Source organism: Arthrobacter sp. P4_H3 (genome assembly GCF_056400885.1).
Genome location: NZ_JBFUKK010000009.1, coordinates 114011 through 170707 on the forward strand (window position 1 = coordinate 114011; position 56697 = coordinate 170707).

The 56697-nt window shown below is 63.2% G+C and carries 56 protein-coding genes (2 of these 56 only partly in view); 30 read left to right on the forward strand and 26 right to left on the reverse strand.

Translation table 11 applies throughout. The features are described 5' to 3' along the window. From treZ to glmS, 6 genes are all read right to left on the reverse strand, one after another. On the reverse strand, positions 1-591 hold the beginning of the coding sequence (gene treZ / locus AC1DRE_RS13715; protein ID WP_476985150.1) for a malto-oligosyltrehalose trehalohydrolase. It extends 1164 nt beyond the left edge of the window; only the first 591 of its 1755 coding nucleotides appear in the window; its start codon is at positions 589-591; the stop codon falls past the left edge of the window. Next, entirely contained in the window at positions 588-2969 is a 2382-nt protein-coding gene (gene treY, locus AC1DRE_RS13720; protein ID WP_476985151.1) for a malto-oligosyltrehalose synthase, read from the reverse strand. Before treY ends, treZ begins: the two co-directional genes overlap by 4 nt. After that, positions 2966-5239 carry a glycogen debranching protein GlgX gene (gene glgX / locus AC1DRE_RS13725; RefSeq protein WP_476985152.1) on the reverse strand — a complete coding sequence of 758 codons (2274 nt, stop codon included), beginning with the start codon at positions 5237-5239 and terminating at the stop codon, positions 2966-2968. The genes treY and glgX overlap by 4 nt, the downstream gene beginning before the upstream one ends. 88 nt (positions 5240-5327) lie before the next feature. Continuing rightward, on the reverse strand, positions 5328-6854 hold the full coding sequence (locus AC1DRE_RS13730; RefSeq protein WP_476985243.1) for an NAD(P)H-hydrate epimerase: 1527 nt from the start codon (positions 6852-6854) through the stop codon (positions 5328-5330). A gap of 53 nt (positions 6855-6907) precedes the next feature. Continuing rightward, entirely contained in the window at positions 6908-7255 is a 348-nt protein-coding gene (locus tag AC1DRE_RS13735; RefSeq protein ID WP_011692749.1) for a holo-ACP synthase, read from the reverse strand. Between the two features lie 5 nt (positions 7256-7260). Next, positions 7261-9153: a glutamine--fructose-6-phosphate transaminase (isomerizing) gene (glmS, locus tag AC1DRE_RS13740; RefSeq protein ID WP_476985153.1), complete on the reverse strand. Its 1893-nt coding sequence runs from the start codon at positions 9151-9153 to the stop codon at positions 7261-7263. Positions 9154-9287: 134 nt separating this feature from the next. Between glmS and coaA the strand changes: the two genes are divergently transcribed. Together coaA and AC1DRE_RS13750 are read left to right on the forward strand one after the other, a co-directional pair. Continuing rightward, positions 9288-10253: a type I pantothenate kinase gene (coaA, locus tag AC1DRE_RS13745; RefSeq protein ID WP_476985154.1), complete on the forward strand. Its 966-nt coding sequence runs from the start codon at positions 9288-9290 to the stop codon at positions 10251-10253. 5 nt (positions 10254-10258) lie between these two features. After that, a complete protein-coding gene (locus AC1DRE_RS13750; protein ID WP_476985155.1) occupies positions 10259-11194 on the forward strand; it encodes a M15 family metallopeptidase in 936 nt (311 codons plus the stop codon). A 48-nt stretch (positions 11195-11242) separates the two neighbouring features. Here AC1DRE_RS13750 and AC1DRE_RS13755 read toward each other — a convergent pair whose 3' ends face one another. Next, positions 11243-12451 carry an acyltransferase family protein gene (locus AC1DRE_RS13755; protein WP_476985156.1) on the reverse strand — a complete coding sequence of 403 codons (1209 nt, stop codon included), beginning with the start codon at positions 12449-12451 and terminating at the stop codon, positions 11243-11245. Positions 12452-12649: 198 nt separating this feature from the next. On the opposite strand from AC1DRE_RS13755, the gene mscL reads away from it, so the two are divergent. After that, positions 12650-13045 carry a large conductance mechanosensitive channel protein MscL gene (gene mscL, locus AC1DRE_RS13760; RefSeq protein WP_476985157.1) on the forward strand — a complete coding sequence of 132 codons (396 nt, stop codon included), beginning with the start codon at positions 12650-12652 and terminating at the stop codon, positions 13043-13045. Positions 13046-13123: 78 nt separating this feature from the next. On the opposite strand, the gene glmM is transcribed toward mscL, so the two are convergent. Beyond that, positions 13124-14482 carry a phosphoglucosamine mutase gene (glmM, locus tag AC1DRE_RS13765; protein ID WP_476985158.1) on the reverse strand — a complete coding sequence of 453 codons (1359 nt, stop codon included), beginning with the start codon at positions 14480-14482 and terminating at the stop codon, positions 13124-13126. Positions 14483-14675: 193 nt separating this feature from the next. On the opposite strand from glmM, the gene AC1DRE_RS13770 reads away from it, so the two are divergent. The 3 genes from AC1DRE_RS13770 to AC1DRE_RS13780 are packed head-to-tail and all read left to right on the forward strand — an operon-like array spanning position 14676 to position 19709. Next, complete coding sequence (locus AC1DRE_RS13770; RefSeq protein ID WP_476985244.1) at positions 14676-15914, forward strand: bifunctional glycosyltransferase family 2/GtrA family protein; 1239 nt, start codon at positions 14676-14678, stop codon at positions 15912-15914. Then, positions 15911-17803: a glycosyltransferase family 39 protein gene (locus tag AC1DRE_RS13775; protein WP_476985159.1), complete on the forward strand. Its 1893-nt coding sequence runs from the start codon at positions 15911-15913 to the stop codon at positions 17801-17803. Before AC1DRE_RS13770 ends, AC1DRE_RS13775 begins: the two co-directional genes overlap by 4 nt. Beyond that, entirely contained in the window at positions 17772-19709 is a 1938-nt protein-coding gene (locus AC1DRE_RS13780; protein ID WP_476985160.1) for a glycosyltransferase family 39 protein, read from the forward strand. Before AC1DRE_RS13775 ends, AC1DRE_RS13780 begins: the two co-directional genes overlap by 32 nt. A gap of 160 nt (positions 19710-19869) precedes the next feature. On the opposite strand, the gene rpsI is transcribed toward AC1DRE_RS13780, so the two are convergent. Both rpsI and rplM read right to left on the reverse strand, forming a co-directional pair. Then, entirely contained in the window at positions 19870-20376 is a 507-nt protein-coding gene (gene rpsI / locus AC1DRE_RS13785) for a 30S ribosomal protein S9 (protein ID WP_104172070.1), read from the reverse strand. A 38-nt stretch (positions 20377-20414) separates the two neighbouring features. Further along, entirely contained in the window at positions 20415-20858 is a 444-nt protein-coding gene (gene rplM / locus AC1DRE_RS13790; RefSeq protein ID WP_078027203.1) for a 50S ribosomal protein L13, read from the reverse strand. Positions 20859-22185: 1327 nt separating this feature from the next. Here rplM and AC1DRE_RS13795 point away from each other — a divergent pair. The 20 genes from AC1DRE_RS13795 to AC1DRE_RS13890 all read left to right on the forward strand — a co-directional run bounded on the left by AC1DRE_RS13795 (position 22186) and on the right by AC1DRE_RS13890 (position 38508). After that, positions 22186-22851, forward strand: a complete 666-nt coding sequence (locus tag AC1DRE_RS13795) for a prepilin peptidase (RefSeq protein ID WP_476985161.1) — start codon at positions 22186-22188, stop codon at positions 22849-22851. A 273-nt stretch (positions 22852-23124) separates the two neighbouring features. Further along, positions 23125-23325, forward strand: a complete 201-nt coding sequence (locus AC1DRE_RS13800) for a Flp family type IVb pilin (RefSeq protein ID WP_476985162.1) — start codon at positions 23125-23127, stop codon at positions 23323-23325. Positions 23326-23357: 32 nt separating this feature from the next. Next, entirely contained in the window at positions 23358-23558 is a 201-nt protein-coding gene (locus AC1DRE_RS13805; protein WP_476985163.1) for a Flp family type IVb pilin, read from the forward strand. 16 nt (positions 23559-23574) lie between these two features. Next, positions 23575-24036, forward strand: coding sequence for a TadE/TadG family type IV pilus assembly protein (locus tag AC1DRE_RS13810; RefSeq protein WP_476985164.1), 462 nt, complete (start codon positions 23575-23577; stop codon positions 24034-24036). Beyond that, complete coding sequence (locus AC1DRE_RS13815) at positions 24024-24992, forward strand: pilus assembly protein TadG-related protein (protein ID WP_476985165.1); 969 nt, start codon at positions 24024-24026, stop codon at positions 24990-24992. The genes AC1DRE_RS13810 and AC1DRE_RS13815 overlap by 13 nt, the downstream gene beginning before the upstream one ends. Positions 24993-25016: 24 nt before the next feature. After that, positions 25017-25805, forward strand: coding sequence for a Flp pilus assembly protein CpaB (cpaB, locus tag AC1DRE_RS13820; RefSeq protein ID WP_476985166.1), 789 nt, complete (start codon positions 25017-25019; stop codon positions 25803-25805). Then, positions 25802-27004 (forward strand): CpaE/TadZ family protein, encoded by a 1203-nt coding sequence (locus AC1DRE_RS13825; RefSeq protein WP_476985167.1) that lies wholly within the window; start codon positions 25802-25804, stop codon positions 27002-27004. Before cpaB (AC1DRE_RS13820) ends, AC1DRE_RS13825 begins: the two co-directional genes overlap by 4 nt. Positions 27005-27060: 56 nt before the next feature. After that, the gene (locus AC1DRE_RS13830) at positions 27061-28461 is read left to right on the forward strand and encodes a CpaF family protein (protein WP_476985245.1); all 1401 of its coding nucleotides are present in this window, start codon (positions 27061-27063) and stop codon (positions 28459-28461) included. A 1-nt stretch (position 28462) separates the two neighbouring features. Then, positions 28463-29416 (forward strand): type II secretion system F family protein, encoded by a 954-nt coding sequence (locus tag AC1DRE_RS13835; protein WP_476985168.1) that lies wholly within the window; start codon positions 28463-28465, stop codon positions 29414-29416. 10 nt (positions 29417-29426) lie between these two features. Then, on the forward strand, positions 29427-30302 hold the full coding sequence (locus AC1DRE_RS13840) for a type II secretion system F family protein (protein ID WP_476985169.1): 876 nt from the start codon (positions 29427-29429) through the stop codon (positions 30300-30302). 8 nt (positions 30303-30310) lie between these two features. Further along, positions 30311-30526, forward strand: coding sequence for a Flp family type IVb pilin (locus tag AC1DRE_RS13845; protein WP_476985170.1), 216 nt, complete (start codon positions 30311-30313; stop codon positions 30524-30526). 336 nt (positions 30527-30862) lie between these two features. Continuing rightward, a complete protein-coding gene (locus AC1DRE_RS13850; RefSeq protein WP_476985171.1) occupies positions 30863-31102 on the forward strand; it encodes a Flp family type IVb pilin in 240 nt (79 codons plus the stop codon). 108 nt (positions 31103-31210) lie between these two features. After that, positions 31211-31585, forward strand: coding sequence for a TadE/TadG family type IV pilus assembly protein (locus AC1DRE_RS13855; RefSeq protein WP_476985172.1), 375 nt, complete (start codon positions 31211-31213; stop codon positions 31583-31585). Between the two features lie 38 nt (positions 31586-31623). Next, positions 31624-32550 carry a pilus assembly protein TadG-related protein gene (locus AC1DRE_RS13860; RefSeq protein WP_476985173.1) on the forward strand — a complete coding sequence of 309 codons (927 nt, stop codon included), beginning with the start codon at positions 31624-31626 and terminating at the stop codon, positions 32548-32550. Between the two features lie 27 nt (positions 32551-32577). Beyond that, the gene (cpaB, locus tag AC1DRE_RS13865; RefSeq protein WP_476985174.1) at positions 32578-33351 is read left to right on the forward strand and encodes a Flp pilus assembly protein CpaB; all 774 of its coding nucleotides are present in this window, start codon (positions 32578-32580) and stop codon (positions 33349-33351) included. Then, a complete protein-coding gene (locus AC1DRE_RS13870) occupies positions 33348-34544 on the forward strand; it encodes a CpaE/TadZ family protein (RefSeq protein WP_476985175.1) in 1197 nt (398 codons plus the stop codon). Before cpaB (AC1DRE_RS13865) ends, AC1DRE_RS13870 begins: the two co-directional genes overlap by 4 nt. Further along, positions 34545-36104 carry a CpaF family protein gene (locus AC1DRE_RS13875; protein WP_476985176.1) on the forward strand — a complete coding sequence of 520 codons (1560 nt, stop codon included), beginning with the start codon at positions 34545-34547 and terminating at the stop codon, positions 36102-36104. Positions 36105-36114: 10 nt separating this feature from the next. Then, positions 36115-37047 carry a type II secretion system F family protein gene (locus tag AC1DRE_RS13880; protein WP_476985177.1) on the forward strand — a complete coding sequence of 311 codons (933 nt, stop codon included), beginning with the start codon at positions 36115-36117 and terminating at the stop codon, positions 37045-37047. Between the two features lie 7 nt (positions 37048-37054). Beyond that, positions 37055-37939, forward strand: coding sequence for a type II secretion system F family protein (locus AC1DRE_RS13885; protein ID WP_476985178.1), 885 nt, complete (start codon positions 37055-37057; stop codon positions 37937-37939). Positions 37940-38046: 107 nt separating this feature from the next. After that, on the forward strand, positions 38047-38508 hold the full coding sequence (locus AC1DRE_RS13890; protein ID WP_476985179.1) for an Hpt domain-containing protein: 462 nt from the start codon (positions 38047-38049) through the stop codon (positions 38506-38508). Here the strand turns inward: AC1DRE_RS13890 and AC1DRE_RS13895 are convergent, their stop codons facing one another. Next, the gene (locus AC1DRE_RS13895) at positions 38509-39306 is read right to left on the reverse strand and encodes a response regulator transcription factor (RefSeq protein WP_476985180.1); all 798 of its coding nucleotides are present in this window, start codon (positions 39304-39306) and stop codon (positions 38509-38511) included. A 435-nt stretch (positions 39307-39741) separates the two neighbouring features. Continuing rightward, positions 39742-40077, reverse strand: a complete 336-nt coding sequence (locus AC1DRE_RS13900; RefSeq protein WP_476985181.1) for a hypothetical protein — start codon at positions 40075-40077, stop codon at positions 39742-39744. A 19-nt stretch (positions 40078-40096) separates the two neighbouring features. Between AC1DRE_RS13900 and AC1DRE_RS13905 the strand changes: the two genes are divergently transcribed. Next, positions 40097-41236, forward strand: a complete 1140-nt coding sequence (locus AC1DRE_RS13905; protein ID WP_476985182.1) for a sensor histidine kinase — start codon at positions 40097-40099, stop codon at positions 41234-41236. 27 nt (positions 41237-41263) lie between these two features. Here the strand turns inward: AC1DRE_RS13905 and truA are convergent, their stop codons facing one another. The 8 genes from truA to AC1DRE_RS13945 form a co-directional block, all read right to left on the reverse strand. Continuing rightward, positions 41264-42154, reverse strand: coding sequence for a tRNA pseudouridine(38-40) synthase TruA (gene truA / locus AC1DRE_RS13910; RefSeq protein ID WP_476985183.1), 891 nt, complete (start codon positions 42152-42154; stop codon positions 41264-41266). A 31-nt stretch (positions 42155-42185) separates the two neighbouring features. Then, positions 42186-42767 (reverse strand): 50S ribosomal protein L17, encoded by a 582-nt coding sequence (gene rplQ, locus AC1DRE_RS13915; protein ID WP_476985184.1) that lies wholly within the window; start codon positions 42765-42767, stop codon positions 42186-42188. 65 nt (positions 42768-42832) lie between these two features. Continuing rightward, a complete protein-coding gene (locus AC1DRE_RS13920) occupies positions 42833-43843 on the reverse strand; it encodes a DNA-directed RNA polymerase subunit alpha (protein WP_104172048.1) in 1011 nt (336 codons plus the stop codon). Positions 43844-43975: 132 nt separating this feature from the next. Next, positions 43976-44377 carry a 30S ribosomal protein S11 gene (gene rpsK / locus AC1DRE_RS13925; protein WP_028265083.1) on the reverse strand — a complete coding sequence of 134 codons (402 nt, stop codon included), beginning with the start codon at positions 44375-44377 and terminating at the stop codon, positions 43976-43978. 52 nt (positions 44378-44429) lie between these two features. Continuing rightward, positions 44430-44804, reverse strand: coding sequence for a 30S ribosomal protein S13 (rpsM, locus tag AC1DRE_RS13930; RefSeq protein ID WP_066293239.1), 375 nt, complete (start codon positions 44802-44804; stop codon positions 44430-44432). Positions 44805-44977: 173 nt separating this feature from the next. Continuing rightward, positions 44978-45091, reverse strand: a complete 114-nt coding sequence (gene rpmJ / locus AC1DRE_RS13935; RefSeq protein WP_009358722.1) for a 50S ribosomal protein L36 — start codon at positions 45089-45091, stop codon at positions 44978-44980. A 69-nt stretch (positions 45092-45160) separates the two neighbouring features. Beyond that, positions 45161-45382: a translation initiation factor IF-1 gene (gene infA, locus AC1DRE_RS13940; RefSeq protein ID WP_009358723.1), complete on the reverse strand. Its 222-nt coding sequence runs from the start codon at positions 45380-45382 to the stop codon at positions 45161-45163. 153 nt (positions 45383-45535) lie between these two features. Then, positions 45536-46561 (reverse strand): P1 family peptidase, encoded by a 1026-nt coding sequence (locus AC1DRE_RS13945; protein ID WP_476985185.1) that lies wholly within the window; start codon positions 46559-46561, stop codon positions 45536-45538. A gap of 259 nt (positions 46562-46820) precedes the next feature. Between AC1DRE_RS13945 and AC1DRE_RS13950 the strand changes: the two genes are divergently transcribed. The 3 genes from AC1DRE_RS13950 (at position 46821) to AC1DRE_RS13960 (ending at position 50071) form a co-directional block, all read left to right on the forward strand. Continuing rightward, a complete protein-coding gene (locus tag AC1DRE_RS13950) occupies positions 46821-47771 on the forward strand; it encodes a carbohydrate ABC transporter permease (RefSeq protein ID WP_476985186.1) in 951 nt (316 codons plus the stop codon). Continuing rightward, positions 47768-48622: a carbohydrate ABC transporter permease gene (locus AC1DRE_RS13955; RefSeq protein ID WP_476985187.1), complete on the forward strand. Its 855-nt coding sequence runs from the start codon at positions 47768-47770 to the stop codon at positions 48620-48622. Before AC1DRE_RS13950 ends, AC1DRE_RS13955 begins: the two co-directional genes overlap by 4 nt. Positions 48623-48724: 102 nt before the next feature. Further along, positions 48725-50071, forward strand: a complete 1347-nt coding sequence (locus tag AC1DRE_RS13960) for an ABC transporter substrate-binding protein (protein ID WP_476985188.1) — start codon at positions 48725-48727, stop codon at positions 50069-50071. Between the two features lie 152 nt (positions 50072-50223). Here AC1DRE_RS13960 and map read toward each other — a convergent pair whose 3' ends face one another. The 6 genes in view from map to AC1DRE_RS13990 are tightly spaced (at most 36 nt apart) and all read right to left on the reverse strand, a layout consistent with a single transcriptional unit that may run on beyond the window. After that, positions 50224-51051: a type I methionyl aminopeptidase gene (gene map / locus AC1DRE_RS13965; protein WP_476985189.1), complete on the reverse strand. Its 828-nt coding sequence runs from the start codon at positions 51049-51051 to the stop codon at positions 50224-50226. A 36-nt stretch (positions 51052-51087) separates the two neighbouring features. After that, on the reverse strand, positions 51088-51999 hold the full coding sequence (locus tag AC1DRE_RS13970; protein ID WP_476985190.1) for an NAD-dependent epimerase/dehydratase family protein: 912 nt from the start codon (positions 51997-51999) through the stop codon (positions 51088-51090). After that, positions 51996-53792: a class I adenylate-forming enzyme family protein gene (locus AC1DRE_RS13975; protein WP_476985191.1), complete on the reverse strand. Its 1797-nt coding sequence runs from the start codon at positions 53790-53792 to the stop codon at positions 51996-51998. The genes AC1DRE_RS13970 and AC1DRE_RS13975 overlap by 4 nt, the downstream gene beginning before the upstream one ends. Further along, positions 53782-54984: a cytochrome P450 gene (locus AC1DRE_RS13980; protein ID WP_476985192.1), complete on the reverse strand. Its 1203-nt coding sequence runs from the start codon at positions 54982-54984 to the stop codon at positions 53782-53784. The genes AC1DRE_RS13975 and AC1DRE_RS13980 overlap by 11 nt, the downstream gene beginning before the upstream one ends. Next, on the reverse strand, positions 54981-55838 hold the full coding sequence (locus tag AC1DRE_RS13985) for a glycosyltransferase family 2 protein (RefSeq protein WP_476985193.1): 858 nt from the start codon (positions 55836-55838) through the stop codon (positions 54981-54983). Before AC1DRE_RS13985 ends, AC1DRE_RS13980 begins: the two co-directional genes overlap by 4 nt. Further along, on the reverse strand, positions 55835-56697 hold the 3' portion of the coding sequence (locus AC1DRE_RS13990) for a 3-oxoacyl-ACP synthase III family protein (protein WP_476985194.1). 166 nt of this gene lie beyond the right edge of the window; only the last 863 of its 1029 coding nucleotides appear in the window; its start codon lies off the right edge, out of view; its stop codon occupies positions 55835-55837. The genes AC1DRE_RS13985 and AC1DRE_RS13990 overlap by 4 nt, the downstream gene beginning before the upstream one ends.

The window sequence follows — 56697 nt, forward strand, 5'->3', positions numbered from 1 at the left end:
ACTGGGGCCGAGGTGGTTGTACACCACGTCCTGGATGACGCCCAGGCCCGCGGCGTGCGCGGCGTCCACGAAGCGCTGGTAGGCGGCAGGTCCGCCGTAGCCCTCATGGACGGTGTACCAGAGGACGCCGTCGTAGCCCCAGTTGTGGGTGCCGTTGAAGCCGTTGACGGGCAGCAGTTCCACAAAGTCGACGCCGAGCTCCGTGAGGTAGCCCAGCTTTCCGGCGGCGGCCTCAAGGGTGCCCTCGGGGGTGAAGGTGCCGATGTGCAGCTCGTAGATGACGGCGCCCTGCAGCTCCCGGCCCGGCCAGTTCCCGTCCGCCCATTCATGGGCGGACGGGTCAAAGGTGCGGGACAGGGAATGGACGCCTGCCGGCTGCCGTCGCGACCGGGGATCCGGCAATGGAATGGTGTCGGTCCCCGGCAGGTAGCCGTAGTCGACGTCGCCGTCGGCGGGGGCAGCCGGAGCTGTCCACCAGCCCCCGCCGCGTTGGCTCATCGGATATTCCGAGCCGCCCGCCAGCAGGGTGATGGCGCTGACATCGGGCGCCCAGATATCGAAGCGTTGGCTTGCGCTTGCAGTCGTCGTCATCCGTCGTTCTCCGATCGTCCGGAAGTGGCAGAGGTGGCAGAGGTGGCAGAGGTGGCAGGAACGAGCAGGGCAACGGGGTACCTGGCCAGGACGTCCGCGACGGACACCTGCCCGGGCCCGAAGATGTTTCCTGTGAGCTCGTCGGTCATTGCAGCTGGGAGGGTAACGGTGGTGTCCTGCCAGCCGCCGGCCTGTTCCAGCCGGCGCGGCAGCCGGGTGGCCAGCGTGACGGCACCGGCCGAGGCGCCGGCGCCACCGGAACCCGTTCCGCGGCTGAAGGCCACCAGGTGCTCCGCTGCCGGGCCGGCCGCGGGCACTGCCGCGTAGCCGGTGAAGAGTTCCGGCCGGTCGCGCCGGAGCCGGAGCGCCCGCGAGGCCACCAGCAGCTTGGCAGCCTCATCCAGGTACGACGCCGGACGCTCGCCGGCGTCGAGTGCCGCCAGTGCCCGTTGCCTCGCGGCAAAGTCGACGGTCCGCCGGTTGTCCGGATCAGTGAGGGAACGGTCCCAGAACTCGGTGCCCTGGTAGACGTCCGGCACGCCGGGCATGGTCAGCTGCACCAGTTTCGCGGACAGCGCGTTCGCCGCGCCGTACGGATCCAGGAGGGCCACGAAGGACTCCAGTTCCGCACGGACCTCCGGGTTATCGAAGACGGAGTCGACGGCGGCGGCCAGCTTCTGCTCGAACGCTTCGTCCGGGTCAAGCCAGTCGGTCGAATTCCCGGCCTCGCGGGCTGCTTTGGTGGCGTACTGCTGCAGGCGTTCCCGGGAGGCAGGCCAGGCACCGGCGATGGCCTGCCACAGCAGGCTGGAGAGCGGCCCGTCAGGCAGCGGGGCCAGTTCCTGCAGCCTGGTCAGTACCTTGTCCCACTCCGCGACGAACTCGGAAATCACCGAAATCCGGGCGCGGGTGTCCTCGCTGCGTTTGGTGTCGTGCGTGCTCAGCGTTGTCATGGACAGCGGAAGTTCGGCTTCGCGCCGTTCCATCCGGCGGTGGAATTCCGAAGGAGCGAGGGCGAATTCGGTGGGATCGGCGCCCACCTCGGTCAGGGTTCCCAGCCGGGTGTAGCGGAAGAACGCGGTGTCCTCCACCCCTTTGGCCATCACCATGCCGGACGTCTGCTGGAACCGCTGCGCCAGCGCCGAACCGGAGTCCAGCAGCAGCGGCTGCAGCAATTCCACCGCCTGCGCCAGGTCGGGCCGGTTCCGCGCAGCCAGGCTGCAGGCCTCCTTCAGGATTTCCTCCCCGAACGGAAGGTAGGTCCGGTACACCGGAAAGGCAGCGATGATCTCGGACAGCGCATCCGCCGCACGGCCGGCATCGAGGTCCGTTTCCACCGGAATCAGCCGACCCAGGCGCAGGATCTCCGAGTGCAGGATGCCGTCGGTGATCCTGCGTTTGGTCCCGCGGATCATCTCGTCGTAGTCGGCCGGTTCGCCGCCACGGAGCCTGCCGTCGAGCTGGTCCAGGGCCTTCTGCGCCTCGGCGTCGACGAAGAGCCGGTCCACGTCCGCCAGTGCGTCGTAGCCGGTGGTCCCCTCGCATTCAAAGGAGGCCGGAAGTTCCTCCCCGGGTTCGAGGATCTTCTCGATCAGCAGGTAGCTGCCGCCGGTCGCTTCGCGGAGCCGCCGGAGGTAGCCCTCGGGGTCCGCCAGCCCGTCCGGGTGGTCGATCCGGAGACCGTCCGCCAGACCCTCGCGGAACCAGCGCACCACTTCCTCGTGCGCCTCGTCGAACACCCGGGGAACTTCGACCCGGACGCCAGCCAGCGTATTGACCGCGAAAAAGCGTCGGTAGTTGAGCTCGTTGTCCGCGCGGCGCCAGCCCACGAGTTCGTAGTTCTGGCGGGCGTGGACGTCGCGCGGGTCGTCCCCATCGGAGTAGCTGCCGTCCGCCAGCGGGAACCGGTGGTCGTAGTAGCGGAGTTCGCCGTCGCGGATTTCCAGCTTGTCGAGGTCGTCATCGCTGCCCAGCACGGGCAGCCTTACGCGGCCGCCGGCGAAGTCCCAGTCGACGTCGAACGCCTCTGCGTAACGGGACTGTTTGCCTTCCTTGAGGAGGGACCACCACCACGGGTTCTGGTAGGGCGACGCCACCCCCACATGGTTGGGCACAATGTCCACGAGCACGCCCATGCCGGCGTCCCGGGCTGCCCGGGACACCGCCTTCAGCCCTTCCGGGCCGCCGCGGTCGGGGTCGACCGTGGACGGGTCGGTGACGTCGTAGCCGTGGTCGGATCCCTTTTCCGCCCTCAGGATCGGGGAAAGGTAGATCCAGTCCACGCCCAGCGACTTCAGGTAGGGCACCGTGGCGGCAGCGTCCTGGAGCGTGAACGAAGGACGGATCTGGAGCCGGTAAGTGGAAACGGGAGTCTTCATGACTTCGACTTTTTCGGCTTCGGATTTGGCTTCGACTTCATGACTTTGGCCGAGGTTGCCCTATCCGGGACCACCGGGCTGGTCAAAGCTGCCGCGTCGCTGGTGGTGGTCTGCGACAACGCCGCGAGCGAGGCCGCCACAGAGTGGTCGGGTTCGACTTCGGGCGTGCTGTGCGCGCGGAGCACCACGAGGGACTTGGCGTCCACGGCCAGGACACCGCCAGCCGCAACCGGTTCGGTATCGGCATTGTGCCCCGCGGTGTCGATGATGACGTCCCAGGCCGGGGCGTGTTCGTCGGATGGCAGGGTGAACTTCACTTCTTCGACGTCCGCATTGAAGTACAGCACGAAGTTGACGTCGGTGATCCGCCGGCCCCGCTCGTCCAGGCCCTGGATGCCATCACCGTTGAGGAATACGCCGATGGACCGGCCCAGGCCGCTGTCCCAGTCATCGGGCTTCATCGTGGAACCGTCAACGTCCAGCCATTCGATGTCCGGAAGCCTCTCTCCCTCGCCGCGGAGCACCGGCCGGCCGTCGAAGAATTTGCTGCGGCGGAACGTGGGGTGCCTGTGCCGGAGTGCGTTGACGGCGGCCGTGAACTCGATGAGCGGCTGGTCCACGTTGTCCCAGTTGATCCAGGTCAGTTCGGAGTCCTGGCAGTAGCCGTTGTTGTTGCCCTGCTGGGTGCGGCCCAGTTCGTCGCCGTGAAGCAGCATGGGCACACCCTGCGAGAGCAGCAGCGAGGCGATGAAGTTGCGCTGCTGCCGGGCGCGGAGCCCGAGGACCTTGGGGTCGTCGGTGGGGCCTTCGGTGCCGCAGTTCCAGGAACGGTTGTGCGATTCGCCGTCGTTGTTGCCCTCGCCGTTGGCCTCGTTGTGCTTCTCGTTGTAGGACACCAGGTCAGACAGGGTGAACCCGTCGTGGGCGGTGACGAAGTTGATCGAGGCAACCGGCCGGCGGCCGGAGTGCTCGTAGAGGTCGGCGGAGCCGGTGATCCTGGAGGCGAATTCGCCCAGGGTGGACGGTTCTCCCCGCCAGAAGTCGCGGACGGTGTCGCGGTACTTTCCGTTCCATTCCGTCCACTGCGGCGGGAAGTTGCCCACCTGGTAGCCGCCGGGGCCGACGTCCCACGGCTCGGCGATCAGCTTGACCTGGGAAACCACCGGGTCCTGCTGGATGAGTTCGAAGAAGGTAGACAGCTTGTCAACGTCGTAGAACTCACGGGCCAGGGTGGAGGCGAGGTCGAACCGGAAGCCGTCCACGTGCATTTCGGTGACCCAGTAGCGCAGGGAATCCATGAGCAGCTGCAGTGAGTGGGGGTGCCGGACGTTGAGCGAATTTCCGGTGCCCGTGTAGTCCATGTAGTGCTTTTCGTCGCCGTCCATGAGCCGGTAGTAGGCGGCGTTGTCGATGCCCTTGAAGGACAGCGTGGGGCCCAGGTGGTTGCCTTCGGCGGTGTGGTTGTAGACGACGTCGAGGATCACTTCGATGCCCGCCTGGTGCAGCGAGCGGACCATTGCCTTGAAGTCCTGCACCTGCTGGCCGGTGTCACCGGTGGAGCTGTAGCTGTTGTGCGGGGCGAAGAAGCCGATGGTGTTGTAGCCCCAGTAGTTGTTCAGGCCCTTGTCTTCCAGGATGCCGTCATTGACGAACTGGTGCACGGGCATGAGCTCGATCGCGGTGACGCCCAGCTTCTGCAGGTGGGCGATGACCGAGGGGTGGGCCACGCCGGCGTAGGTGCCGCGCTGGTCCTCCGGAACCTCGGGGTGCAGCTGGGTCAGGCCCTTGACGTGGGCCTCGTAGATCACGGACTTGTGGTACGGGATGCGGGGCAGGTGGTCGCCGTCCCAGTCGAAGAACGGGTTGATCACCACGCCCATCATCATGTGCGGCGCGGAGTCGGCGTCGTTGCGGGAATCGGGATCGCCCATGTTGTAGGAGAACAGCGCCGGGTCCCAGTCGATCTTGCCGTGCACAGCCTTCGCATACGGGTCCATCAGCAGTTTGTTCGGGTTGAACCGGTTCCCGGAGTCGGGATCGTACGGTCCGTGGACGCGGTACCCGTATTTCTGTCCCGGCTGGATGTGCGGCAGGTAGCAGTGCCATACGTAGCCGTCCACTTCGAGGACATCGATCCGGGTCTCCGCACCTTCGTCATCGAAGAGGCACAGTTCCACCTTGTCGGCCCTCTCGCTGAACAGCGCAAAGTTCGTGCCAGTGCCGTTAAAGGTGGCTCCCAGCGGGTATGCCGATCCGGGCCAGACTTCCATGTGTACTCCTCGTGCGAACGATCAAATCATTAGACAGACTACTAGTAAGTAAGATTACTATTCTGGTTACGGCGCTTTGCACCCATGGTTACAGCGTTCGCATCACCACCGGCACGCAGTCGGCGATGGCACCGGCGGTCACGGGACCGCCGGCTGAAGCAAGGGTTCCGGCGCGGCCGTGCAGGCTTGCCGCCATGGCGCCGATGGCCGCCCAGCGCTCGTCCGGATCGATGCCCCGCGCAGTGAAGCGTCCGACGTCGGAACCCAGTTGCGCCATCAGCGCCCCGATGATTCCGGCCAGGACGTCCCCGCTGCCGGCGGTGGCAAGCCAGGGTGTGCCGTCCGCCTGGCTGTAGAAGTCCTGGAAGGGCGAAGCCACCAGCGTGGTGGCACCCTTCAACAGGATCGTGGCCTCGGTCAGCCCCGCGGCCTGGCGCACGGCGGCAAGCGTGGCGGCTTCAACGGCGGACCGGTCCAGCTCCTGCCCAAGGCGCTTCAGCAGCACCGCCAGCTCGCCTGCGTGGGGTGTCAGGACAACCTGCGGGGCCAGCACATCGGGAAGTGCCGGCAAGGCGCCGGCGTCGGCAATGGTCGGCAGGCCCGAATCGGCGGCGTCACGCGCGCGCTGCAGCTGCTGCTCATCGGCCTCATCCACGCCGGAGCCCACCAGCCAGGCCTGCACATGGGTCTCAGCCACGGTTCCGGTGCTGCAGACCACTTCCGGGCAGGCCTGGCGGACCAGCTCAGCGACTTCCGGCGGCCCGAGGTAGCGCACCATGCCCACGCCCGCGGCCAGTGCCCCCCGGCAGGCAAGCACGGCTGCGCCGGGATAGGTGGATGAGCCTGCAACAACGCCGAGCACCCCGCGGGAGTATTTGTGCGCGCGCCTGGCCGGCCGGGGCAGCAGGGCGCCCAGGTCCTCGGCTTCGAGCCGCCGCAGCGCCGGCCACGGGAGCCGCTCTTCGATGCCGATGGGGATAACCAGCACCCGTCCGGAATAGTCCGCACCGGGATCGGAAAGCAGCCCAACTTTTGCGGCACCGAAGGTCACCGTGATGTCGGCGGGAAGGACTGGGTCATGGGCCTCACCGGTGTCGGCGTCCACGCCGCTGGGAATGTCGCAGGCCACCACGAAACCGTGGTTCGCGGTCCGCAGCTTCCCGATGAGGGACGTTGCTGCGCCGCGGAGGCCGCCCCGTGCGCCGGTCCCCAGCACGGCGTCAATCACGACGTCGGCACGGGCGGTCGCCGCTGCCAGCTCACCGGCGTTGTGGTCGGTGAGCGTCAGGACGCGGCCGCCGGCCCGCTCGAAGGCGGCAAGGCCTTCGGGGTGGGCCTCCCCTGCGGTGAGCACCGCCGTCGTACGCATTCCACGGCCGGCCAGGAAAGCCGCAGCGAACAGCCCGTCTCCGCCGTTGTTGCCCTTGCCCGCCAGGACCGCAACACTCGCACCGTAGCGGCGGATGCCACGCGACGTGAGTTCACGGACCACGGCGTTGGCCAGCCCGTAGGCGGCTCGTTGCATAAGAACAGCGCCCTCGCCAGCTCCCAGGCTCGCCTGGACAAAGCGCTGTTCGGCCTCCCGAATTTGGGTTCCGGTGTAGGCGCTGATCATGTTCAGTCCAATCGGTGCTGGGTCCACGGCAGGGCTGTCAGGTGAAGGCCGCGTCAGCCCTCCGCGAGGACGGTCGCCGTGGCGATCCCGCCGTCGTGGCTCATCGACAGGTGCCAGCGCTTGACGCCCTTGGACTCGGCGACGGCCAGCACGGTGCCCTTGACCTGGATGGTGGGGCCGTTCTGGTCCAGTCCGATCCAGCAGTCCTGCCAGTTCATCCCGGCGGGAGCGCCCAGGACCTTCGCCACCGCTTCCTTGGCCGCAAAGCGCGCGGCCAGGGAGCGCGTGTTCAGCTCACGCTCGGCCGGGACGAACAGCCGGTCCCGGAGCCCGGGGGTCCGTTCGAGCTGCCTGCCGAACCGTTCAATGTCTACGACGTCTACGCCAATGCCAACAATCATGCGGCTTATTCTACGGTCACGCTCTTGGCCAGGTTGCGTGGCTGGTCCACGTCGTAACCCTTGGCCGTAGCGAGTTCGAGGGCGAAGATCTGCAGCGGCACGGTGGCCAGCAGGGGTGCCAGGAGCGTGGGCGTCTCCGGGATGTAGAAGACGTGCTCGGCGTAGGCCTTGACCGCTTCGTCGCCTTCCTCGGCGATGACGATGGTCTTCGCGCCGCGGGCCCGGACCTCCTGGATGTTGGAGACCACCTTGGCGTGCAGCGAGTTCCGGCCGCGCGGGGAGGGAACCACCACGAACACCGGCTGGCCCTCCTCGATCAGGGCGATGGGGCCGTGCTTGAGCTCACCGGCGGCAAAGCCCTCGGCGTGGATGTAGGCCAGTTCCTTGAGCTTGAGCGCGCCTTCCATGGCCACCGGGAACCCGACGTGGCGGCCCAGGAACAGCACGGACTTGGCCCCGGACATGGACCGGGCCAGTTCCTTGATCTCGTCCGCGTGGTCCAGGACCTGCTGGATCTTCGCCGGGACCTTGGCGAGGTCGGCCAGGATGTCCTTGATCTCGCCCTGGAACTTGTTGCCGCGCAGCTGTGCCAAATACAGGCCCAGCAGGTAGGCGGCGGTGATCTGGGCCAGGAAGGCCTTGGTGGACGCGACGGCGATCTCCGGCCCGGCGTGGGTGTACAGCACGGCGTCGGATTCACGCGGGATGGTGGAGCCGTTGGTGTTGCAGATGGAGAGGGTCTTGGCGCCCTGTTCCTTGGCGTACCGGACGGCCATCAGGGTGTCCATGGTCTCGCCGGACTGGGAGATGGAAACAATCAGCGTGTTCTCATCCACGATCGGGTCCCGGTAGCGGAACTCGTGGGAGAGCTCCACCTCGGTGGCGATCCGGCACCAGTGCTCGATGGCGTATTTGGCCACCTGGCCGGCGTAGGCGGAGGTGCCGCAGGCGAGCACGATGATCTTGTTGATCTTTTTCAGGTGCTCGGGGTCGATGCGCATTTCATCGAGGGTCAGCTTGCCGTCCAGGTCCGAGCGGCCCAGCAGGGTGTTGGCGACGGCGTCGGGCTGGTCGTGGATTTCCTTCTCCATGAAGGACGGGTAACCGCCCTTTTCGGCCGAGGCCGGATCCCAGTCCACGTGGTATTCCTTGCCCTCGGCGGGGGCGCCGAAGAAGTCGGTGATTTCCACGGTGTCCGCGGTGATGGTCACGATCTGGTCCTGGCCCAGTTCCACGGCGCGGCGGGTGTAGTCGATGAAGCCGGAGACGTCCGAGCCGAGGAAGTTCTCGCCCTCGCCCAGGCCCACCACGAGCGGCGAGTTGCGCCGGGCGGCGACGACGACGTCGGGCTGGTCCGCGTGCACGGCCAGCAGGGTGAAGGCGCCTTCCAGGCGCTGGCAGGCCAGCTGCATGGCCTTGGTCAGGCCGCCGTTGGAGGGGTCGCCGCCCAGCTTGTTCCGGAAGATGTCGCCCAGGAGCACGGCGGCCACCTCGGTGTCCGTCTCGGACGCGAACGTGGCGCCGTCCTGGAGCAGTTCGAGCTTGAGCTCGGCGAAGTTTTCGATGATGCCGTTGTGGATCAGGGCCAGCTTGCCGCCGTCGGCCAGGTGCGGGTGCGCGTTCTGGTCCGTGGGTCCGCCATGGGTGGCCCAGCGGGTGTGGCCGATTCCGGTGGCCGATTCCGGCAACGGCCGCTCTTCCAGTTCGGTGAGCAGATTGCTCAGTTTCCCGGATTTCTTGCGGGACGAAATGGTCCCGTCCGCCACCACCGCGACGCCGGCGGAGTCATATCCCCGGTACTCCAGACGGCGGAGTCCCTCAAGGACAACGTCCAACGCGCCGTGGCCAACATTTACCCGGCCTGACGAATGGCCTACGTATCCTACGATTCCACACATAGAGGCAAGCTTATATGGCGGAGCGGGCCGCCGCCGTCGAACGTGGCCTCCTTGACGGGTCGCAAGCCGTCCTTTACGCCGCTTTGGGCGCCATCCATTTCGCTCTCAGCGTCGCGCGGGGCAGAATCTCTTAGGTGACTTTGCAACGCAATGAAGCGAACGGAGAGGGAGTCTCCCCGTTCGTGGAGCTGGACAGGCAGACCTGGTCCCGGCTCGCAGCCCAGATGGAACAGCCCCTGAATGAGGAGGACGTGCTCCGTCTCCGAGGGCTCGGCGATCCGCTGGACATGAAGGAAGTCCGCGAAGTCTATCTGCCGCTCTCCCGGCTGCTTCACCTCTACGTGGAGGCCGCGGGCCAGCTGCACGCCGCCACCACCACGTTCCTCGGCGAACAGACGCAGCGCACACCCTTTGTGATCGGCGTGGCCGGTTCCGTGGCCGTGGGAAAATCCACCATCGCCCGCGTGCTCCGCGAGATGCTCCGGCGCTGGCCCGGCACCCCCAACGTGGAGCTCATCACCACGGACGGGTTCCTGTATCCCCTGGCCGAGCTCAAGCGCCGGCACCTGCTGGAGCGCAAGGGTTTCCCGGAGTCCTATGACCGCCGCGCGCTCCTGCGGTTTGTGAGTGAGATCAAGGGCGGCGCGGAAGAGGTCCGTGCCCCCTGGTACTCCCACGTCACATACGACATCGTGCCCGGCAAGGAAGTGGTGGTCCGCCGGCCGGACGTGCTGATCGTGGAGGGCCTGAACGTCCTGGCCCCCGCCCGTCCCCGGCACGACGGCAAGCAGGGGCTGGCGCTGAGCGACTTCTTCGACTTCTCGATCTATGTGGACGCGAAGACCTCCTACATCGAGGAGTGGTACGTGGACCGGTTCCGCAAGCTGCGCACCACGGCCTTCGCCCAGCCGGAGTCCTACTTCCACCGCTATGCAACCCTTTCCGACGATGAAGCCGAAAGCACCGCCCGCGACATCTGGAAGCGCATCAACGAGCCCAACCTCGAGGAAAACGTCCTCCCGACGCGGGGCCGGGCGCAACTGGTGCTGACCAAGGAAGCAGACCATTCCATCCGCCGCATGCTGCTGCGGAAGGTCTAGCACACATGTGCCACAACTGTGCTGCAACGGCCGGACCGGCTTTGGCGGCCGGGAATGTGCCGGCTGCCGGGACTGTGCCGAGCAGGAGGTCCATCGCCAAGCTTCTCGCCGTTGGCGCCGGGCTGACTGCCCTGGCAGCGTGCACGCCCGACGGCGGGACCCAGCCGCCGTCGTCGTCCTCCGCGACCGGAACCTCCGCCTCGCCGGCTGCCGTTTCGGAGTCCGCAGGGTCGGAGACCTCCACTGCAGCCGCCACTGAACCGGGGACCGTAGCGGCGCCCGCGCCAGCCACCACGTCCGCGCCGACGCCCACCTCACCGGCGGCCGGTTTGGCGAAACAGCATTCCCTGACGGATCCAGCCAGCCCGTGGCTGGTGGTCAACAAGCACCGCCCGCTCTCCCCCGCCGATTACGTGCCGGCGGACCTCGTTCAGCCGAACGTCGCACTGGCAGTTTCCGGCGAAGCGGCACAGTTGAACAGCACGACGGCGGCTGCCGCGGAACAGATGTTCGCCGCGGCCGCGCAGGACGGCGTGACCATGACGCTGGCCAGCGGCTACCGTTCCTACGGCACCCAGGTGGCGACGTACAACAGCTATGTTGCGTCCCGGGGGCAGGCCGAGGCGGACACGGCCTCAGCCAGGCCGGGGTTCTCCGAGCACCAGACCGGCTGGTCCTTTGACATCGGCGACGGCGGCGGGGCCTGCAGCTTCCAGCCGTGCTTCGCCGATCAGCCAGCCGCCGTGTGGGCCAAGGCCAACGGGCACCGCTTCGGCTTCGTGGTCCGGTACCCGTGGATGCTCCACGAGACAACGGGCTACTACTACGAGTCCTGGCACCTGCGCTTCATCGGGGTGGAAGCCGCGACGGACATGGCTAATCGCGGAATCGCGACGCTCGAGGAGTACTTCGGACTGGAAGCAGCACCGGGGTACCTGTAGGGGTGCCTGGCGAGGAACCTATGCCGCGATTCGACTAGCACGAAAGCTTTATGCGGTTACTAAAGCGCGCGAGAACTTGCGGTCGGTCGATTGCCGGCCGAAACGCTGAGCAGGTGCTTCCACCAGCACGAAGCTCAACCAGGCTAGAGGTGCTGTTGCCAGGACCGAGATCACGGCCAATGCCCACAACGGAACCACCGTGTGAAGACCTGCAACGGCAAGAAGCTGCTGGACCGGCCAGCCGTAGATGTACATGCCGTATGAAATGTCGTATCGGGACCCGATACGGTGGAACACGGGAGACGACCCCAACCATAGAATCAGATACGCCATCGGTAACGGGCACAAGGCTAAGAACGTCCCTGAAAAGTACGACAACACGAGAACAGCCGCAGCCCACGTTGCCACGTCCTTGCCCATGGAAACTCGCGACCGGTAGAGGCAGAGAATTGACCCAGCCAGGAACGTAGCGACAGGGCAGAATATCCTTCCCAGTGGCCCGCCCGTAGGGCCTTGAGTCATAACGCTCAGCGCCAGCGCACCCATAACAACGCCGAAAATGATTACGATTGCCACTCGAAACAATTTGGGGCTGAGGGTTGAAAATACGCCAACCAACCCGTAGCACAAGACCTCCCAGAAAAGCGTCCAGAGAGGTGAGTTCCATTGATCGGCCCCAGGCACATCGGCAAGGGTGGACCCTATGGGGAAGTTACCCAGCTGCGTGCCGAAAAGTGACAGGTTACCCAAAACGAAGCTGGTCGCTTCGGGGGTGTTGTATGTCCGCCTACCAAATAATGCCGCCAGCGGGGCCATAGCAAAGGCTATGACCACCAGGCAGACAGCTAGGCCCGGAACTATCCGCAGAAATCGCGCGTAGGAGAACGCTATATTACCGCCAATACGCAGCCTGCTTAGCGTGACAAGGTAGCCGGAGACTCCAAAGAACACCACGACGGCCCATGCCCCCAACTTACCTCCGGCGATTGTCGGATCCGGTCCGTGTCCGCCCAACCACCAACTGTGGGACACGATCACCAAAGCGGCCATAGCCAGTCGGATTGCATTCAGTGAGTTCCGATGACCGCTAAGTGCAGTGTCCAGTGAAAGGCCTGCCACGATTCGCCGGCCGCGTTCGCCAGGAATTTGCCGGCGGCCGAGAGGCAAGAGCCGACGGCCGAGGACGCCCCTCAGGTAGGCAAGGAGAATGGCCACGATGGGCAGCGCAACGGTGCGAACAGATAGGAGCTGCTTCATGGGAACGAGCCTGAGAGTGCTCGATCAACTTTGGGCACACATGCGGCGCAGGATTGTCGCAGGATTGCAGGCCGGTGCCCTTGGCGGCGAGAATAACGAGCGATCCATCCTTCGCCAGTCGTGTGTGATCAGCGACACGCCCCGCGAAATTACCTGGCTGTCACACCATGTTTACGGGGCTGCACTAGCTTGGAAGCTATGTTGACCGGATTCAAGAATTTCATCATGAAGGGCAACGTCGTAGACCTTGCCGTCGCCGTGGTCATGGGTGCCGCCTTCGGCGCCGTCGTGACCTCAATCGTTGAAGGCTTGCTGACTCCGCTGATCGGCCGCCTGTTCAGTGCCAAAGGCATTGCAGAGATGCAGTGGGAGGGATTCATGTATGGGTCCGTCATCTCCTCCATCATTTCGTTCCTGCTGGTGGCCGCCGCCATCTACTTCGTGGTCATCATGCCGATGAACCACATGATCGAACGCCGTAACCGCCGGCTCGGTATTGGTACCGAAGTCAAGGAGGAGGCCGCCGAAGACCCTCATATCGCGCTCCTCACCGAAATCCGGGACGAACTCAGGAACGGCAGCCGCCGGGCGTAGTCGTCGGTTATGACGAAAGTGGTCCGTCTCCGGCTGGAGGCGGACCACTTTTTTGTTCGAGGGCTGGCTCGGGCTGGCTCAGACGGCCGGTGCAACCGCCAGGCGTTCCTCCACCACGGCGGCGAGCCGCTTGCAGATTCGTTCAGCGGTGGGCATGTCGGCGGCCTCCACCATCACGCGGACCAGAGCCTCTGTGCCGGACGGCCGCAGGAGCACCCTGCCGGTGTCGCCCAGTTCCGCGGAAGCCTCAGCCACTGCGGCGAGGACTCCCTCGTCGGTGCCCGCCCGCGCCTTGTCCACGTTCTTGACGTTGATCATCAGCTGCGGGAGCTTGGTCATGACGGTGGCCAGTTCCTTTAGCGGCCGGCCCGTGAGCGCCACCTGCGCCGCCAACTGCAGGCCGGTCAGGAGGCCGTCGCCCGTGGTGGCGTGGTCGGCGAAGATAACGTGTCCGGACTGTTCGCCGCCGAGGTTGAACCCGCCGTCGCGCATTTCCTCAAGCACGTAGCGGTCCCCCACCGCAGTTTCGCGGATGCTGATGCCCGCATTGCGAAGGGCGATCTTCAAACCGAGGTTGCTCATGACAGTGGCCACCAGGACGTTGTCCTTGAGCTTGCCGGACTCTTTCAGCGCCACGGCGAGGATGGCCATGATCTGGTCGCCGTCCACCTCGTTGCCTTCGTGGTCGATGGCCAGGCAGCGGTCGGCGTCGCCGTCGTGTGCGATGCCCAGGTCTGCGCCATGCTCCACCACGGCACGCTGAAGGGCGCCGAGGTGGGTTGAGCCCACGCCGTCATTGATGTTCAGGCCGTCGGGCTCCGCACCGATGACCACAATCTCAGCGCCGGCGTCGTTGAAGAGCTGCGGGGAACAGCCGCTGGCGGCGCCGTTGGCGCAGTCCAGGACGATCTTCAGCCCGTCGAGGCGGTGCGGCAGAGTGCCCAGCAGGTGGACGATGTAGCGGTCCTCGGCGTCGGAGAAGGTCTGGATGCGGCCCACGTCGCTTCCTGTGGGGCGGAACGCGTCCTTACCCATCTGTTCCTCAATGGCGTCCTCAACCTCGTCAGGAAGCTTCTGGCCGCCCTTGGCGAAGAACTTGATGCCGTTGTCCGGAGCCGGGTTGTGGGAGGCGGAGATCATCACGCCGAAGTCTGCCTTGAGGTCGGCAACCAGGTACGCGGCGGCCGGGGTGGGAAGCACGCCGGCGTCATAGACGTCGATGCCTGAACTGGAGAGTCCCGCCGAGACGGCCGCAGAGATAAACTCGCCGCTGGCACGCGGATCACGGGCCACCACGGCGCGCGGCCGGGCACCGTTCGTCGTGCGTTGGTGGCCGAGTATGACGGCGGCCGCTTGCGCCAGCTGCATTGCCAGCTCTGCTGTGAGCAGGCCGTTTGCCAGGCCCCGGACACCATCTGTTCCAAATAATCTAGACATCGGGTCAAGTTTAGACGATGGACCTGCCGGCGCTGGCGGCGCCACGTTTCACCGTCCGGGCACCCGTTCAGGGAGGGGTAGTACGCGACGCTGACCAGCCACTCGCTTTCAACTACTTGGATATTGCTTGCGTGTACTCGTCTTTGCCAAAAAGCCTCGCCACGCCTATATCCGTCTCTCTACTATTCGAGGCATGACACCTAGCTCTGGGGGCTTGGCGCTCGAAATCGTTGTACCGGTCTTTAATGAAGAGGCGGTACTCGAACACAGCATCACAAAGCTCACAAATTACTTAACGCAGGAAATGCCTTCAACGTGGCAAATCACTATTGCGGACAATGCCAGCACTGACAATACTGCTGCCATTGCCACGCGGCTAGCGGATCAATTGCCCAACGTTGTATATCGCAGGCTTCAGGTCAAAGGCCGAGGCTATGCACTGAGGGACGCATGGGGGGCTTCGTCCGCCAAGGTTCTCGCCTATCTCGATGTCGACCTCTCGACTGATCTGGCGGCTCTGCTACCACTCGTAGCCCCTCTACTGTCTGGTCATTCGGACGTTTCCATCGGCACCAGGCTGGGAGCAACGTCAAGAGTCAGCCGGGGTCCCAAGCGCGAATTCATTTCACGCTCCTATAACTTTCTTTTGAGACGGACCATGCAGGTCAAGTTCTCAGACGCGCAGTGCGGGTTCAAGGCCATCCGGGCTGACGTGGCCAAGAAGCTACTCCCCCTGGTCGAGGACAATGGCTGGTTCTTCGACACCGAACTGCTGATCATCGCTGAGCGCTCAGGGCTGCGCATTCATGAAATACCGGTGGACTGGGTTGATGATCCGGACAGCAGAGTCAACATCAAACAGACGGCAGTTGATGACCTCCGGGGGATGATCCGGGTTGGCAGCGCGTTGATGAAAGGGTCACTTCCTGTTCAGGCCATCTACGCGGAACTCGGACGCCGACCGTTTGTGCCACCAGGACGGCCCAGCTTCTTTGGGCAGGTCCTTCGATTTGGCCTCGTCGGAGCGGCTTCCACCATTGCTTTCGCATTGCTGTACCTAGTTCTGCAAGGACCGATCGGAGCGCAGCAAGCAAATTTCATGTCCCTGTTCCTGACTGCGGTCGGAAACACTGCTGCGAATCGCCGGTTTACATTTGGCATCCGTGGCCCAGGCAGATTCCTGACGCAACAGGTCCAAGGGCTGGTTGTCTTCCTTCTGGCCTGGGGAATTACGTCGTCGTCGCTAGCGATTCTGCATGGCGTTTACCTCGACGCCGCCCCTAGCCATGAACTGATCGTTCTAACAGTGGCCAATGTTGTGGCCACGTTAATGCGATTCGTGTTGCTCCGGCTATGGGTGTTCCGGGTGACCCGCAGGAACGACTTGGCCCAAGGATTCTCGATCAATCGCGCTAAGGAAGGTGTGCTGTGACGGCTCTTACATCGCCCCACATCGTGAAGTCACAGGAGGCGTCGCATGGTCCTAAGCCTTTGCGCTGGGAGCGCGTAGGTTTGACGTCGTTGCTCATATGCACAGCTTTTTGCTTTCTGTGGGGCCTCGACCGAAACGGCTGGGCTAATCCCTATTACTCCGCCGCTGCCCAAGCAGGCTCTCAAGACTGGAAGGCCTTTTTCTTTGGGTCCTTTGAGTGGGGCAATCTCATCACAGTGGATAAGACGCCACTCAGTATCTGGGTAATGTCAATCTCGGTAAGACTCTTTGGTCTGAACACGTGGAGCATCCTTGTTCCGCAGGCGCTCATGGGCGTGGCGACCACGTACCTTATCTACAGGATACTGAGACGCGGATTCGGCGCTGCACCAGCATTGCTAGGTGGTGCCATCTACGCCACGACACCAGTCGTATTCCTCATGTCCAGATTCAACAATCCGGAACCTCTTATGGGGCTGCTCATGGTGGCCGCAGTTTACGTCGCGTTGAAGGCCTTGGATAACGGGCGGTTCAGATCATTTGCCTTGGCGGGATGCTTGCTGGGTTTGGCTTTCATGGCCAAGCAAGTCCAGGCGTTCGTTGTTGTTCCTTCGCTGTGTGTGGCTGTACTTGCATATGGCCAAGGCACGTTGACTGCTCGTGTTCGGCAAGTCTTGGTAGCGGGCGGATCATTGCTGGCGACATCGGCCGCTTGGCTGCTGGCTGTGGAACTCACGCCCGCAACTCAGCGACCCTATATCGGAGGTTCAGCAGTTAACAGCGCGGTGGAGCTGACTCTGGACTACAACGGGTTGGCCCGTTTCATTCAGATCCCGATGACCATTACCGGCAACCGGCCGGGCACCAACCACGACGAGCTTGCACCCTACAACGGAGGCTTCTCTAGGGTGTTCGACGGCAACTTTGCCCCCGAAATCGCCTGGTTGTTGTTTCCAGCCATAGCACTCTCGATTGTTGTTCTGATTCTAAACCGCACATTGGATTTCGATGATGCTCAAAAGAAGACCGCCACACTCGCTATTACTTGGCTAACAACGGCGTTCTTTCTGCTCTCTTTCATGGGATCCATGATCCACACCTACTACACGTTTTCACTTGCCGCTCCCTTAGCTCTCGTTGTTCCCATTGGCCTTTGCGCCCTCTGGGAAAAGAGAGGAAAGCTGGTGCTCCGGCTGATCGGGGCAGTCGTCATAGGTTCGTCGACCTTCATGACGATGAAAGTCCTCAATTACAGCGATGAGTGGCCCCTTTGGTTTCGTACTCTGGTGCTGATCAGTGGAGTTGCAGCCGTGGCCGGCTGGCTCTGGAACGGGTCCTCTCACCGGTTGCAACGCTCCACGCTCGCGGTCGTTGCCGCATGCCTGCTTATAGGGCCCATTGGGGCAAATGTCTATACGTCATCAGTTCCTCAGAAAGGAACCAACCCGCAGTCGGGGCCCGTTGCCAACGATCCGAGAGCCGTGTCCAGACTGCTTGTTGGCGTCCGGGCTGGCACTCCGGCCTGGGCCCTGCAGACTGCCTACGGCGCCCCCACGAGTCCTTCCGTTACGGAACTCTTGCGCCATACGGATGGACACCAGGAATGGGCAGCAGCAACCTACTCGGCACAGAATGCGGCAGGGTATCAACTCGAATCCGGAAGACCTGTCATTCCGGTGGGCGGCTGGTTGGGGACGGACCCGGCCCCAACACCGCTCCAATTTCGACAGTTGGTAGCGGATGGCAGAATCGGGTACTTCATTTGGCAACAGGATCTTTTGGACCGCAACGAGCTGAGTCCGGAAACAGTCGAGATTACACACTGGGTGCAGGACAACTTCAAGGAGCAGACAATTGATGGTGTCCGCATCTACGACCTCCGGCCCTGACCACATCATCAAGGCACAGCCACTTCCTGCACATAGGAACATCCTGGCGCGTTTTGACGCCCCGTCTGTGTTCTCAGCCCCGGCCTGGGAACGCGCGTCACTGGTACTGCTGCTGGTTTCTTCCGCCGTTCTCTACGTGTGGAAACTCGACCAAAATGGCTGGGCAAATGCCTACTACTCAGCCGCTATCCAGGCTGGCCAGCATGACCCCGTCGCGTTTTTTTACGGCTCCTCGGACTGGGGCAATTCAATCACCGTCGACAAGCCACCGTTGAGTCTCTGGGTAATTGGGATCTCAGTTCGGATATTCGGCCTCAACTCTTGGGCCATCCTATTGCCGCAAGCACTCATTACCTTGGGAAGCACCTACCTGCTTTACTCGTTGGTACGCGCCTGCTTTCCCGCAAGCGCTGCTTTGATGGCCAGCGCGATCTTTGCGACCACTCCCATCACGGTTCTTCTCGCCCGGTATAACAACCCGGATCCTTTGATGATCCTGCTCATGTTGTCTGCGCTGTACGCGGGCGTCCGAGCCACAGAGAGGGCCCAAGCCAGGCTCATTTTCCTGGCGGCGTTCCTTTTGGGCCTCGGCTTTTTGGCCAAACTACTTCAGGCGTTCCTGGTCTTGCCGGCTTTGGTGCTAATTTTCCTCGGCTACACCCTCATGCCTTGGCGGAAAAGGTGGATCGCAACCGCAGCAGCCTGTGCCATTCTCCTTGGAACTTCTCTGGCATGGCCGCTGGCCGTGGACCTCACGCCTGCGTCCGCTCGGCCCTTCGTCGGCGGATCCCACACCAACAGCATGCTTGACCTCATACTCGGCTACAACGGCCTAAACCGGGTTGTGCAGCATGAAGACGAGCCCATGGTCGCTCTGCTCCCGAAGGAGTTAAGAGCTGTTGACTCGGACGCAGGATTCTTTCGGCTATTCAACGCCAGCTATGGCCAGGAAATCGGCTGGCTACTGGCTGCTGGCCTCTTGAGCGTCCTAGTGTTGGGCTGGCTTCTCCTCAGGCGACAGCTGGACCGGACTCAGGCAATTCTTGCGGGCGCCGCGGGGGTCTGGATGATCTCTACTTTCGCCATGCTCAGCTTCATGGGGAACAGTTTTCATTCGTATTACACGGCCTCACTTGCTCCCCCGCTGGCCATCTGTTGTGGCATTGGGGCACATCTACTCCTCGAAGCCCCTAAGAAGGTTCCCGGACGCCTGGCCTCCGTGCTGAGCCTGGTCGTCAGCGGCATTTGTTCCTCGGCGATCTGGCAGCTGGGCGCTGGATTTTCCAGTGGTATTGGGAACGCGTTAATGGGAATCGTGTTGGTGTCGGCCGCGTTCCTCATCGCGCCGGCCCCATGGCCCCATGTTGAGCGGGTAGCCGGCTTGCTGGCTATTACTGCGCTGATGGTGGGACCCTTGGCCTGTTCCGTGGTGACCGCCGCAACACCACAATCTGGCTCCAATCCACTATCGGGGACTGTCACATCCGCCAAGAACACGCTGAGTCAGTTTCTTGACGGCGTCAAGCATGGTGAGCCGCAATGGGCTACGGGGCTCGCTCTGGGCGTGGCCCCGAACCGAGAACTTACCGAAACGATCCACAGCGCCGATGCAAGGTGCACCTGGGCAGCGGCAACGTATCCGAGTCAAACAGCAGCCCGCATCCAATTGGAGACTGCGCGGCCGATAATGCCCCTAGGAGGTTTCGCGGCCCAAGACCCGAGCCCTGATTTAGCACAGTTCCAGCGCTGGGTGGCCGCAAATCAGGTTTGCTACCTGATCAAGCAACCGGCGCAACTTGACGTGCCCGGTAACAGCCCGGGTCTGCTGGAAATTCAAGCTTGGGTTAGCAACAACTTCGCTTCTCAGGACATCGACGGTGTCACGGTATATCGTCTGGTCAAATAGTTTGGCAGGAGCCTGCAAACGCGACCAGCCGATTCAGGCTTAGAGGGCGGACCCGTAGCACGAGTTGGGTACTTGATCGGCGATTCAGACGCAAGAAGCCCGCCCCGCCGAAGGGCGGGACGGGCTTCTTGGTGAGCGCCATGTGGGCTCGTAAGCGGATTTAGCGCTTGGAGTACTGCTGAGCCTTACGGGCCTTCTTGAGACCAGCCTTCTTGCGCTCGATGACGCGGGCGTCACGGCGGAGGTAGCCGGCCTTCTTCAGGGTGGCGCGGTTGTTCTCGGTGTCGATCTCGTTCAATGAACGGGCGATGCCGAGGCGCAGGGCACCGGCCTGGCCGGAAATGCCACCACCGTGAATGCGTGCGAAGACGTCGTAAGCGCCATCCAGATCAAGGATCTTGAAGGGCTCGTTGACATCCTGCTGGTGCAGCTTGTTCGGGAAGTAGTTGGCCAGCTCGCGGCCGTTGATGATCCACTTGCCGGTACCGGGCACGATGCGAACACGTGCGACGGCTTCCTTACGACGGCCAACTGCGGCGCCGGCAACGGTCAGTGCCGGGCGTTCCTTCTTGGGCGCTTCTGCTTCCGCAGGACCGCTTTCCGAGGTGTAGCTGGTCAGGGTTTCCTCAGCCGCAACGGCTTCGGTGGTCTCTTCGTTCTGAGCCACGGTTCTCCTTGTATAGATAAGTTGTTTGGTGGCCAGGACTACTGGGCGACCTGGGAAATTTCGAAAGTCTTGGGCTGCTGGGCGGCGTGCGGGTGCTCTGCACCGCGGTAAACCTTCAGCTTGCCCAGCTGCTGTGCAGCAAGGGAGTTCTTGGGGAGCATGCCCTTGATGGCCTTCTCCACTGCGCGGACCGGGTTGGATTCCAGCAGTTCCGCGTAGGTGACGGAGGTCAGGCCGCCCGGGTAGCCGGAGTGCCGGTAAGCGCGCTTCTGCTCGAGCTTGGCGCCGGTGAGGGCAACCTTCTCAGCGTTGATGATGATGACGAAGTCGCCCATGTCCATGTGGGGAGCAAAGGTGGCCTTGTGCTTGCCGCGCAGCAGGATTGCGGTCTGGCTGGCAAGACGACCAAGGACAACGTCGGTGGCGTCAATGACATGCCACTGGCGGTTGATATCGCCGGGCTTCGGGGTGTACGTACGCACGGTGTTTGCCTCGTTCTTGTTCTGGCGTTCTTGTTTAGGTGTCACGTAAGCGTGTGCACCTACTATCTATGCGCTACCGGAACAGAGGTGAGGGCTCTATGAATCCAGTGGTCCCGGAGTCTCGACTGTGCCCGAGGAGTAGTTATCCTGCAACCGGATTCTCAGCGGGCACGCATCATCGAGAAAGGACACGCACAACGACTATCAAGAATAGCGGGTACAGAGGCCGCTGGTCAAAAGAGCGCGTTGGCTCATGGGAAGGGTCCGCGTGGCCGGATACGTTGCCGCATTGCAAAAGGTCCGCGAAGTGTCGCATCCGGGCAGTTCTGTTTCACACTGACGGTGACAGACATCGCCACGGGATGGCCGGTGAACCGGTCCGCGCCGGACAAGGCCCAGAAATGCGTGTTTGCCGCTTTGCAGAACGCACTGGTCCGTTTCCCGTTCCCGATTCTGGGGATCGATTCGGACACCGGGTCCGAATTTATCAGCGCCTACCTGCTGGCGTACCGCCATGCCCGGGAGATCACGTTGACCCGGTCCCGGCCCAGAAAAAGGAACGATAGGGCCTACGTGGAACGGAAGAACTGGAGGGCTACTACCGCTACGACACAGCCGTCGAGCTGGAAAAGCTCAAACAGATCTGGGAGCTCGACGCGCTCTTAACGAACCTACCTGCTGCCCAGCAGAGGCTCATTTCCAAGGAACGCCACGGGGCGAAGGTAATCAAGAAACACGATGGCGCACTTACCCCGCACCAGCGTGCCACCGTCCACCCCGACATGCGCAAACGACCCGTGATCGCCATGAATGCCGAGTTCAAACGGCTCAAGCCCACAACGCTGTCCCGGCAGATTCTCGGCCTGACCGGTCCGCTTGAGGTCCTCACGCAAGCCAAAGCGGCACTCGGGACTCGAAGATCAACACCAGGTTCAACCCGCCCCTGAACCGGAACCTTTCACATGAGGCAAGTAATCACCCTTTCCGGACCTATTGACATAAGGCAACAGGAAGAGGTCTAGGCGGCCGACAACGGCCGGCCCAACAGGAGGCCGCCTGCGGACCTGGCCTGACACCCGCATCGTCGGGTGCAATACGGCACGGGAGGGGGCCTCTAGGCGGCTGCTGGCGCCATTCTGCAGGCCCCCTCGGCGAACGCCGCGCTACGAACCTAACTAGGTTCGGCGACAAACTATCTGCAGGCGTTCAATTGAGGCCCGAATCACCCTCACCGTAGCGTTTTTCAATAGGACAACGGGAATAGGCTCTAGGCATCCAGCCTGCGCCGGGCCTAATGCTCGGCGGTCCGATTAGCCCAGGAGTCTCAGTGTCCCTCGTTGCTGATGCCGAATCTATCCGGTTGTTGTTCGTCGCCGGGGTCGGAGTCCTTGGCGCCGCCTTAGGCCTGATCGTCGAGTGGATCATCGTGCTGACCCTTCCTCGGCTAGGACGGATGCCGGCCAACTGGACGCGAAGCACGACTGCGGTACTCGCAGCTGCTCTCTCGATGCTTCTTGCCCTGCGATTTGGAATTGCATGGCAATTGCCAGGATTCGTGGTGCTGGCAGCCCTCGGAATTCAACTTTCCCGAATTGATATTGCGCACAAACTGCTGCCAAACAGGATAGTTGCGTCACTACTTTTGACCGGCTTGGCACTTCTCACAGCCTCGGCAGCACTAACGCCAGGTTGGGACGACCTGCTCCGAGCCGTCGTATCGGCCGCGGTCCTGTTCATTGCCTACCTGATTTTGGCGATTATTTCGCCCAACTCCATCGGAATGGGCGACGTTAAGCTGGCTGCGCCCATAGGCCTGTACTTGGGCTACTTGGGCTGGGCTCAGCTCTTCTACGGCGGAGCCTTTGGGTTCGTTCTCGGCGGGGTGGCGACCTTCGTCCTGACACGTCTGAAAACCAACGAAAAACTCGCGGAAGTGGCCTATGGCCCATCCATGCTTACCGCCTGCTTCGCAGCAATTTTGACACTTCCGTAACAGCAACCTCATAGCCCACAGGGCGCACAGCGGCACACATAGGGCCCCAACTGTCTAGGTACTGAACAACTTCCCTCTCCAGAAACATGAGTACTCGTCTGTTCGCAATAGGTAGCTCCCCGAACACGGATCACAAAAGTCGAGTACAGGTACGCATTGTCGCGCAATTATTCAGCGTGCCAATGTTGTCCCAGCGGAACTCCAGACTCTTAGAAAGTTGGGGGAAATGGAATTCCGTAACCCGAATTCAAAACTCTGGAAAAGGAAATTCAAATGTCTTCTCTCATGGTCTCAATGATCGCTTTTGTCGCCGGCGTAAAGGATCGCCTTTCATCTGAAAAGGGTGCTACGGCAACTGAGTACTCGCTTCTCGTGGGTCTGATCGCTCTCGTCATCGTCGCCGGCGTCACCCTCTTCGGCACCAACCTGAACACCTTCTTCAGCGGCCTGGGTTCCCGGGTCGGTACCTGGTAAACCGAACAACGACATCTGGAGGTCTCACCATCATGTTCAAGTTCAGTTCTATTCTTCAGCGCTTAATGTCCATTGCTACCGACAAATTCTCAAACGAGAAGGGTGCTACGGCAACGGAGTATTCACTGCTTGTTGGTCTCATCGCTCTGGTGATCGTTGCCGGTGTCACACTCTTTGGCACCAATCTGAATACCTTCTTCAGCGGCCTTGGCACTACGGTCGGCACCTGGTAGCTCAGGGCCACTCGGTGTGCCGCGCTTCCTGCGCGGCACACCGCTCGTATTTACGCTGCAACTATCCATAGGGGATCCGTTGAAACGCAGCCCAAAACCATCTAGGAACCGCGAGCGCGGTGCGGTGGCCGTCGAATTCGCACTTGTTGCTCCGTTGCTCATCGCTCTGATCATTGCGGTTGTCGAGTTCTCCAACGCCTACAACGTCCAGGTTTCTGTGACTCAGGCATCAAGGGAAGCCGCCCGGACGATGGCGATCACGAAAGACACTACGAAGGCAACTGCCGCCGGCAAGGCCGGAGCACCGTCAATCAATACAGGGTTGCTGACCTTTGACTATTCGGCCGCGGCCTGTCCCCCAGCAACCCCCACTCCAACGGCGGTTGTGACGGTCACCTACACCGGCACATCGCTGACGGGATTCTTCGGGTCCTCACTGACCCTCAAGGGCAAGGGAGCAATGCAATGCGGCGGTTAGCGCAAACCACGACCCCTGCGGACTCTGAACGCGGAGCTGCCGGTGTCATCGTGGGAATCATGATGCTGGCCCTAATCGGCATGGGCGCGGTGGCCGTCGACGTGGGCCAGATCTACGCTGAACGAGCCCAGTTGCAGAACGGTGCGGACGCCGGCGCAATTGCGGTGGCACGCAGCTGCCAGGACAGCACCTGTAATCCGTCTCTTGCTACCGCTCTGGCGAATTCAAATTCCAATGACGGCGCCAGCGACGTGAAGAGCGTTGACACAAGCATTCCTGGCCAAGTCACGGTCACCACCACGACGAGGAACGGGTCTTCGAGTTTCCTTACGAAGATGTTCGCCAGTGCTTTGAGCGCGGGTCCGGTCACCGTCGGAGCAACGTCAACGGCGTCCTGGGGATCACCTGGGTCTGGGCCCGCCGCTCTTCCGCTGACCTTCGCCCCTTGTCAGTTCGACATAGACGGCAGTCTTCACACCATACTCACACACGGAAGCGAGACCTGTGTCAGTGACAGTCCGTCCGGCGCGGCGATTCCTGGTGGCTTTGAGTGGCTGAGCACGGATCCAGGTCAGTGCAGTACCACTGTTTACGCCGACGACCCGAGCACTTCAGGCGTTACCGATCCGTATGCGAAGACCAAGACCGGCCTCAGCATGCCGAGCGAGTGCAAAACGGTAATCGAGAGTTACCTCAACAAAGTCGTTCTCTTTCCCGTTTTTTCAACCGCCACAGGCACCGGGTCGAATGCGAAGTACTACATCAAGGGCTACGCGGCCTTCCTGCTCGTTGGATACAGCTTCCCGGGAATGACCGGCGGAGATCAGACAGGTCTTAGCGGCTCTGACAGAGGCATACGCGGCAGATTCGTCAGCTGGGTAGCCGATCCCGCCGCCTACTCGGGCGGTGGCTACTCCGGCGGCGGAGTCGACTTGCCGCCGTACCTCAGCAAGTAACACAACGTTCTAAGGGGATCTAAATTGAAAACTCGCCTACTGGGAGGCATTGCCGCACTCGTTGTGGCAGTCATAGGAACTATCATTCTCTTCAACTATGTGCAGGGCGCGGACAAGCGGGCCCTGGCAAACACGGAAACTCTGGACGTCCTCGTCGTCAAACAAGACGTGGCTGCCGGCACACCCGCCGACAAACTCAGCGAATATGTCGTCACCAAGTCAGTACCGGTCGCGGCCGTGGCGGAAGACCGGGTCGCCGACCTCGCTTCATTGGGAAACAAGGTCACATCGGTAGCTCTCGTACCGGGCGAGCAGCTCCTCAACAGCAGGCTCGTTGAGGCTAACGCATACCTGGGACCGGCAAGAGTCAAGGTTCCGGCAGGTCTGCAGGAAATCACCTTCCGGCTCGGTATTGACCGCGTTGTCGGCGGACGAGTCGAAGCCGGGGACACCGTTGGTGTCTTCGTCTCCATGAGCGACGCAGGAGCAGAAGGCGCCTCAGGTGCAGGCAGCAACGCGACGCAGCTGACGTTCCACAAGGTCCTGGTCACGGCCGTTCAGTTCAGCTCGGGAGCTGCAGCTCAGACGCAGCAACAGACCCAACAAAGTTCAGGGCAAGGGGCACTCAACGCTGACAACCAGAAGGCCGCAACGTCCAGCGACTCGTATTTGATCACATTCGCCAGGAATGCAGCCGATGCCGAGAAGATGGTCTACGCGGCGGAATTCGGCAAGATCTACCTTTCCCGCGAACCCGCCGACGCCATTGAAAACGCCACTGGAGTCCTGGACAAGACGAGGTTGTTCCGATGAGTCGGTTTATCCTCATAACCCCGAATTCCGAGTACGAGCGGCGAGTGCGTGCGGCTGTCGCCCCAATGCGCGGGACCCTGCACTACTTCCAGGCGGCATACCTGCCGCCTGGGCCCGACGAAGTGCTGAGCCAGCTCACCGGAGAACCGCCCGAGGTCCTGATCTTGGGACCCGACCTTCCCATCGATGACGCCCTCAAGTTCGCCAGCATCGTGGACCTGCAGTTTCCGGAGATCAGCATTCTTTTGGTTGCAGAAGAGACAGCAGATACGACTCTCCAGGCCATGCGATCCGGCATCCGCGATCTTCTTCCGCCCACTGCCGAGCCAGAGATGATCCGATCGGTGGTTGAACGCGCCGGCCTGTCCGCTGCCGGACGCCGGCGCGGACTCGCCCCTACTGCCGGCGAAGGACCGTCTGCCGACGGTGGCCGCATTATTGCGGTTATGTCGCCTAAAGGTGGGGTGGGCAAGACGACAGTCGCCACGAACCTCGCCGTCGGTCTGGGGCAGACAGCCCCAATGAGCGTTGTGATCGTAGACCTGGACCTGCAGTTCGGAGATGTTGCCAGCGGGCTGATGCTGCAACCGGAGTTCACGATCACCGAGGCAGTGGTGGGCGCAGCCATCCAGGACGCCATGGTGCTCAAGACCTACCTCACGCTGCACCCGTCCAGCATCTATGCACTATGCGCTCCGCGGAACCCGATCGACATGGACAGGATTACAGGTGACCATGTTTCGCACCTCTTGCGCCAGCTGAGGTCGGAGTTTCAATACGTAGTGGTGGATACCGCGCCGGGACTTGGTGAGCATGTACTGGCGGTTCTGGAGCAAGCCACAGATGCCGTCTGGGTCTGCGGCATGGACATTCCAAGCATCAGGGGGCTCCGCACGGGGTTCCAGATCCTGTCGGAGCTGGACCTGATGCCGGATAACAGGCACGTCCTCCTGAACATGGCTGACAGGAAAACCGGCCTGACGCTCCAGGACGTCGAAGCTACCATCGGCGCTCCTGTCGACGTCGTCCTGCCACGTTCCCGGACACTTCCATTTTCAACTAATAAAGGGATTCCCCTGCTGCAGGATGGCAGCCGAGATCCGGCGAGTAAGGGCCTACGCCAACTCGTCGAGCGTTTCAAACCAGGTTGGGAAGCTCGGCCGCACAAGCGGCTTCACCGAAGGGCGGTAGTACAGTGAATCTCTCTCGAAGGCTTGCGCAGCTCCACTCCGCAACCGAAGAATTCCCAAATACGGTGGTGCCCGCGGCAGATTTTGCCACCCCGACCACATTGGGTGTCATACACGAAGCTCATACGGCAGAGCAGGCTACGACTAGTGTGGCTGAGCCTCGACCCATGACCGGCAACTCCAGTGAGGCCCTGAGCGGCCTCAAAGAACGGGCAAGCCAGGCCTTGTACGAGCGGCTCGGTTCACGCCTCACGGACTCCTCACTTGATGATGCTGAACTCCACAAGTACGTCAAGGATGAGTTGAAAGCCGTTGTTGACGAGGAGCAGGTGCCTCTATCTACAGTGGAACGCCAGAGGCTGACAAAAGAAATCATCGACGATGTCTTGGGCCACGGCCCCCTGGAGCGATTCCTGGAAGACCCGACGGTAACAGAAATCATGGTGAACCGCGCGGACCAGATCTACGTGGAGCGTAACGGAAAGCTATTCATGACGGACGTGAAATTCGCCAGCGAAGACGCCCTCCGCCGGGTCATCGAGCGCATCGTGTCCCGAATCGGACGCCGCATCGATGAATCCTCGCCGCTGGTGGACGCTCGTCTGGCTGATGGTTCCCGCGTAAATGCAATCATTCCACCGCTCGCCGTGAACGGGGCATCGCTCACCATCCGGAAGTTCGGACGCGATGCACTTACCGTCAAGGATCTCATCCAGTTCGGGAGCCTCTCTCCGGAGATGGCCGAGCTCCTCAACGCCTGCGTGCTTGCCAGGATGAACATCATCGTTTCGGGCGGCACCGGCACGGGCAAGACAACAATGCTGAACGTGTTGTCATCCTTCATCCCGGCGAGCGACCGCATCGTCACCATTGAAGACGCTGTGGAACTCCAACTCCAGCAGGATCATGTTGTCCGCTTGGAGAGCCGGCCGGCCAACATCGAAGGTAAGGGTGAGATTTCGATTCGTGACCTCGTCAGGAACTCACTCCGCATGCGGCCGGACCGGATCGTCGTTGGTGAGGTTCGCGGCGGGGAGTCCCTGGACATGCTTCAGGCCATGAACACCGGCCACGACGGTTCCATCTCAACGGTGCACGCCAATTCTCCCCGGGATGCGGTGGCACGGTTGGAAACGCTGGTCCTGATGGCGGGCATGGATCTTCCCCTCCGGGCTATTCGGGAGCAGATCGCTTCTGCTGTCAACCTGATCGTCCATATCTCCCGGCTGAGGGACGGAACCCGCAGAGTTACCCACATCACTGAAGTCCAAGGGATGGAAGGCGACATAGTCACCCTCCAGGATGCCTTCGTGTTCGACTATTCGGCCGGGATAGACGCCAACGGCCGGTTCCTGGGCAAGCCGGTCCCGACCGGAGTCCGTCCTCGGTTCACAGACAGATTTATTGAGCTGGGCATTCACGTCTCACCGTCCGTCTTCGGCGCCGTTCCCCTAAGGGGGAAGTGAAATGGGTGGCCCTGACATGTCCATGGGCCTGTTCTTCGCGGGCGTCCTGCTTGTCTACGCTGCCGTAATTATCCTCTTCGCGATGGTCTTCAAGACCAACCGAGTGATCCCGGTATCCAGGCGCCGCCCGGACGCCGTTGACACGACTTCCGGTTTGACCCGGCTGACCGAATCTGCCGTGGGCGTCATCAACAAGAGAATTCGGAACGGCGGCACCAGCCCAGTCAGTCGGGAGAAGCTCGAACGTGCTGGCCTCAGCACGCAACCGGCGAATTTCTTGCTCATGATGGGTGCCGGGGCTGTAGTGGGAGCCGTGGTTGGATTCTTCCTTGGCGGCCCCTTCTTTGCAGTGCTCCTGGTTCTAGTAGCCCCTTCCGGAATGCTCGTCTACGTGCGCCTGCTGACGTCGCGCCGACAAGCGAAATTTGATGAGCAACTTCCGGATACGCTGCAAATGCTTACCGGGAGTATGCGGGCGGGTCACAGCCTTCTCCGAGCTATCGATGCCTCCGCCAAAGAGAGCGATGCGCCTATGTCTGAAGAACTGAGCCGGATAGTCAACGAGACCCGCATCGGCCGCGAGTTGGGTGAGTCAATGACGGACGTCTCCGGGCGGATGGCCAGCGAGGATTTCGGTTGGATCACCCAAGCCATCGAGATCCACCGGGAAGTTGGCGGTGACCTTGCAGAAGTTCTGGACCACGTAGGTGAAACGATCCGAGACCGGAACCAAATCCGGCGCCAGGTCAAAGCTCTGAGTGCCGAGGGCCGGATGTCGGCTGTGGTGTTGATGGGGCTGCCAATCGTGCTCTTTTTCGCCCTGATCTTCATCAATCCGCAATACTCCAGAACATTCACAAGTACGGTTCCCGGATACCTGATGTTGGGAGTAGCCGCCCTGATGCTAACCGCCGGCGGTTTCTGGCTTAGCCGCCTTGTCAAGGCAAAGTACTAGGAGGGTCACAATGTCACCCATCGCTCTTGGCGCCACACTCGCCATCGTGTTTCCCATCAGCTTCATGGTCTGGCTGGTTTTCAGCGCGGACTACGCCGCAATCCGAAATATCCAGGCAAACCTTGGCCACCGGACAAAATCCGCAGAGGGAACCGCATCACTTTCCCAGCAATACACGGGCATTGTCCGTCGACTAACGCCGGGAAGCTACGAAGCCTGGCTGGACCGGCAGCTTGCCGCATCTGGAAGGCCGAAGAACTGGCCGTTGGAGCGGCTGCTGGTTGTTAAGCCGCTCATAGCCTTAGGCGCAGGAATCCTCGGTGCTTTCTTCTTTGTTGGCGCACCGACCCCAGTCAGTTTTGTGATCATGTTGGCGGCGGTTGCTATCGCGTACTTTGCCCCAGACCTCCTGATCCGGAGCCATGGACAGAAGCGGTGTGCAGCCATTCAGCAGGAGCTTCCGAATGCTCTGGACCAGATGCTTATTTCTGTTCAGGCCGGCCTCGGCTTCGAAGCCGCGATGGGACGGACCGGCAAGAACGGTACCGGGCCCCTTGCTGACGAATTTGTCCGCACGCTCCAGGACATTCAGGTGGGCAGGTCTCGAAAGGAGGCCTATCTGGCCATGGCTGACCGGGTGGCAGTCCCCGATCTCCGCAGCTTTATCCGTTCCATTGTTCAGGCGGACGCTTACGGCATCGCTATCGCCAAGGTCCTGAAGAGCCAGGCACTCGAAATGCGGACCAAACGGCGCCAGCGGGCCGAAGAACATGCAATGAAGATTCCGGTCAAGATTCTCTTTCCCTTGATCTTCTTCATTTTTCCGACTCTCTTCATCATTCTGTTGGGGCCGGCCATCATGAACATCGCAGCGGCCTTCTCCTAGGGGGAATTATGACCAACATCACAACTCGCATCCAGTGCCTGATCTACGAGCTTCAACACCGGCTATCGGCAGAGGAACGAGGCGCCACCGCCACGGAGTACAGCATCCTCGTGGGCTTCATCGCCATCGCCCTAGTGGCAGGCGTCGGCCTATTCGGGACCGCCCTCAATAGCTACTTCAATGGCCTCGGAACCGGGGTGCAAACCGCACTCGGTATCCCATAACCGTCACCAGGCTGCGTCCGCCTCTAAAACTGAGGCGGGCGCAATCGGCTGCATCCGCATGCCGAACAGACAGGATCCCCTCGGGCCCAGAGCCGAGGGGATCCCTTTGATCGGACCCCCTCGGCACCCAGAACCGAGGGGGTCCTCTTGCGTGCCCAAGGAACCCGAGACGCAGATAATACGCAGGGAACACGCAGGTTCGCCGCAGGAAACAAGCAAGTCGGGAAGGCTTGGCACAGGGTACGCCAAGGACCGGTCGAAACCTGGAAAGTGGTTGCTACATTTTTTGCAGAGCTGGTGCAGGACCAGCCCACCCAAACTCGCTCAGGAGTCCCGATGCTTTCTCTCTACACCAATCTCGCAGTCCGTCTTCACCGCGACGAAAAGGGCGCAACCGCCGTCGAATACGGCATCATGGTCGCCCTCATCGCCGTCGTCATCATCGTTGCCGTCACTCTCCTCGGTGGGACGCTGAGCACGATGTTCGAACAAGTAAAGTGCCAGGTTGGCGGCGGTACATGGACGGCTGTCGCCCAAACCACCACCACGGCCGCCGGCGGAACCTGCGCTCCCTGAGAAGGAGCACACCCCTCGGACGCATCGCGAGGCGAAAAGTGGCGGCGGCAACCAAGCCGCCGCCACTTCGGTTGTAACTACCCCATTGGCCTGACGGAAAGGCACCCCATGTCCAGGGCATCCGAGCGCGGAGCCGTAGCGGTCGAGTTTGCGATCCTGGCCCCGGTCCTCGTCATGTTGCTCCTGGGCATCATGGAATTCGGCCGTGCTTACAACGCCCAGGCGTCGCTCTCCAGCGCAGCACGCGAGGGTGTCCGGGTTATGGCCATCTCCAACAACCAAACAGCTGCACGCACCGCGGCCAAGAACGCCGCCGTTTCGCTGAAGCCCGCCCTGACGGATGCGAATATCACTTTCGGCACTGCGAACTGCTCAACTGGTGCCCAGATGACCATAACCATCAGCTACAACCTGTCCACTATGACGGGCGTAGCCGGCCCGTTTCCGATGAAAGGCAAAGGAGCCATGCTGTGTGGCGGGTGACAGCCTGGAGAAGCCTTCACTTCGGCGAACGTGGCGCCGTGAGCGTCGTCGTCGCCCTTCTACTGGTGGCGCTTCTCGGCTTCGGCGCGATCGCGGTCGATGTAGGGATGCTCTACTCCGAGCGGACCCAGCTTCAGAACGCGTCGGACGCCGCAGCGCTGATGGTGGCGCAGAAGTGCGCCAAGAACGCGGCCGATACAAACTGCTCAGCCACCGCCCCTCTCGCCGCCGAACTTGCCAACAAGAACTCGGTGGACGGGCTCAGCAACGTGAAGTCCATCGAATTAGACAAAACCGGCCACACGGTCCGAGTCACCTCCGGCGCGAAGGAGTCAGGCGAGGCAGCCAACCAAGTGTCGCTCTTTTTCGCCCGCATCTTTGGCATGAACACCACCGAGGTCAATGCCAGCTCCACCGTTAGCTGGGGCACGCCCTCCAAGGGACCTGCAATCCTCCCCCTCGCGATTGCACAATGCAAGCTTGACATCCCTCCGGCGGGAACGACCGGCGCGGAGCAAGTGCTGAACCAGTCTGTCAATGGCTGCGGCGGCATCCCCGGGGGATTCGGCTGGATACAAGGTACGGGGACAGCGACAACGTGCGCAATTACTGTAACTGCGGGGGCATCAACCAACTCGGGCATTTGGTTCAGCAGCGATACGGGCGCGAGTGCTCCGAGTTTATGCGCAGCCGCCGATTTCACCCAGATGAACGATCAAACGGTCCTCTTGCCTCTCTATGACATTGCCACAGGAACAGGCTCCGCAGGCAAGTACTACATCAAGGGCTTTGCCGCTTTTCACGTCACCGGTTATCACTTCGCGAGTATTAGCTGGACAACCGGAGGGGCCGTCCCGAACAAGGCCATCCGGGGGTATTTCGTCAAATTCGTCTCCCTCTCCGAAGCCTTCGAACTCGGCAGCGCCCCCGATTACGGTACGTCCGTTGTCCGTCTTTCCAAATAATCCGTCCCAAAACCACAGGAGCAGTCAGTGAAGTCACGTTTGTTGGCAGGAGTGGTGGCAGTCCTCCTGGCCATCGTCGGGGCGGTCCTTGTGGTCACATACGCCCAGGGTGCCGACCAGCGGGCGGTCAAGGACCTCGATCCGGTGGGAGTCTTGGTGGTCACGAAAGCCATCCCCGCCGGCGCAACAGTCGACACCGTGAAGGCTTCGGTCGCCCTGGAACAAGTGCCGGGAACCGCCGTCGCAAAGTCCGCGCTGGACACCCTTGACGAATCCGCTGGAAAAGTCGCCTCCGCCGACCTCGTCCCCGGCGAGCAGCTTCTGGAAGAGAAGCTCGTCGCCCCGGAAGACCTCCAGACCTCCGGCTCGGTTAAGGTGCCGGCAGGCCTGCAGGAAGTGTCTTTCCAGCTGGAGCCACAGCGCGTCGTCGGCGGTCGCCTTGTTCCCGGTGACCACGTGGGCGTCTTCATCTCCATGAAAGCGGGCGGCATCGAGTCGAAAGCGGATAAAGAGACCACGCAACTCTCCATCCACAAGGTCCTGGTGACGTCCGTCCAGCGGGCCCCCGAAGGTGCCGCCGCCAAGCCGGCGCCAACGGCGAGCGCCGGAACGGAGCCTGACCCCCGGGACGTGAACCTCCCCACCGGATCCCTGATGATCACGGTGGCGGTCAACGACATCAACGCGGGCAAGATCGTGTTCGCGTCTGAATTCGGCGATGCCATCTGGCTGACCCGGGAACCACTCGACGCCGAGGATAACGGTCCGCGCGTCATGATCCGGCCGGACGTCTACAAATGAGCCGCTTCGTCCTCATCACGCCCGACGCCGACTTCGACGGCCGCCTTCGCCAGGCCGTTGCCGGAGCCCTGCAAGGTGGCGTGCAGACCTTCCTTACAAGCCTGCTCCCCGCCGATCCCAACGAACTGTTCGCCCACCTGAACCAGGAGCAGCCCGAGGTGCTGATCCTGGGGCCTGGTGTCCCCGTGGATGAGGCGCTCCGGCTCGCGACCATCATGAACGTCCGGTTCCCGGAGCTCAGCGTCATTTTGGCGGCTGAGCCGGATCCCAACTTCATCCTGCAAGCCATGCGGGCGGGCATCCGGGACATCCTCTCCCCCGACTCGGATGCTGCGCAGATCAGGGTCCTCCTGGAGCGCGTCACCCAATCCTTCGCCAGCCGGTACCGTACGCAGGCACCCCAGCTGACGGCCGAATCCAACAAGGGCCTCGTGATCGGCGTCTTCTCCCCCAAAGGCGGAGTTGGCAAGACCACCATTGCCACCAACATCGCGATAGGACTGGGGAAAATCGCCCCGATGAGCGTAGTGATTGTGGACCTGGACCTGCAGTTCGGCGACGTCGCTTCCGCGCTCTATCTCGACCCCCAACACACTGTCACCGACGCAGTCTCCCCCGCGGCCAGTCAGGATTCGCTGGTCCTGAAGGCTTTCCTTACGGTCCACCCGGGCAGCATCTACGCGGTTTGCGCTCCCCCCACCCCCGTTGATGCCGATGAAATAACCCCGGAGCAGGTCAGTCGCCTGCTTGAACAGCTCTCCGAGCAGTTCCAATACGTCGTGGTGGACACGGCTCCGGGCCTTCCGGAAATCGGCCTCGCGGCCATGGAACAGTGCACGGACGTGGTGTGGGTCAGCGGCATGGACATCCCCAGCGTCCGCGGCCTGCGTTCAGGCCTAGACGTCCTGCGTCAGCTGGATATCCTCCCGGAGACCCGGCACGTGGTGCTGAACATGGCGGATTCCAAGCTCGGGCTGACAGTCCAGGACCTCGAATCGACCATCGGAGCCCCCGTGGATGTCAGTATTCCCCGGTCCAAGGCCGTGGCGCTCTCCACCAACCGCGGAATCCCCGTCCTCCAACAAACAGTGAAGGACCCCGCGACCAAAAGCCTGAACCAACTCGTTGACCGCTTTAATCCCGCATGGCGGGCCAAATCGCAACGCAAACTGCACCGGAGAGTCGTGGTCTAAATGAAACTTTCAGAGCGCATCAGTGCTGCCCAGGAAAAAACGCAGGCCCGCACGCACACCGTTCCCCCGCCGTCGCCAGCCCCACGAGCCACCACCGCAACACTTGAGCTCGACCGCCCTGAGCTGCCCACCCGGCAGTCCGACCCGTGGGCGGCACCGCGGCCGGAAAAGCGCACGACGGCGGCGGCACCGGCTGCCGCCGTCGTCGTTCCCTCACCGGGGACTGACCACACGGACGAGGTGAAAACGAAAGTCCAGCAGCCCGTAGACGCCTTTGCCGCCCTAAAGGAGCGGGCAGCCACTGCGCTGTTCGAACGCATGGGTTCCCGTTTCAACGACTCTGCGGTCACGGAGCAGGAGCTCCGGACGTCCGCACGCGAGGAGCTCACACGCATCATCGACGGCGAGCAGGTCCCGCTCTCCGCGGATGAGCGCACCCGTCTGGTCCAGGACGTCGCCGACGACGTACTGGGCTATGGCCCGTTGCAGCGTCTCCTCGATGATCCCGCCGTCACGGAGATCATGGTCAACCGGATGGACCAGATCTACGTGGAGCGTAAGGGCCACCTCACCCTGGCCGACTCCCGCTTCAGCTCGGAGGAACACTTGCGGAAAGTCATTGAACGCATCGTGTCCAAGGTTGGCCGCCGCATTGACGAGTCGTCGCCCCTGGTAGATGCCCGGCTGGAAGACGGCTCCCGCGTCAACGCGGTGATTCCGCCCCTGGCCGTGGGCGGATCATCGCTGACCATCCGTAAATTCAGCAAGGTGCCCCTGACGGTCCGTAACCTCATCGACTTTGGAACCCTCACTCCGGAAATGGCGGAGCTCCTGAATGCGTGTGTGAAGGCAAAGCTCAACATCATCGTCTCCGGCGGAACGGGAACAGGGAAAACAACCCTGCTCAACGTTCTCTCATCCTTCCTGCCGGCGGACGAACGGATCGTCACCATCGAGGATGCTGTGGAGCTCCAGATCCAGCAGGATCATGTGGTCCGGCTGGAAAGCCGTCCCCCCAACACCGAGGGCAAAGGCGAAGTGACCATCCGTGAACTCCTGCGGAACTCGCTGCGTATGCGCCCTGACCGCATTGTGGTGGGTGAGGTACGCGGCGGCGAGTCGCTGGACATGCTCCAGGCCATGAACACGGGACACGACGGATCCCTCTCGACGGTTCACTCCAACTCACCGCGTGACGCCGTCGCCCGTCTGGAAACACTGGTGCTTATGGCAGGGATGGACCTGCCACTGCGGGCTATCCGGGAACAGATAGCTTCAGCGGTCAACCTGATCGTCCAGATTTCTCGCTTGCGTGACGGCAGTCGCCGCATCACCCACGTGACCGAGGTACAGGGTATGGAGGGCGACATCGTCACCTTGCAGGACGCGTTCGTCTTCGACTATTCCGCAGGCGTCGATGCACACGGACGTTTCCTCGGTCGACCGGTCGCCACCGGGATCCGTCCGCGCTTCATCGACCGCTTCGAGGACCTCGGAATCCATGTCTCACCCGGGGTCTTCGCCACCCCCGCCGGTCCCGCCGGCGAAGGAAAGGCCTAGGGCCGCCGCCATGCTCATGACCGTTGGAGCGGCGCTCCTCTTCATCGCACCGATCCTCTTGGGGGTGGCGCTGCTCATTCCCGGTACGCCGGAAATCGCTGTGGGACGGCGCCGCCCTTATGACGCAGACCCGCCTTCACCGCTGACCCGGCTGGCAGGCATCACAGTCGGGGCCCTTCACCGCTTCCTGGGGGCCAGGAACGTTCGCCTCTACAGCCGTGATTTGCTGGAGAACGCCGGTGTCCGGCTCAGCCAGGCTGAGTTCTTTGTCCTGGTCATTGCCGGTGGCATCGTCGGCGCCCTTGTGGGCCTGGTGATCGGCGTGCCCGTCCTGTCCATCCTCCTCGTCATACTGGCGCCAGTCGTGGGGCATCTGGTTCTGGGCTTCCTGGCCGGAAAGCGGCGGGCCAAGTTCGACCAGCAACTCGGCGACACCCTCCAATTGCTGGCCGGCGGCCTGCGGGCGGGCCACAGCATCCTCCGCGCCATCGACGCTGCAGCTTTCGAATCACAAAGCCCGACGTCCGAAGAGATGCGTCGGGTCATTACGGAGACCAGCCTGGGCCGCGACCTGCTGGCCTCGTTGACGGACACTTCCGAGCGTATGCGGAACGAGGATTTCGTCTGGATCGCCCAGGCCATCCAGATCAACCGCGAGGTCGGCGGCAACCTGGCGGAGGTCCTTGACCAGGTCAATGAGACGATCCGGGAGCGGTCCGAAATCAAGGGCCATATCAAGGCACTCGCGGCAGAGGGAAAGTTCTCTGCTTACATCCTGATTGCCATGCCCATCGGGATCGTCGTGATGCTCATGATGGTGAACCCGGGCTATATGGATTCGATGTTCACGCATCCGCTGGGTTGGGCCATGATCGTGGGATCCGTGGTGCTCATGACCATCGGCAGCCTGTGGATGCGCAAGATCATCGATCTGAAGTTCTGAGCTGCCAATGAATCCCGTAGTGCTTTCCTCATTTCTCCTGGTATCCGTCCCCATTGGATACCTGTCCTGGTCTCTACTGTCCGTGGACCGCAAGGCCCGGACTGCGGCGGTGGCCATCCTGACCCGCGGCAGGAGGGCAGCCGACGTCCCGGAAGTGAAGCAAGGCGGCGTCCTCGACAGGATCGGGTATGGGCTGACTCCAGCAGCGTACGTCCGCAAACTCGACAGGCTACTTTCACTTGCGGGCCGCCCGGCGGCATGGCCGTTGGGCCGCATCTTGGCGGCAAAGCCTGCCTTGGGCCTGGTGGGAGCGTCGCTTGGGCTGCTCATCAGTGTGAGCGGCCCCAACCCGATGATAAAACTTGCCGGACTATTTATTCTCTTTCTGGGTTATTTCATCCCGGACCTGCTCCTCTACAGCAAGGGCATGGAACGGCAGAAAGCCATGCAGTTGGAACTGGCGAACACCCTCGACCAGATGCTCATTTCCGTCGAAGCCGGCCTTGGGTTCGAAGGTGCCATGGCCCGTGCGGGCGAAAACGGCAAGGGGCCTCTGGCAGAGGAACTCGTCCGCACGCTACAGGACATGCAGGTGGGCCGGAGCCGCCGGGAGTCCTACCTTGCCCTTGCCGAGAGGACCAACATTCCGGAACTCCGCAGCTTTGTCCAGGCCATCGTCCAGGCCGACACCTACGGCATCGCCATCAGTCGCGTCCTCAGGATCCAGGCCAAAGTCATGCGGGTGAAACGCCGCCAACGCGCCGAAGAAAAGGCGATGAAGCTACCGGTCTCGATTCTGTTCCCCCTCCTGTTCTTCATCTTTCCGGTCCTGTTCATCGCGATTCTTGGCCCAGCGGTGATCAACACAATTGACACCTTCGCCGGTCAATGACGCCATGCGCCAAGCCAGTCCGTCCGCCCAGCCCGCGAAACCGCAAGGTTTCCACAGGATTGGATGAAGTCATGCGAATTGACAGTTTGAGGAAGTAGCGTTGTCATATGTCCTTCTCAGGTAGCTTCAGCGGCGATGAAGGTGCGGGCCTTGTCCCCGCACCTTCACAGCCCACGGCTGCCCCGGGCCCGGCATCATATCTCGATGACGCTGACCTTCCACTGGTGGACCTCGCAGTTCTGCAGGACCTTGAAGAACAGCTGGCGCATCCGGCCGTTGCACAGAAATTCGCACGGGACTACGCCACGTTGTGGAGCCAGCGCCACCAGAAGCTGGCGGCAGCGCTGAAACGCCAGGATGCTGCTGCAGCCCTCGACGCGGTCATAAGTATGAAGATAGCGTCAGCCATGGTCGGAGGCCTCCGGCTGTCCCGGCTAGCGGAACAGCTGGAAGAGTTCATCCGAAGGGGAGACCTCGAAAACGGACATGCCCTCATTGCCGCTGTGGAACTCCACGGAAGCGCGACCGTAAAGGAACTTCAGGACAACTACATCCTGGCGGATGAATAGCTACCGCTGGTCGTGGATCTCCTGCCGTTCAAGCTCCGCCGGCGTCAGCTTGTACCCCACGCCGCGCACAGTCTGCAGCCATCGCGGGGACTGGGGGTCTTCGTGCAGCTTCCGCCGGAGATTCCCGATATGGACCTCAACGGCCCTCTCATCGGATTCGCTGACGTACGTATCGTCACGGCCTTCCTCGCCCCTGACTACGCGAACCAGGTCAGTCTTGGTGCAAACAGCCCCACCCACACGCAAAAGCTCCTGAAGAAGATCGAACTCACTTCGGGTCAGGGGTAGCGCGTCTCCATGGACTACAACGGACCGGGTCCTGCGATTAAGCGCCAGGCCATTATGCACGAGTACCGCTTCCTCAGCGGTCCTCGTGAGAGGCGGCGCGGCCGGGGCCGGTGCAGGCGTCCGCCCCCGTGGAGGCTGCGGCCGAGGTCTGCGCAGCATTGCTGCGACCCGCGCCCTCAGCTCCAAAGGCCGAAACGGCTTGGTGATGTAATCGTCGGCTCCCGAGTGTAGCGCCGTTAGCAGGTCCGGTTCCTCTGTCCTGCCTGTCAGCATGACTACGTAGGCGTCGCTAAACTGCCGGATTTGCCGCAGAACCTCGTAACCATCGATGTCGGGCAGGCCCACGTCCAGGGTGACGACATTGGCGCCATGGTCGCGCACCACCTCGACTCCATTCCGTCCGTCCGCGGCGGAGTAAACCTCAAACCCTGCCTGACTTAGCACGGCCTCCAATAGATTCCGCACATCTGCGTCATCCTCAACAACCACTGCAACCCCAAGATCACCCATGGACTCCCCAGCCTGACGAATTCTCCGAATATGCCCATCACATATGCGAATTTCACCACCACAAATTCACGTTACAACGCAGGAGCTAAATCGTCATCACTTTTTTCCCTATGACCCCACGCATTACTTGGCTTACTATGACACCAATTGCAACTTCTGCTTCCGGAAAGTTGGAGATCGTGGGCAGCGTTGCCTGCATCCAAAAGCCGTTGCGGGCGAGACGAGCGATTTTGCCCCCATCTGAGGAGTGGCTTCAATGAGCGAACGGTTTCTGGCACGAAAGGCGGAGCGCTTCTTCAGCGGTCTCCGGCCGCGTGCACAGGTCATACTTTGCCAGTTACCACTGACGGTCTTCATGGCTGGTCTGGTCATCGCAGCGCCCGCCGTTTGGGCGGGGGTTCTGACCAGCGGACTCTTCCTGGCCGCCCTTGTCCTTCACGCCATCATTTTTGCAGCCTGCGTCCTTGTGCCCTGGGAGAAACTGGGACCCAATGCACCCTTGTTGATACCGGTGCTGGACCTCGTTGCACTCTGGTTTACCCGTAACGGGGCCGCCGCAAATCTACAAGGACTGGGAGTACTGGCGATATTTCCGGTCATCTGGCTTTCCGCATCCGCCATTTCCGCCAGAACAAGCCTCATCATCAGCTTCTCCGGTCCGTTGCTCATCGGATTACCGACGCTGTTTTCAAAGATGCCAAACATTACGGCAGCCGACGTCACCACAACTGTGCTTTTGCCTTTGATGATGCTCGCCGTTTCGCTCGCCATACGTTTTGCCAGCGTTCATATGAAGCTTCAGCAACGCAGACTTGAAGCCAAAGACATTGAGCTTCAGGCACTCCTGGCAGAAAGCAAAGAGCGCGAACGACTCCTAAACATCATCCTGGAAACGGTCGACGTCGGAATCATTGCTGTCGGCGGCGACGGCAAACGCCTTCTTTCCAACCACCAGCAGTCCCTCTTTGAGGTGACCGCAAGCCCGGAGGGCCTGCCGGGACGCTCCCAAGAGTCGCTGCCCATGGTCTCCGGCCATGACCGAAAGACGCCGGTTCCACCGGACCGCCGTCCTGAAGCCCGCGCTGCCCAGGGCGAAACCTTCGCCGACTATCTGGTTTGGTTGGGCGAAGGCACGCAACAGCGGGCTGTATCCACCGCAGCGCGTCCCCTAAAGAACGACGACGGCGAGTTCGACGGCGCGGTAGTCGTCTTCAACGACGTCACGGGGCTGGTGGAAGCCATTTCGGCAAAGGACGACTTCCTTTCGAACGTCTCCCACGAGCTTCGGACTCCCCTGAATTCAGTGATCGGGAACCTGGACCTTGTGCTCGACGGCGAACAAGGGCTTCCTTCATTGGTTGTCCAACGGCTCGAGGTCGCGCAACGCAACACCGAACGTCTCCTCACCCTGGTTTCCGATCTCCTGGTGTCGGCGTCCGAGGCTTTGCATGTGCACCCACGCCGAACGGATCTTGCCGGCGTGGTTGAGGCGTCCCTCGGGTCGGCTCGCGCCCACGCCGAAACAACGAAGGTGGCACTGCTGATGGACGTTCCCACGCCGTTATGGGCGCACGTTGACCCGCTCCGGATAGGCCAGGCACTGGACAACCTGGTTTCGAACGCCATCAAGTACTCCCCCGACGGCGGAACGGTGAAGGTTTCGGCGCGGGCGATTGATGGCCTGATCCGCCTCCAAGTGGAGGACTCCGGGATGGGCATGACCGCGGCGGACACCGCCAAGGTCTTCACCCGGTTCTACCGCAGCCCGGCCGCAGTCGAGGCTGACATCCCCGGCGTGGGACTTGGGTTGTCCATCACCAAGTCGATCGTTGAGCGCCACGGCGGCGGCATTTCCTGTGTAAGCCGACCAGGCGAAGGCAGCACATTTACGGTGTCACTTCCGGCCGATGGCCCGCCGCCGGCCTTCTAGGAAGCACCGCCCGGCGGTCTGCCGGACTTACTTCCGCATCGCCCGCGTCAGCTCAGCCCGGGCCAGCAGCTCACCGTCCGAGGGATACGCGACTTCCTCCAGTACCAGCGGATGCGGCGCCGCCAGGACTGACTTGGCATCGCGCTTCTGCTCGAGCAGCCTCTCGTAAAGCCACCCCGGGGCCTCCTCCCCCGACCCGACAGACATCGCGGACCCCACCAGGGCACGCACCATGTTGTGGCAGAACGCGTCGGCCTGGACCGTGGCAACGATGACACCGTCGGTTCCCCGGGCGAACTCAAACCGCTGCAGCTCCCTGATGGTGGTGGATCCCTCCCGGGGCTTGCAGTAGGAACGGAAGTTCTGCAGGCCCAGGAGCTTGGACGCCCCCTCGTTCAACAGCGACACGTCGAGCTGTTCCCTGTGCCACAGTGTGGAGTACCGGCCCAGCGGATCCCACAGTGCCGGACCGTCCGCAATGCGGTAGCTGTACCGGCGCCACAGTGCGGAGAACCGCGCATCGAAGCCGTCCGGCGCAATGCTAACCTCGTGCACTTCAACGGCACCGGTGAGGTCCCCGAGCCCCCGGCTGAGCGCCCCGCGCAGGCGCCGCAGGAGGGCGACAGCGGGATCCAGTTCCACGCCGCGGTTCAGTCCCACCCACTCGGCTTCGGTGAGGTCCAGATGGACCACCTGGCCGCGGGCATGCACGCCGGCATCGGTCCGGCCGGCGACGGTCACCCGCACCTTACGCCTGACCAGCAGGGCCAGCGCCTCTTCCAGTACTCCCTGGACTGTCCTGAGGCCGGGCTGCACGGCCCACCCGCTGAACGGCCCGCCGTCGTACGCCAAATCCAAACGGACACGCAAAAACCCGCCGCCCCCCAAAACGGGGGCAGCGGGTTTCTGGTGGTTCATAGACTTAAGTCTATGCGAAGAATTTAGCGAATTACTTCGCGTCCTTTTCTTCAGCAGCAGCTTCGGCAACGTCCTCAGAAGCAGCGGCCTCTTCGGTTGCAGCAGCTTCAGTCTCAGCAGCTTCAGCTTCCGGAGCAGCTTCGGTCTCAGCGACCTCAGTCTCGGCGGGAGCTTCCTCGGCGGCCGGAGCAGCCTTGTCTGCATCGCGCTTAGCAGCAGCGGTAGCCTCGGCTACGACAGCCTGCTTGGCGGAAACCGGCTCGAGGACCAGTTCGATGACAGCCATGGGAGCGTTGTCGCCCTTGCGGTTGCCGATCTTGGTGATGCGGGTGTAGCCGCCATCGCGGTTCTCCACTGCCTGTGCAATGTCGGTGAACAGCTCGTGGACGACGCCCTTGTTGCTGATCAGGCCGAGTACACGACGGCGGGAAGCGAGGTCGCCGCGCTTGGCGAAAGTCACCAGACGCTCTGCGTACGGCTTCAGGCGCTTGGCCTTGGTCACCGTGGTGGTGATCCGCTTGTGCTCGAACAGTGCTGCAGCCAGGTTCGCGAGCATCAGGCGCTCGTGAGCCGGGCCGCCTCCGAGGCGCGGACCCTTAGTGGGGGTAGGCATAATTGTTTCTCCTGTTGTGTAGGCCGGCCAGGTCCATCACTGGACCCGGGGCCAAGATCTGCTTGTTAGAGCTCGTCGTCGCTGAACGCGGCGTCGTCCTCTTCGATGGCTGCGGCGCGTGCTGCCAGGTCGAAACCGGGAGGGGAGTCCTTGAGGGACAGACCCAGTTCAACCAGCTTGGCCTTGACCTCGTCGATGGACTTCGCACCGAAGTTACGGATGTCCATCAGGTCGGCCTCGGAGCGGGCAACGAGTTCACCCACGGTGTGGATGCCCTCACGCTTGAGGCAGTTGTAGGAACGGACGGTGAGGTCCAGATCCTCGATCGGCAGGGCCATGTCGGCTGCCAGGGCAGCGTCCGTCGGCGACGGGCCAATCTCGATACCTTCAGCTGCGGTGTTCAGCTCGCGGGCCAGACCGAACAGCTCCACCAGGGTGGTGCCTGCCGAAGCAACGGCATCGCGCGGAGCGATTGCCTGCTTGGTCTCGACGTCGACAATGAGCTTGTCGAAGTCAGTGCGCTGCTCAACACGGGTAGCTTCCACGCGGAAAGTAACCTTCAGCACCGGCGAGTAGATCGAGTCGACCGGAATGCGGCCGATCTCGGAATCGCCGGACTTGTTCTGAGCTGCCGAAACGTAGCCGCGGCCGCGCTCGATGGTCAGTTCGAGTTCGAACTTGCCCTTCGAGTTCAGCGTGGCAATGTGCAGATCCGGGTTGTGGAATTCGACGCCGGCCGGCGGAGCGATGTCCGCGGCGGTGACGACTCCCGGGCCCTGCTTGCGCAGGTAAGCAACAACCGGCTCGTCGTGCTCGGAGGAAACCGACAGGTTCTTGATGTTCAGGATGATCTCGGTGACATCTTCCTTGACACCCGGAACCGTGGTGAACTCGTGCAGCACGCCATCGATCCGGATGCTGGTTACAGCAGCGCCCGGGATGGAGGAGAGCAGGGTACGGCGGAGGGAGTTTCCGAGAGTGTATCCAAAGCCCGGCTCCAGCGGTTCAATGATGAAACGGGAGCGGTTATCGGAGACGACCTCTTCAGAGAGGGTGGGGCGCTGTGCAATGAGCACTTAGGTTTCCTTTCGGCGAGCATCCGCTATATGACGCAACACAGGTGGTGGAAATTCGGTCTGAAGACTTAACGCGGCTGGGCCTGCCCGGACCCGTGAAGGTCCGGGCAAGCTCCTGCTGCTGGAAACGTCTTAGACGCGGCGGCGCTTCGGCGGACGGCAGCCGTTGTGCGCGCTGGGGGTTACGTCCTGGATGGACCCAACCTCGAGGCCAGCGGCCTGCAGTGAACGGATTGCGGTTTCGCGTCCTGATCCCGGTCCCTTGACGAATACGTCAACCTTGCGCAGACCGTGCTCCTGTGCACGCTTTGCGGCAGCTTCGGCAGCCATCTGGGCAGCGAACGGGGTGGACTTACGTGAGCCCTTGAAGCCAACCTCACCGGCGGAAGCCCAGGAGATGACAGCACCGTTCGGATCCGTGATGGAAACGATGGTGTTGTTAAAGGTGCTCTTGATGTGCGCCTGGCCCAGCGCGATATTCTTCTTGTCCTTCTTACGCGGCTTGCGAACCGCGCCACGAGTCTTCGGGGGCATTATTTCTCCTACAGAAAGTTTATTGGGGGAAAACGCGTTAATCCCTCAGGGATTAACGTGCCTTCTTCTTGCCGGCCACGGTACGCTTCGGGCCCTTGCGGGTACGTGCGTTCGTCTTGGTGCGCTGTCCGCGAACGGGCAGGCCCTTACGGTGGCGAATACCTTCGTAGCTGCCGATTTCCACCTTGCGGCGGATATCTGCTGCTACTTCGCGGCGAAGGTCACCCTCAACCTTGTAGTTGCCTTCAATGTAGTCACGCAGCTCAACCAGCTGGGTATCGGTGAGGTCCTTAACTCGGACGTCAGCGCTGATGCCAGTGGCAGCCAGGGTTTCGTGTGCACGGGTCTTGCCCACGCCGTAGATGTAAGTAAGCGCAATTTCCAACCGCTTTTCGCGGGGAATGTCTACGCCAGCGAGACGAGCCATATTGGCGGTACTCCTTGTATAAACCGGAGGTCGTAGGCAGTACACCCGCACTTTCAGTGCGGCCCCAGCCTCCGACCGGGGGTTAGCTGTCCGGGCTCATACGTCCCAATTCAGCTTGTGCTGCCTTTATTTACTTGCGTGGGTTAGCAACCCAGGATTTCCCGTGAAGGAAATTAGCCCTGGCGCTGCTTGTGGCGCGGGTTCTCGCAGATCACCATGACCCGGCCATTACGGCGGATCACTTTGCACTTTTCGCAGATCTGCTTGACGCTCGGCTTGACCTTCATGGCGTTCCTTTGCGTGTTGCAGTTGGTCAGCTGGACCGGCCTTCGGCTATTGCTCTGGCCGCCCAGTGTTTACTTGTAGCGGTAGACGATACGACCACGTGTCAGGTCGTACGGGCTCAGCTCCACCACTACCCGGTCCTCAGGGAGAATCCTGATGTAGTGCTGGCGCATTTTTCCAGAGATGTGCGCCAGAACGATGTGCTTGTTGGTGAGCTCAACGCGAAACATCGCATTAGGCAGCGCCTCAGTCACAACGCCCTCGATCTCAATGACCCCGTCCTTCTTGGCCATACCCTCCGCTAACTGTTGTTGCCACAGCCTTCCGGTTGGCACCGGACATGACTGCGAACGTTTTTGATTGATTGGTTTCTGCCATCCGACCGCAAAAGGGCGCAAACAGGGCAGACAACCAACAGACAACATTACGCCATCTTGGCAGGAATGTTAAATCGGACCATGGTAGCGCACTACCGGGCCGTACGCAGCAAATTCCCCTGCCGGGGTTGTGATGCCCGCGGCCCGGGAGATGCCGTCCAGGATGGCTTCGGTCACGGCGTCGGCCGCCGCGCTCTGCAGCGCGACGAGGCTGAACTGCCTCGGCACGTCGGTGCTCTCCAGTTCGACGGCGCCCGTGGCCAGGCAGAACACGGTGTCCCCGTCCGCGAGAGTGTGGGAGGGGTTGAGCGCCCGGGCCAGTCCGGCATGGGCAGCGGCGGCGGTCCGCTTGCAGTCCGCTTTGCTCAGGACGGCATTCGTGGCGACGACGACGAGCGTGGTGTTGAGGGGCGGCAGCTGGGCACCCTGCTGCTTGAGCTTGTAGAAATCCGCCGCCCCGGTTTCGGCGTGCTCACCCAGCGGCCGGCCAACAGGCATCCCCACAGCATTGACAACGGCTAGGGCCCCTATGACAACCCCGTTGTCTAAAGTGATGGAGGCCGTGCCCACTCCCCCTTTGTACGTCCCCCGGCCGAGTACGGCTCCGGTGCCGGCTCCCACGTTGCCGCGTTCGACGTCGTGACCCTCCGGTTGCGCGGCAGCGGCGGCAGTTGCCGCGTAGCCCATCTCCTCGTCCGGGCGGGCAGCAAAGTCGCCGCCGCGGCCGAGGTCGAAGATGGCCGCAGCGGGGACGATGGGCACGAGGCCGCCGGGCACCGGGAATCCCCGGCCGTTTTCCTCGCACCAGCGCTGGGCACCGCGCGCGGTGACCAAGCCGTAGGCGCTGCCGCCGGCGAGCACCACGGCGTCCACCCGCTGCGAGAGCGTGGTGGGATCCAGCGCGTCCGTTTCGGAGGTCGCCGGACCGCCGCCGCGGACGTCCACGGAGCCGACCGTTCCGGGCGGCGGCAGCACCACGGTCACCCCGGTGAGCCAGCCGGCGTCGTCGGGGACACCGCCGTCGGACTCCTGGACCATTCCTGATCTCTGGACGTGGCCTACCCGGATCCCGGTGACATCGGTAATCGCTCCCATGGCTCCATTGTGCGCTCTGCGGCGGAAATGAGTGTGCGCTCCCACGCGTTCCGCGACCCGCTGAGGCAACTCCAGCCGCCAAAACAAACGTTATGTAATACTGCATGCAACACAGCGTTAACGGGCAAGGAAGCCTCGACTAACAATCCTCTGACGAGGGCTTGTGCGGGATTCTGCCCACCAACCATGTGGTGAAGTGAAGCTAAATTCCCACGCCCACTGGCCAGTCATGCGCAGGCCCGGATCCGTTAGAGACCGAATGACACGACAACTGACTGACAGGCCGCGCGTCGTCGCGGAAGCCGGTCCGGCGCTGCGGCGCCGGGCAAGGTGGTCCGGCAGGACGCGCCGGGACTTCTTCGTTTTCCTGGCCCTCGCCCTCCCCAACCTTGTGCTGATCGGGGTGTTCACGTACCTCCCGCTCCTCAACAACGTGTACTACTCCACCCTGGACTGGACGCTGGGATCGGCCTCGGCAACAGTGGTGGGGCTGGACAACTACGTCACCTTCTTCACCAGTGCCGACGCCGCCAAGGTGCTGGGCACCACAGCCATCTTCACGCTGGTCACCGTGGGCGGCTCCATGGTGCTGGGCCTGCTGATCGCGCTGGCGCTGAACTCGAAAGTCCGCGGCACCACCTTCGCGCGGTCCGCCGTCTTCGCCCCGTATGTCCTCAGCGGCGTGGGGGTCGGCCTGGTGTGGCTGTTCATCTTCGATCCCGGCTACGGCGTACTCGCCTGGGTCCTCCGCGGCCTGGGCCAGCAGAGCCCGCAGTGGATCAACGATCCGCAGCTGTCGCTGGTCATGGTGATCATTGTGTACGTCTGGAAGAACCTGGGGTACTGCGCGGTGGTGTACCTGGCCGGGCTCCAGTCGCTCCCGCAGGACGTCATGGAAGCTGCTTCGCTGGACGGCGCCAACGGCTTCCGGCGCTTCCTGAGCATGTCCGTCCCGCTGCTCTCCCCCACCACGTTCTTCCTGCTGATCACCACCATGCTCAGCTCACTGCAGGCGTTCGATCTCATCAGGATCATGACGCCGCTGGGCAACGGCACCAGCACGCTGATCTACGAGGCCTACCTGCAGGCGTTCGGCGCGTACAACCGGGCCGGGTACTCGGCCGCTATCTCGGTGGTGCTCTTCGCCATCCTGCTGATCATCACGGTGCTGCAGCTGCGCTTCGTCGAACGGAAGGTGCACTACTCATGAGCACGCACCGGCCGCTGTCCCGCGCCAATATTGTCCAGACGATTGCCGGCGGTTACGTCCCGCTGATCCTGGCCACCCTGGTGGTGTTCCTGCCGCTTCTCTGGATGATCCTCAGCTCCTTCAAACTGCCCGGCGAGATCATCACCATGGACCTGAGGATCCTGCCGGAGAGCCTGAACCCGGAAAACTACAACATCGCCATGACCACGGTCCCGTTCGCGCAGTTCTTCCTGAACAGCACCATCGTCACCGTGGTTGGCGCAACCGTCAAAGTGCTGCTGGCCATCCTCACCGCCTACGCCCTGGTGTTCGTCCGTTTCCCCTTCAAGAACGCCATCTTCGTGCTCATCCTCGTGGCGCTGATGGTCCCGCCGCAGGTGTCCATCCTGCCGAACTACATCCTCATCGCCGGGATGGGCGGAAAGAACACCCTGTGGGGCATCATCCTCCCCGGCCTGGGGACCGCCTTCGGCACTTTCCTGCTGCGCCAGCACTTCCTGACGCTGCCGGCCTCGATCCTCGAATCGGCGGAGATCGACGGCGCCGGCCACTGGCGCCGCCTCTGGCGGATCGTGGTGCCGGTTTCGGTGCCGTCCATCGCCACCGTGGCACTGGTCACGGTGGTGAGCGAATGGAACGACTACATCTGGCCCCTCATCATCACCGACCGGCCCGAGACCATGACCCTTCCCGTGGGCCTGACGCTGCTGCAGAACTCGGAGGGCAACGGTTCCGGCTGGGGCATCCTGATGGCCGGCGCCGTGCTGGTGATCGTTCCCATCCTGGTGGTGTTCGCGGCACTCCAGCGCTACATCGTGGCTGGCCTCACCCAGGGCAGCGTCACAGGTTAGGGCCCGCGTTTCAGCAACCCCTGCAGGCAGTCTTACCGAACCACCCGTCATCCAACCCGTACAACGAGTCAGCATGAGCAGACACCTTTGAGAGGATCCACAATGGTTATGAATCTTGACCGCAGGCATTTCCTTGGACTGGCCGGCGCGGGGGCAGGCGCCGCGGCACTGGCTGCATGCGGCGGTCCCTCCACCGGGGGAACAACGCCCGCGAGCGAAGCCGCCGAGATCGACTTCAGCGGCGTCAAGCCGGCCGCCTCCATCGATTTCTGGACAAACCACCCGGGCAAGTCCCAGGACGTGGAAAAGTCCATCATCGCGAAATTCCACGCCAAGTTCCCGGACATCAAGGTGAACCTGGTGACCGCGGGCGCCAACTATGAGGAAATCGCGCAGAAGTTCCAGACCTCGCAGGCGGCCAAGGAGGCCCTGCCGGGCGTTGTGGTGCTCTCAGATGTCTGGTGGTTCCGCTACTTCTCCAACGGCAACATCATCCCGCTGGATGGCCTGGTCAAGCAGCTGGACATCAAGGTGGACGACTTCCAGAAGTCCCTCGTGGCGGACTACCAGTACGACGACAAGCAGTGGGCCCTCCCCTACGGCCGTTCCACGCCGCTTTTCTACTACAACAAGGACCACTTCAAGGCGGCCGGGCTTCCTGACCGGGCCCCGAAGACCTGGCAGGAGTTCGCCGAGTGGGCGCCGAAGCTGAAAGCCAGTTCCGGTGCGCAGTACGCCTACATCTACCCGGCACTGGCCGGCTACGCAGGCTGGACCCTGCAGAACAACCTCTGGGGCTGGGGCGGCAGCTGGTCCAATGAGTGGACCATCAACTGCGACTCGGCGGAATCCGTGGAGGCACTGCAGTGGGCCCAGGATTCCATCTACAAGGACGGCTGGGCGGGGGTTTCCTCCAAGGAGGCGGCCGACGATTTCGCCGCCGGCATCACCTCCTCCACCATCTCGTCCACGGGTTCCCTGCTCGGCGTGCTGAAGTCGGCCCAGTTCAACGTGGGCGTGGGCTTCCTGCCGGGCGGCCCCAAGGTGGAAAGCGGAGTCTGCCCCACGGGCGGGGCCGGCCTGGGCATCCCCAGCGGCGTGAGCAAGGAAGTGCAGCTCGCTGCGGGCACGTTCCTAAAATTCATGACCGAGCCGGAAAACACCGCGGAATTCTCGGCGGCCACGGGCTACATGCCCACCCGCACGTCCGCCGATATGACCTCGGTGCTGGCCAAGACGCCGCAGATCAAGACGGCAATGGACCAGCTCGCGGCCACCCGCGTCCAGGACAACGCCCGGGTGTTCCTGCCCGGCGCGGACCAGGAAATGGCCAAGGCCGCCGCGAAGATCCTCACCCAGCAGGGCGACGTGAAAGCCACCATGACCGCCCTGAAGTCCACGCTGGAGGGCATCTACACGAAGGACGTCAAGCCCAAGCTCAAGAGCTGACGCCCGGTCCCGACGCGCTTCCGGTCCCTCGACGCGCAAAATCCCTGGCGCACCCGGAATTCCGGGTGCGCCAGGGATTTTGCGTGTCGAAAGTTTGCGCGTCGCCAGGGATTTTGCGCGTCGCCGCGGGTTCGTGGCTACGGGAGCGAAATCTACGGGATCGGGACGGGGACCACGCCCAGCGGCGCAAGCCGCTCCGCGCCGCCGTCGGGCGCTGAAAGAACCCAGATGCCCTTCTCGTGGACGGCTACCGAGTGCTCCCACTGGCAGGAGCGCTTGCCGTCGGTGGTCACCACGGTCCAGTCGTCGTCGAGCACAGCGGTTTCGATGCCGCCGCGGACCAGCATGGGCTCGATCGCCAGGCACAGCCCGGGACGGATCTTCGGCCCGCGGTGGCTGGTGCGGTAGTTCAGCACGTCCGGCGCCATGTGCATCTCGGAGCCGATGCCATGGCCCACGTAGTCTTCCAGGATGCCCAGCGGCTTGCCCGGCACGGAGGCGACGTAGTCGTCCACGGCGCAGCCGATGTCCCCCACGAACTTTCCGGTGGCCAGCGCGGCGATGCCCCGCCACATGGCTTCCTCGGTGACTTCGGACAGCCGCACGTCCTCGGGGTCGGGCGTCCCCACAATCACGGTGCGGGCCGAGTCGGAGTGCCAGCCGTCCACGATCGCGCCGCCGTCGATCGAGATGATGTCGCCGTCGTTCAGTACACGGTTGCCGGGGATGCCGTGGACCACTTCCTCGTTGACGGAGGTGCAGATGGTGGCCGGGAACCCGTGGTAGCCGAGGAAGTTGGACTTGGCGCCCGCCTCGTCCAGGACCGCAGCGAATACGGCGTCCAGCTGCGCCGTGGTGGTGCCGGGGATGGCAGCCGCTACCGCAGCGTCCAGGGCGCGGCTCAGGACCAGGCCGGCCTCATGCATGGTGCGCATTTGGGCGTTGGTCTTGTATTCGATGCGGGGCTGTCCGAATGCCATGTATACCTCAGTGCTTCGTCTCGCGGGCGGGATGGTTCATCCCAGGTCTCTGATCCATTCTCCCGCACCTGCGAAGCTGCTCGGGACAGGGTCCACGCCCAGCTCCTCCCGCAGCCGCCGCGTGCAGTAGGTCCGCTGGAAGCCGAGCTGGCTCACGGCATACCGCGTGAGCCGCGGCGGCCTGCGTGTCACGCCCGCCACCGCCTCGAGGGACGCCGCCAGGGTCATCGCCGCGCGCACCGGGATGAAGCCGAGTTCGACGTCGGCCCGGCCTGTGGCGTCCAGCACCTCCCGCAGGACCTGGCCGAGTGCCACCGGCCGGTGGTCGGCCACGTTCACCGGACCGGTCGCGTCCGAGGTGCAGGCGGCGAGCGCTGCCCTGGCCAGGTTGCCGATGGATGTCAGCTGGTGCCGGATGTCCGGGCCTCCGACGCTCAGCAGCCGCCCGTGGTTGACGTTGCGGATGAGCCGCGGCAGGAGCGTCCGGTCGCCGGGGCCGTAGACGCCGTGCGGCCGGAGGATCAGCGCATTGCCGTGCCGCGCTGCAGCGGCCTCGGCCAGGGCTTTCGAACTGGAGTAGGCGTTCAGGTAACGTCCCGCCACCGCGTCCTCGGGCCGGTCCACGCACGGCTGCCACCAGGGGTAGACGCTGGAAGTGGAAATGTGGACCAGCCGCGCACCCGGGAAGGTCGCGGCAACAGCCTCGGTCCCCAGAACGTTCACGCGGTGGAACAGCTGCGGCGGTCCCCAGTCGCCGACATGCGCGCCGGCATGTACGACGGCGTCAACTTCCGGCGGAGAGGGCAGTTGCCCTGCGCTGAGGTCCCACAAGCGGAGGCCCGGGAGCCGGCGCCGGCCGTACCGGATCACTTCCCAGCCGCGTTCCTCGGCTGCCTCAGCAACGGCTCCGCCGATGAAACCGCTGGCCCCGGTCACCGCGATCCTCATGGCGTCCCTTCCGGCGGCCGGTCCGCGAACAGGGCCCTCAGGGCCATGCGGTCAGGCTTGCGGTGCCGGCCGGACGCCGGCAGCCTGGGCATGATCTCTATCCGGTCGGGCAGGGCCGATTCGTCGATGAGTTTCGGCAGCTCGCGGCGCAGCGCCCGCAGGACCGCTTCTTGGTTCCGTCCGTGTTGCGGTTCGACGGCGAGCCACACCGTTTCGTCGCCGATGCCGTCCGGGACGCCGACCATCACCGCCTGGCCGACGCCGTCGATGCCTGCGATTACGGGCTCATACAGGCCCGGGTAGATGTTGGTCTTGCCGCGGATGATCATGTCCTTCTTGCGTCCCAGCATGACCAGCCTCGGCGCGCTCGGGGAGCCGGCCTGTGCGGCAGGGTCATCGGCGGGCCCGGCCGGTTCGTGGTCCAGCCGCACGAGGTCGCCGGTGGCGTGCTCGTCCATGGTGTCCTCGCCGAGGTAGCCCAGGCACATGTTCGGGCCGGAAACGATCAACTCGTGGTCCTCCGCCACCCGGATGTGCACGCCCGGCAGGGGCTCGCCGAGGTAGTCGCCCTCCCCGGAGCCGTCCGGCGTGCGGAATTCCGCGGTATGCCCGGCAGCGAACGCCAGTTTCTCTTGTCCGTCGGCGATCGCTATGGGCAGTACTTCGGTCATCCCGTAGATGCAGTGGAAGCGCACTCCTGGCAGGAGTACGGCGGCCCGCTCCAGGAAGGATGCCAGCACGGGCGCGGCACCCAGCATTACCGTTTTCAGGGTGTCCGGCCACACCAGCTGTCCGGTTTCGACGGCGTCAAGGATCGGCGCCAGCTGCGCGGGCACCAGGAACACGTGGGTTGCCGCCTTATGCCCGGGCGAGGACCCCAGCTCGGCTGCGAACCGCAGCGGATCGATCGCAGCGGACAGACCGTACGCGGGCATGGTCCAGTGGGCGCCGGCGATCAGCGCAGGCAGGCCCATCATCAGCTGCTCCGAGTGGATGCGGTCACCGGCGGCGAACGTGCAGCGCGTGCTCAGCTGGCCAAAGCCGGCGGCCAGGGTCCCGCGGCTGTGCACCACTCCCTTCGGATTCCCGGTGGTGCCGGACGTGAAGATGATGACCGCTTCCTGCCCTGGCGCGGCCTCCATCGCCGGCAGCCCGTCGGGACGGCGGGGACGGCCGTCACCGCCGTCACCGCCGCCGGCGGCCCCACCGCCGCTGTGAGCGTTGCCGCCGGCGTGAGCACCGCCGTCGTACTTGCCTGCGGGACGCGCCGTACGGCGGGACAGCGAACGGATGTTGGTGGATGTCAGCGGGACTCCCGGAAGCCACGGGCCGGAGTGGTAGTGCCTGACCTTCATGGCCCCGTAGTCCGGGAGCAGCAGGCCGCGCCGCCGGGCAAGGGGCCGCAGCGGGCCGCGCGCGCTGAGGGCATAGAGCAGCGACTCGGACGCTGCCCAGCGCGGGGATGCCAGCGCGCTCCTGTTCCGGAAGAGCTCGGGCCCAACCCCCGGATCGATGAACACAATGGCCCCGCCTGCCCGGACGGCGGCCAGCGCGAGCGTGAAAGCCGCCGGACCCGGCCGGACCGAAAACAGCAGGCGCTCCCCCGGGCCGAACCCGTCACGCCGCAGGCCCGCGGCCGTGGATTCGATCCCGTCAGCAAGGTCCCGGTAGCTGATGGTCTTGCCGGGCCTTCCGCTGCGTTTGCCGGGTGCCGTGATGGCCGGATGGTCCGGGTACTCCGATGCGGCGTCGTACACCGCGGCAATGAGGTCATCCGGCAGGTCAGCCGGCACGGGTCAGCTCCAAGGACGTGTAGTGCGGAATGAGTACGTTGCGGCTGACGGTCCGGGAGCGGATGGACCACGGGTTCCGGCGGTACTCGTCCAGCAGCGCAGCCAGCGCGCAGTTGATCTCGGCCATCGCCAGCGGCATGCCGATGCAGAAGTGGGCGCCCGCCCCGAACCACAGCTGGCGGGCCGCGGGCGGAACGGGAGTCCCCGGGTCGAAGCCGCCCAGGCTCTTGACCGCGTGCACGGTCGAAAGCAGGATGCGGTCCCCCGGCCTGATCCGGACGCCGCCCAGCCGCCCGGGCGCCGTCGCCTCGCGGAGCATCATGGGCGACGGCGCCGTGTACCGCAGGCCCTCGTTGACGGCGTCCGGGAGCCCGCTGCGCTCAGCTGCCAGCCCGGGCAGCCGGCCGCCGTCGAACAGTATCGCGGCGAGCCGCGGAACGTAGGACACCAAGGTCTCGGTCCCCGCGATCACAAAGGCACTGACGATCCCCACCGCTTCGTCCTCGCTGAGGCCCAGGACGCGGAGGCGGCCGGGAAAGGTTGAGGGGTCGTCGCTGCGGTACGCACTGCGCACTGGCCCGGCAAGAATTTCGACGGCGGCCTTCGCCTTTGCGACCTGCGGCGCCGTCAGCCTTGGCCGGCCCAGGCGAACCAGTGAGGTGATGGAGGTGCCCAGGTTGAAGAGTTCGGTGTCCGGCAGGCGGCCGGGAGCATCGTCCCGGACACCCAGCAGCCTGCTGATTACTCCCCCGGAAAGCTCCTTGACCAGCCCGACGAACTCCACGGAGGCGCCGTTCTCCAGCCCTGCAGCCAACCGCTCGCGCAATCGTTCGCCCGCGGGGGCGACGATGGCTTCAACGGCCCGCGGGGTGAACAGTCCGTTGAGGCGGCGGCGCAGCTCCAGATGCTCCGCCCCGTGCATGTTCAGCAGGACGCGCGGTCCCACCACGGGAGTCCACAGCGCGCCGGAAGCCCGGGTACCGGACTTCGAGTAGCTGGCGTCCATCAGGACATCGCGGACCAGTGAGGCCTCGCTGACCAGCACGCCGAGCCCCGGCAGCCGGACAACGGGCCGGAGCTTCCCCAGCCCGCGGATCAGCGGGTACGCCACCGGATGGGCACCGGTATGCAGTCGCCGCTCCCAGACGGCCAGGCCTCCCGAGGCTGCGGCCCGTGCCGTATCGGTGTTCACCGGATGTCGACGTGGTCGGGGCGGAACCGGTGGTCCGCATACCAGGCCAGGGCGTTGGGCAGGCCCCAGGCCTGTACCCGGCGGGAGGATCCGAAGACCACCACGTTGCGCCGAAGGGCGTAGGCGCGCGTGAGTTTGCGGACACGGTTGGAAAGCGCACGGTCCTCGTGCAGGTCCTCGATGCTGGTGCGCGGAAATCCGCCTGACCGCAGATAGAGCCCTGCGGTGATGGCCATGTTGCAGCCGGGCAGCATCTGGTAGGGGCCAAGGTAGCCCTCCCCCTTGTTACCCGGGCGGATGCGGCCGAAGAACGAGGCGACCTCCACGGCCAGCAGCATCAGCCACCGGCTTGCCCGGCCCAGGCCTTCGTCCAGCCGGGGGTTCAGCTGCCCGGCAACCATTTCCAGGCCGTCGTCGAACGCTTCCACGATGCGCTGTGTCCAGTCGCGAGCCGGCAGGCAGTCCGCATCCGTGCGTGCCAGCCAGCGGGCGCAGTTCAGGGCGCCGAAACGCATGCCGGTATCGGCAGCTGCTCCGGTCCCCTTTTGCGGCTCGTGGATCAGCCGGACATCCATGGCAGGGTGAATCCGGGCAAAGTCCGCGACGATTGCCGTGGTTGCGTCCGTGGAGCCGTTGTCCACCACCACGAGCGTGAAGTCCTTGTGCACCTGCGCGGCCAGCGCCTGCAGTGACTGGCGGATCAGCTTCTCCTCGTTGAGCGCCGGCATTGCGACACACAGCGCCCGCACCGGCGGCACGGGGCCCGGGGCCGGTTCGCCGCCCGGGGCCTGTTCGCTGCACGGGGCCGGTTCGCCGCCGGGGACCGGTTCGCTGCCGGGGACCGGTGCCGTCACAGCCGCACCACGGCGATGCCCAGGCTCACGCCGCCGGCCAGCCCCACCAGCGCCACCAGGTCGCCGGGGCCGCACCGGCCCAGGTCCTGCGCCACCTTCAGCTGCAGCGGCAGGCTGACCGAGGCCATGTTGCCGAAATCCTCCACGGTCCTGACGAGTTTGTCCTCCGGCACCCGGGCCCCGCGGGCAAAGATGTCCCGGTACGGGGCACTTACCTGGTGGACGCAGACGACGGCGAAGTCCGTCCAGGCCAGGCCAAGCCGCTCCAGGGTCTCGTCCAGGATGCCCCGGCCCAGATCGAGGAATGCGTCCTTGAGCTTTTCGCCGTCCATGTTGAAGTACGTTGCTTCGGGGTCCCGCGGAGCGACCGAACCGCCGGTCGCGAGCGTTCCTACTGCCCAGTGGCTGCTCTTCGCGGTGAATCCCATTCCCAGCACCCGGGACCCGGCGTCGGGGTCTGCCGGTTCCAGCAGCAGTGCGCACCCGGCGTCGCTCATGGTGTAGCCGGGGAAGGCTGCAGCGAAGGTCGCCTGGTCCGGAACAGCCCACCGCACCGCCCGGGAGGGCGATTCCCCGCTCACGAGGAGGACGCGCCGGTAACGACCGGTTCCGATCAGGGCGTCGGCCACCTCGAGGCCGTTCAGAATACTGTTGCAGGCGTTCTTGATGTCCATTACCGGGCAGCCGATGCCGAGTTTTGCGGCAACCATGTGGCCGGTGGCCGGCTCCACCATGTCCTGGCTCGCCGAGGCAAAAAGGAGGAGGTCGACGTCGGCGGGCTGGAGTCCGCGGTCCGCCAGCAGTTTGGCGGCGGCGACGGCCGCAAGGTCGGACGCCTGCTCGGTCACGGCCATCACAG

Bases quoted from the DNA above. Each gene is read 5' to 3' on its own strand.
- treY (WP_476985151.1), bottom strand. From the start codon at position 2,969: ATGAAGACTCCCGTTTCCACTTACCGGCTCCAGATCCGTCCTTCGTTC.
- glgX (WP_476985152.1), bottom strand. From the start codon at position 5,239: ATGGAAGTCTGGCCCGGATCGGCATACCCGCTGGGAGCCACCTTTAAC.
- AC1DRE_RS13730 (WP_476985243.1), bottom strand. From the start codon at position 6,854: ATGATCAGCGCCTACACCGGAACCCAAATTCGGGAGGCCGAACAGCGC.
- AC1DRE_RS13735 (WP_011692749.1), bottom strand. From the start codon at position 7,255: ATGATTGTTGGCATTGGCGTAGACGTCGTAGACATTGAACGGTTCGGC.
- glmS (WP_476985153.1), bottom strand. From the start codon at position 9,153: ATGTGTGGAATCGTAGGATACGTAGGCCATTCGTCAGGCCGGGTAAAT.
- AC1DRE_RS13750 (WP_476985155.1), top strand. From the start codon at position 10,259: ATGTGCCACAACTGTGCTGCAACGGCCGGACCGGCTTTGGCGGCCGGG.
- AC1DRE_RS13755 (WP_476985156.1), bottom strand. From the start codon at position 12,451: ATGAAGCAGCTCCTATCTGTTCGCACCGTTGCGCTGCCCATCGTGGCC.
- mscL (WP_476985157.1), top strand. From the start codon at position 12,650: ATGTTGACCGGATTCAAGAATTTCATCATGAAGGGCAACGTCGTAGAC.
- glmM (WP_476985158.1), bottom strand. From the start codon at position 14,482: ATGTCTAGATTATTTGGAACAGATGGTGTCCGGGGCCTGGCAAACGGC.
- AC1DRE_RS13770 (WP_476985244.1), top strand. From the start codon at position 14,676: ATGACACCTAGCTCTGGGGGCTTGGCGCTCGAAATCGTTGTACCGGTC.
- AC1DRE_RS13780 (WP_476985160.1), top strand. From the start codon at position 17,772: ATGGTGTCCGCATCTACGACCTCCGGCCCTGACCACATCATCAAGGCA.
- AC1DRE_RS13800 (WP_476985162.1), top strand. From the start codon at position 23,125: ATGTCTTCTCTCATGGTCTCAATGATCGCTTTTGTCGCCGGCGTAAAG.
- AC1DRE_RS13805 (WP_476985163.1), top strand. From the start codon at position 23,358: ATGTTCAAGTTCAGTTCTATTCTTCAGCGCTTAATGTCCATTGCTACC.
- AC1DRE_RS13815 (WP_476985165.1), top strand. From the start codon at position 24,024: ATGCGGCGGTTAGCGCAAACCACGACCCCTGCGGACTCTGAACGCGGA.
- AC1DRE_RS13825 (WP_476985167.1), top strand. From the start codon at position 25,802: ATGAGTCGGTTTATCCTCATAACCCCGAATTCCGAGTACGAGCGGCGA.
- AC1DRE_RS13835 (WP_476985168.1), top strand. From the start codon at position 28,463: ATGGGTGGCCCTGACATGTCCATGGGCCTGTTCTTCGCGGGCGTCCTG.
- AC1DRE_RS13840 (WP_476985169.1), top strand. From the start codon at position 29,427: ATGTCACCCATCGCTCTTGGCGCCACACTCGCCATCGTGTTTCCCATC.
- AC1DRE_RS13845 (WP_476985170.1), top strand. From the start codon at position 30,311: ATGACCAACATCACAACTCGCATCCAGTGCCTGATCTACGAGCTTCAA.
- AC1DRE_RS13850 (WP_476985171.1), top strand. From the start codon at position 30,863: ATGCTTTCTCTCTACACCAATCTCGCAGTCCGTCTTCACCGCGACGAA.
- AC1DRE_RS13855 (WP_476985172.1), top strand. From the start codon at position 31,211: ATGTCCAGGGCATCCGAGCGCGGAGCCGTAGCGGTCGAGTTTGCGATC.
- AC1DRE_RS13870 (WP_476985175.1), top strand. From the start codon at position 33,348: ATGAGCCGCTTCGTCCTCATCACGCCCGACGCCGACTTCGACGGCCGC.
- AC1DRE_RS13875 (WP_476985176.1), top strand. From the start codon at position 34,545: ATGAAACTTTCAGAGCGCATCAGTGCTGCCCAGGAAAAAACGCAGGCC.
- AC1DRE_RS13880 (WP_476985177.1), top strand. From the start codon at position 36,115: ATGCTCATGACCGTTGGAGCGGCGCTCCTCTTCATCGCACCGATCCTC.
- AC1DRE_RS13885 (WP_476985178.1), top strand. From the start codon at position 37,055: ATGAATCCCGTAGTGCTTTCCTCATTTCTCCTGGTATCCGTCCCCATT.
- AC1DRE_RS13890 (WP_476985179.1), top strand. From the start codon at position 38,047: ATGTCCTTCTCAGGTAGCTTCAGCGGCGATGAAGGTGCGGGCCTTGTC.
- AC1DRE_RS13895 (WP_476985180.1), bottom strand. From the start codon at position 39,306: ATGGGTGATCTTGGGGTTGCAGTGGTTGTTGAGGATGACGCAGATGTG.
- AC1DRE_RS13900 (WP_476985181.1), bottom strand. From the start codon at position 40,077: ATGGCGAGCGAAACGGCGAGCATCATCAAAGGCAAAAGCACAGTTGTG.
- AC1DRE_RS13905 (WP_476985182.1), top strand. From the start codon at position 40,097: ATGAAGCTTCAGCAACGCAGACTTGAAGCCAAAGACATTGAGCTTCAG.
- truA (WP_476985183.1), bottom strand. From the start codon at position 42,154: ATGAACCACCAGAAACCCGCTGCCCCCGTTTTGGGGGGCGGCGGGTTT.
- rplQ (WP_476985184.1), bottom strand. From the start codon at position 42,767: ATGCCTACCCCCACTAAGGGTCCGCGCCTCGGAGGCGGCCCGGCTCAC.
- rpsK (WP_028265083.1), bottom strand. From the start codon at position 44,377: ATGCCCCCGAAGACTCGTGGCGCGGTTCGCAAGCCGCGTAAGAAGGAC.
- rpsM (WP_066293239.1), bottom strand. From the start codon at position 44,804: ATGGCTCGTCTCGCTGGCGTAGACATTCCCCGCGAAAAGCGGTTGGAA.
- rpmJ (WP_009358722.1), bottom strand. From the start codon at position 45,091: ATGAAGGTCAAGCCGAGCGTCAAGCAGATCTGCGAAAAGTGCAAAGTG.
- infA (WP_009358723.1), bottom strand. From the start codon at position 45,382: ATGGCCAAGAAGGACGGGGTCATTGAGATCGAGGGCGTTGTGACTGAG.
- AC1DRE_RS13945 (WP_476985185.1), bottom strand. From the start codon at position 46,561: ATGGGAGCGATTACCGATGTCACCGGGATCCGGGTAGGCCACGTCCAG.
- AC1DRE_RS13950 (WP_476985186.1), top strand. From the start codon at position 46,821: ATGACACGACAACTGACTGACAGGCCGCGCGTCGTCGCGGAAGCCGGT.
- AC1DRE_RS13955 (WP_476985187.1), top strand. From the start codon at position 47,768: ATGAGCACGCACCGGCCGCTGTCCCGCGCCAATATTGTCCAGACGATT.
- AC1DRE_RS13960 (WP_476985188.1), top strand. From the start codon at position 48,725: ATGGTTATGAATCTTGACCGCAGGCATTTCCTTGGACTGGCCGGCGCG.
- map (WP_476985189.1), bottom strand. From the start codon at position 51,051: ATGGCATTCGGACAGCCCCGCATCGAATACAAGACCAACGCCCAAATG.
- AC1DRE_RS13970 (WP_476985190.1), bottom strand. From the start codon at position 51,999: ATGAGGATCGCGGTGACCGGGGCCAGCGGTTTCATCGGCGGAGCCGTT.